This is a genomic window from Fusicatenibacter saccharivorans (assembly GCF_027667425.1).
GTDB classification, from domain to species: domain Bacteria; phylum Bacillota; class Clostridia; order Lachnospirales; family Lachnospiraceae; genus Fusicatenibacter; species Fusicatenibacter saccharivorans.
Window position 1 is genome coordinate 57,672 of the sequence record NZ_JAQEGR010000010.1, and the last position, 57,671, is coordinate 115,342.

A 57,671-nucleotide genomic window follows, 5' to 3' on the forward strand; every position below is an offset into this window, starting at 1 on the left:
GTCTCGTTCAGCTTCAGCACGGCCTGTTTGGAAAAGATCGTGATACCCCTTGCTTTTTCCAGTTCCTCCGTGTCCAGAAAGGCGTCCTTGTGATCCACTCTTCCGGCTTTCCGGATCTGGCCTGTTTTATATAAAATTCCCTCTGCCAGCGTCGTCTTTCCCGCATCGACATGCGCTAAAATGCCTACCGCCAGTTTTTTGGTTTTTTCCATTTTGTTTCATCCTGTCTGTATGATTCATATTTTTCAGGCCCCCTCATCCCCTGCGGCCCGACTCACTGCTTATTGTACCACAAAACCTCTCATTGCGGAACCCCGGAGTGAAACGCAAAAAATCTCAAAGCGGATTTCTCTCCTGCTTTGAGATTTTTTATGCTATGTTCTGTTTTATCTCTCCCCCGCCATCGGCTGCCGATCTGCAATTTTCAGGAAAACAAATCCCAGTGCAAATAAAATCGCCAGGCATGCAACCGCCACGTTGATCGTTCCGCCTGCCAGTTTTACAGCTGCAATAACTGCAGAACCGAGGAACGATGGTTACTCTGTCTTCCAACGTCATATCCGTTTCTTTTAAAAGTTCATTTGCAAGAAGTGTACCGTACTCTGCATGATGGGCAACCTGCATACAGTGTTTCTGCGAATGATCCGTATATCCCAGCTGTCCCAGGTTTTCGTTTCCTTTTTCAGATATGCGCTGCATCCATTCCAGACTCCAGCCTAACCGCTGTATTTTTACTGTTCCTGCCATTTCTTTCAGAATATTTTTTACTACAATCACGATCGTAGCACATTTGTATTTTAACTGCTATCCTGTTCCTATAAGGTCTATATCAAATGATTGTTAAATTTTTTATATTTTTGATGCAGTCGGGCGGGGTTCTGTTACAGCAGAAAAGCACTGCAAATACAGATGAATGTATTTACAGTGCTTATTTTGAGATTATTTTTGTTTTTTAATTCTGTGCGTCTTCGTATTCTTTTACTTTTTCTTCATACTGCTCCTGGCTCTCGATCGTATGTTTTACAATATGACCGTGCTCTTTCTGCTTATGTGCCAGATCCCGGCCAGGACGCGGTGCATATTCGTCTTCCGGGATTTCGAGTGCATTGGCGGTGGCGTGAATGATACCGTTGCTGCTGTAGGTGGCACCGCTCAAGGCGTCGATGTTAAGGCTCTGTTCTTCTTTCATCTGCCCTATCACGTAAGGCGCTGCACGGAAAAAGTATTCCTCGGTGTCGCAGTAGGAAAGGATGGAGATGTCGGTCACTTTCTGGTTTTCTACCGTTACCTGCACTTCGACATCCCCGCGGAAGGCATCGGCGGTACCCGTGCAGATGCCGTCTTTCAGGTCGTGGAAACGGCCGGCGTCCAGGAATGCCTGTTTTTCTTCCGTTGTATCCGTCGATTCAGATGCTGTATTTTCCTGTACAGTATTCTCATCTCCGGCGGCTTCTTTTAACGCATTTTGAGTGGCCTCAATCAACCCTTTACTGCTGTAGGTGGCGCCGGAAACGGTATCTATCTCCTCGGCACTCTGTTTTTTCATGATTTCCGAAAAGATTCCTGACTTTGCTCTGTCCAGATATGTCTGATCATCCTCGGCGTTCTCTATCGTCAGTCCGGTTATCGTTCCCTGTTCCACTTTTACGGAAACGGTCACGGTTCCGCGGTAGCCTTCTCCACTTCCGGAATAAGTGCCGTCCTGGAATCTGCTGTCCAGATTCTGTTCTGCCGTATCAATGGCCGCATCACCTGCTGTCTTACCAACGGAACCGCTCTCGCTCCGGATCAGGAACTGTGACGCTGCAATCGTAAGGCAGGTCACCCCGACACCGATCCACACGCTGTATCGGTACTTCCAGTGTGCATTGTTCTTCAGACATCCGTTTATACATACCCCGCATCCAATACACTCGCCGCCTGCCGTCTGCTCTTTTTCTGTCAGATCAATTCCCATGGTACATTTTGCAGTACAGAGACGGCAGCTTCCGCATTTGCTCCGCGGTTTTACAATTTTTAACAGCGTACATCTGGAAATCAGGCTGTAGATGGCTCCCATGGGACAGAGATACCGGCAGAAAAAGCGCTGGATTAAGACGGATCCGACGAAAATCACCAGAATCAGCGCACCGCCAATCGAAAACATCGGCTTCACACCCGGCCAGTGTCCGATGGAACTGTACTGTCCAAACACCTGCCACGGCCCTGCGATGTTCCATTTTATCATACCGCTCCATACGAAGACTGCCCAGAACAGGAGCACACCATATTTGATCCAGCCTGTTGGAACATTTCTTCCACTCTTCTTTGAATTTGAATGCAGGTTTTTCGCACCTGCTTTTCGAAACCGCTTTTTCAGCTTATTTCCTGCAAACCACAGAAAATCCTGCACAGCCCCGAAGCTGCAGAAATATCCGCAGAAAAACCGTCCCACAATAATCACCGCCGGAACCGTCGCCAGCACCATCCATACCGAATACCTGATCCGTTCCCACGAAACCGTCCCCTGATAAACTGCGGAAATAATCGTCCCAACCGCAGAAAACTGCGCCTCAAACAAGCCCGGGATCAGCAGGAAAGAAAGGATCTGAATCACTGCTTTCGGCCAGTTTCTTTTGTCTTGTTTTTTCAAATTTGTTCCTCTTTTCTTATGTTTAACGTTTCATCTCCATTACCGGACCATTCGATTTATGTTCCTGGATTAATTCACAAATCTCCGAAAGATTCATTGCCGGGAAATCTCCGGGGACGGTATCCTTCAGGGCACTTACTGCATTTCCGATGGATACTGCCTGTGACAGTAAAAAACCCTCATAAATCGTGTATTTTCTGCACATTTATGAGGGTTTTATATTTTTGCGTTATTTTTACAAATTCACAGTTGAATTATGCGTTCATCTGTTTTGCCAACTTTTATTTACTGTTTTCTCAAATGCCCATTTTATAAGGCTTTCTACGCTTTCCTCAATTCTGCTCTTCCATTTTACCCAATTTCCCTTTGGGTAGAAACTTTTCATTCCCGTTGAAAGCAAATTTCTCTTATTTTGCTATGTTGGGTACTCTTTTATGCACACTGGGTAGAGTTTTTATTTTTCTGAACTTTCTGTTTTTCACTCACGCTACCAAACTTTGCTATTTCTTCTTCAAATTTTGTTTCTGTCACATGAGTATATATGTCAATCGTTGTACTGTAATGCTGATGTCCCATTAGCATTTGCACTACTTTAGCGTCCATTCCTTTTTCAAAGCACCTGCTACAAAATGTATGTCGGATTGCATGAGGATAAAGGTCTTTAAATTCTATCGGCTCTCTGTTTTCCTTTACCGCTTCTATTGCTTCTTGAAAATTGATTGCTTTTACTACTTTCTTAATTTCTTTTTCTGCTACATTCCGAATAACTGGACTTCCTAAAGAAGTGGTAAACACCAAGTTATCAAATTCTCCACTTGAACGCCAACGATTTCCATAGGCTTTTTTCTGCCTGTTCTGTTTTTCTTTTTGAGATAACAGAATTTCTTCTGTTTCTGCCATAAACGGAATACTTCTGTATGAATTATGTGTTTTAGGCTTTGTTAGTCGCATAGTCTTTACTCCATTTTCATATTGACAAGATAAAGACCTTTGAATGTTAATACATTTCTTATTCCAGTCTATATCTTCCCATTTCAGACCACCGACTTCCCCAATTCGCATACCCGTCAGAAACATAATGTAAAACATCTCTTTATACCAGTTATGCTCTACTTCCTGCAAAAACCTTGTTTGCTCTGCCATTGATAAGAAACGTCTTTCTGCTGTTTTATTTTCCCAAGGTACATTGATTTCAAAACATGGATTGATGTCTATAATACGATTATTCTTTGCAGACTCCAAACACTCCCGAACTCTGCCTAAAGCATCTCGCATACTGGAAGACGCTCTCCCCTGCTTATTCATATCGTTAATGACACGTTGAATATCCAAGTTCCGTATATCTGTCACTTTCATATTCCCTATTGCTTTTCCAAATGTATTATAATATTTGCTACGCATAGGAAACACGCTTGTTTCCTTGATATTAGGAATTTTATAATTTGCAAACCATTCCTCAAACCATTCATTCAGCGTTATTTTCTGACGTTTCATATCAATATTATTTCTTGCTTCTTCTTTTGCCTTTTCAAACAATATTTTTAATTTCTTCAAATCAACATCATACAAGTTAATGTCTATTCCGTTTATCTTTGCTCTTGCTTCGTATCTACCGTCCTTTCTTTGACGTAAACCTGTTCCTAATTCTTTTCCTTTTAAATCTTTACCCATAATCTCTACCCTTTCTATCAATCAAATATTTTGATAAATAAAAAGGGAACTTCTGTGATTTTAACCATATACTACTATAAGTTCGCCTCCTTTTCAATCAGAACTTCAATAACTTTTTGCTTGTTGCTCTAGCCATGTGTCTAATAATCTTCTGTTCGCATACCACCGATACCCAATCTTCATGGAAAACGGACAGTTTCTACTTTTCAAGAGTTCTCTTGTCTTTGTTTCTCCAAGTCCAAGATACTCACTTACTTCCTTTAAATTTAATAATGCTTTTTCTATACGATTATCCCCTTTCCTCTAATCTTCTTGCTTTTATGTAATCATCATACAACTGTTTCTGTGTGATATTCATTTCTCCATTTGCTACAAGATTACCGATATAATCCCTTTTCTCTATCTTTCCAACCTCTGCAAACAGTTTCAAAGACGGAGCAACATACTTTTCTAACCATTCCCACACCTTTTGTAAACTTTTCTTCTGTGGTTGCATGGTAAGTTTAACCTTACCTATATCTTTCATCAGTTCCGCCCACGCTTGATAGGTTGGGTAAAGCCTTTTTCGTGTTGTCATGCTGTCTGTCGGCTTTTCTAAAAATCGTATTTTGCTGTTCAATACTTCCATTGCCAGTCCTGCCACATCTCTATATCTCAATAATTCCTGTACTACGCTAACTGCCATTTCCTGCCGAAATCTCAACTCATATCTATTCCAATTTTCGTCTAATTCTGTTCCATATTTTTTATTCTGTTCATATCCTTTTTCATAAAATACCAATCTCAAATTGCTGGCTGAACTGCCGAGATAAAGACTACCACCTTTACTCTGAAACACTTCTTCTTTCAGTTCTCCCGAGTCGTGAAAATCTATCTCCCTTAGTTTTGTGGAAAGCAATCCCTCTTTTGTCCGTACAATCAAATCAGGAATACTCAAATAAGGTTTTCTATCATCTATCGCCAAATCAATCCGAGGAACATTGATATGATACTGGCAAACTCTGTTCAAGAAATCAAACCATGTTTCCTCATTGAGTTGTAAAAAATTCTCATAGTTGCGACAGCCTTTCCCACTCATTAAAATCTGAAAGCCTTGATACTGTGCATTTCCTGTCGGCTTTAGCACCTTGATATTATCGAAGATTGCCACAACCTCATGTCCTGCAATCCCCTTTTCATAACCCGTTACGGTCATAAGTTCCAAAGGTATTCTCAGTACATCTTCTATAACTGCTTCTAACGGAACTTCCTTAATCGTTATCTGACACCAGTCTATCAAGGCACTTAATGCTTCTTTCTGTCGTATTACTCCCCTGTTAGTGTAGGGGAGTTCTGGAAGAAAACTTCCGCTTCTTTCTTCCAAATTTACCATACCTCCTATCTGCAATGGCGTTGCCATTGCCCTGCCCTCAACCTGCCGTTTGGTACGTCAGAACGAGGACAGGAACTTTGACCGCCTACATATTTTTGTTTGCAACAGGGCGGATACCCTTACAGGTAATCTTCTCCACTAATACAGGAAAGTTTCCTCTCTGCACATAAGGGGCATATACTGGTTCTTCCAGTTCCACCACCGCATAAGGCTCAATCTTCGGAAGTTCCGTTGCTTCCAAGCGAATATCCACGCTGTTCCCAAGCTTCATGCTTCCAAGATGAAGTTTTAAGGCTTCCACTTCCTCTGTTTTCTTCTTACTGTCTTTATCATAGCGGTAACAGTTATCCGCACCCATGAAACGAAGTTCTCCAAATGCTTCTTTTACCTGTTCTTTTGTCAATGTAATCTGCATACACGTTCCTTTCTCCCCGTTGAACCGATAGGTCAGTTTCTCATATTTTCAATTTCTTATTACGACGTCGTTTGTGGTTCAGTTATTTCTGAACTTAATTGTATATTAGCACAGACATATTTGTTTTGCAATAGGAAGTTTAGTTTTTTATAAACTTTTTATTTTCTTTTTTCTGAACTTGTGGTATAGTGTCCTTAGACGATAAGATATGAAAAGTTATAACGAGATATGGAAAGAGAGGGTTTTCAGATGAATACAATCGCAGAACGGATTAAATTTGCCATGAAAGCAAAAAATAAAAAACAAGTAGATATAGTCAAAGATACAGGTATCAGCAAAGGGGCGTTTAGTTCCTATCTTTCGGGACAATACAACCCCAAAGCCGATAAAATGGAACTGATCGCCGACTCCTTAGATGTAGATTTGCGTTGGCTTTACGGACAAAATGTGCCTATGGAACATACAAGTCAAAACGATAACGCCCTGCAATATGTCTTTTATAACAACTCCTGCTCTGAGTATCTTCTTGATGATTTAGATGATATATATATCGCCATGATGACACAATATGCCGCCCTCATTCCACGCTTTTATGTCCTTGTCAATCGTGCTGGAAATGCAATGCACATACTGCCACTATTTTTGAAAGAGGATAGTTCCCAATTCTATGAATGCCCGTCTGATTTCTTTTATTCCGACAGGCATACAATTTTTACAAGAGATTTTGAAAGCATTCACATGGTATTAACAACCGCCACGATTTACTATTATGGAATTGATACAGCAACCTATGAACCGAAAGTTACCATGCTCTCCTACTCACAGACTGACGACTGCTTTCATATCGACAACGGAATACAAGACGGTCACATAAAAGCATTTGAAAAGGAACTGGAGAAAGAAGCACTTTACTTAAAGCATAACGCCCAGTAACAGACAAGAGGACTTGCAAGGTTTCCGACCTTTCAAGTCCTCTGCTGTATCATGGTGCTGTTGGCTGTGTCCGTTCCGTCAAGGACTGCCCTACGGCGTATCGGCTACGCCTTGTTCCTTGACCTCACTACATTTTCTCTTTTTCTTGACACAACAAAAGCCTGCACGAATTTTCTTCAATCCGACAGGCTCTCATTCTTTCACATACTCTATCAGTTCTTCTATTCCACACTCCAAGTAACTGCACAGTTTACAGATTAGTTGTGCGTCTAATCTCTGAAATTCATTTCTGCAATAACGATTAAAATTAGACCTCGGTATATCCAATTCCTTACAAATGGTATTCTTACTAATTCCTTTTTCTTTCAGCAGTTCCTCTATGTGAAGTTCCAAATGTCCATACTTCATTGCCTCACCTCTACATAAAAGTATATTCAATAAATCTTTATGTAGTAATTCACTATATAGTGAGGTACTATATACTTATCCCTATAACTATACAGAAACAGAGGTATATCAAAATGAAAAAGAAATTGTTATTTGCCACTATTATTCTAGTCTTGCTTGCAGGCATTCTCTATTACATTAGCTTGCCCGATTATCTTGTATTTAACAGTATGTCATTCAGCAATGGGGCTAATCGTGATACCGAACTACAAGTTATTGTATATCAATACTGGAATACAGATGAAGTAATAGCGGAAATCGAAGCAGAACATAATCAAATCAACGGAACTCCTACTATTCTTACAATCAATCTGTATCACTCTAAATGGTCTTTTCGCAATGGATATGAACCATTTTATAGTACCACTATCAATTATAATTAAAAAGAAAAAGCAGACAGTCAATAAAAAAACTGTCTGCAATAATATGGAATTTACCCCTTTAACCCTCTCGCCTGTCTATCCATATCTTCAATAACAATATCATAGATTTCTCCGATTTGAGAACAATATTCTAACACTTTCCATGGCTCATTTGTATGAAAATGAATTTTAATCAATTCTTCATCTCCAACCGCCAATAAGCAATCTCCTTTAAAATTATTTGTGAAATATTCATTTATTTTATCTTCATCAAGATTTTCGCCTTCAATCAAAAGTTGAGTATCATATCTAAATTCTAACATCCTATTATCCTCCAAATTCACATTTTTCAATTTTACAAACTGAAGTTTATCAGATTGTGTACTTCATAGGGGTAAACCTAATCCCGTCTATTTCTTGCTCGTCTGATTGTGGCTTAAATCCGATATGAAGATAAAATGGCTTACCGTATGGTGACGAATTTAAAGTAATCTCGTGCAACTTTGGAGCATCTTTCAAAATATCTGCTAAAAGATACTGAAAAATTGAAGTAGCTACACCTTGACGATGATATTCTTTCTTTGTGAATGCTAAGTTGATATGCTTCCTGTTTGAATACATACCGATAATTCCAATCATTTTACCCTTGTCAAACGCCGCATATATAGGGCAGATACCTTGTTGACATTTTGAAATAAATTCATCATTTTCAACTATATCTCGCTTGAATGTTTCAATTCCCTCCGGTTTATAGTCCGGTGCTTCAAATTGTAAAAACACTTCTAATGCTAAAGCAAGGGCTTCCATTACTTCATTGCTATGTATTTTTCGTATTTCATACATATCTCCACCTCAAATTCTAATTTGTTTATTTCTCTTATTCTAGCATATTCCCCAATCTTTAACATTATTTTTTTAAAAAATTTGAGGGCATATTGCAAAATGCAATACACCCTCAACACTCACAGCGTTCCCTTTCTATTTTTAAACAACAAGTAAATTCCTCGTTAAGAGGTTGGGTAAATTTCTTTACCCAATACCCTACCCAATCTGTACCCAAAATAGCACGATATTTTGTGAGATTTTACAGTAGTTCATAACACTTGTCAAAATAGGCAGAAACCGCTTAAATACGCTATTTAATTTGCTTTTTACCAGTCTTGCGATTGATAAATTAGTTTCCCATCTGTTTTGCAACTTCCTCAGCAAAGTTCTCTTCTTTCTTCTCGATTCCTTCACCGGTCTCGAAACGAACGAAGCCTTTTACTGCTACGGTTGCGTTGTTTGCTTTAGCAACCTGTGCTACGTACTGAGCTACGGACTGTTTTCCGTCTTCTGCTTTTACGTATACCTGGTCAAGCAGGCAGATCTCTTTGAGCTCTTTGTTGATACGGCCCTGGATCATTCCCTGGATAACTTTTTCCGGTTTCTGGGACTCTTTCGGGTCGTTCTGAATCTGAGCCATGAGGATTTCTTTCTCATGTGCGATGTAATCAGCGCTTACTTCGTCGCGGTTTGTGTACTGCGGACGAAGAGCTGCAATCTGCATTGCAACGTTTTTAGCCATCTCTTTGAGGTCATCGTTTACAACATCTGTCTCAACGTCAACCAGAACACCGATTTTACCGCCCATATGAGTATAAGAAGCAACGAAACCGTTCTCCTCTTTTACCTGCTGGAAACGACGGATGTTCATGTTCTCGCCGATGGTAGCGATCTGATGAGCCAGCTCTTCGCCAACGGTCTCGTTGGTATCGAATTTCCAAGGCTCTGCCAGGAATCCTTCTACGTCTGCTGCAGTTGTATCCATAGCCTGCTCTGCAACCTGTGCTACATAGCCACGGAATTTCTCGTTCTTTGCAACGAAGTCTGTCTCAGCGTTTACTTCTACAGCGACAGCTTTCTTTCCATCCTCGGATACGTTCAGCATAACGATACCCTCAGCTGCGATTCTGCCAGCTTTTTTCTGAGCAGTAGCAAGTCCTTTTTCTCTCAGGAACTCCATTGCTTTGTCCATATCACCTTCGGTAGCTGTAAGAGCTTTCTTGCAGTCCATCATACCAGCACCGCTTACTTCTCTTAACTCTTTTACCATTGCTGCTGTAATAGCCATTGTTTTATTCCTCCGTATACGTGATTCAGCAGACTGCATCTTCATGCCGGTCTGCTATTGTGAGATTCGCCGAAGGGAACCTGAATTTCAAGTTCCCCCCAGTTCATTACTTCGCGTAAATTATTCAGCGTCTGTCTCTGCTGCTTCTTCGTATGCAGCTTCCTCAGCCTCGCCCTGTTTTGCCTCGATCACTGCGTCTGCCATTTTGGAAACGATCAGTTTTACGGCACGGATAGCGTCGTCATTACCCGGAATTACATAGTCAAGCTCTTCCGGATCGCAGTTGGTATCGCAGATACCGATCAGCGGAATTCCCAGTGTATGAGCTTCCTGTACGCAGATTCTCTCTTTTTTCGGATCTACTACGAAGATAGCGTCCGGCAGTCTCTTCATTTCTTTGATACCGCCAAGGTTTTTCTGCAGTTTTGCAAGCTCTTTCTTTAACTCAATGACTTCTTTTTTCGGAAGAACTTCGAAGGTGCCATCCTGCTCCATGGTCTCGATTGCTTTCAGTCTTGCAATACGGCTCTGGATGGTTTTGAAGTTGGTCAGCATACCGCCGAGCCATCTCTCGTTTACATAGTACATTCCGCAGCGCTCTGCCTCAACAGCGATAGCGTCCTGAGCCTGTTTTTTGGTTCCTACGAAAAGGATTGTGCCGCCGTCTGCTGCGATGTCTGCAACAGCTTTGTATGCGTCATCTACCATTCCTACAGATTTCTGCAGGTCGATGATGTAGATACCATTACGCTCTGTGTAGATGTACGGAGCCATTTTAGGATTCCATCTTCTTGTCTGATGTCCGAAATGAACACCGGCTTCCAGTAACTGTTTCATTGAAATTACGCTCATTGTTTTATCTCCTTATGGTTTTATTCTTCCCCATGTTTTTTCACCTTGGAACCTGTTTTTCAAAAAACAGGCACCATCCTTGGTACCGCATGGGTGCTTATTGTGCAACAGTAAGATTGTATCACAGAGTTTTTTTCATGACAAGCATTTTTTTCGCGGATTCTGCGGTTTTTTTCTGTTATTTTTGTGTTTTTCCCTGTTTATCCTTTAAAAACAGATACCAGAATGTTCCGGCGCAGATTACCGCTTCCAAAAAGATGAACATCCATGCACCTGCCGGCGCTTTTTGGGTCATCCAGGATACGAACTGGCTCCGGTAAAGTCCCCAGATATTTTCTGCCATGTGCGCAAGAACCGGGGCAAGGAGTGTTCCGCACCGCTCATAAATAAGGATCAGAAGCACACTTACCACGGCTGCATAGACAAACTGCGTCACATTGCCGTGATATGCACCGAACAGCAGACATGATGCTGCGATGCCCCAGCCGGTTCCCCAGAAATCTTTTGCCCTGCGGTAAATCATGCCGCGGAAAACAATTTCCTCTGCGGCCGCGCTCAGCACACCGACGGACAGGATCAGAAGCAGCGGGTTCTGTCCTTCATAAATCTTTGATGCCATGTCCTGATAGCCGGAAAAGATTCTGGTAAAGCCGGTCACGTTCATTACAGTATTCAGGAGATGGCCGAAGGTCATAACCAGCAGAATACAGGCGGCTGCCTCTGCCGCACTCCACCGTTTTTCCGGTTTCGGGAACATGCCTTCATCTTTTTTGTACTGTTTCCAGAGAACCGGGATCGCCGCCAGACTGCCGATTGCTGATGCAAGAACGGATGTCGCGTGCATACGCTCTTCCAGATAACCGCCGGTCGTAAACGTCATCAGGATCAGCGCCAGAAGTACGGTTGCTCCGATCAGAAACAGTTCGTACGTCAGAAGCGGTTTTAAAAGACGCCATAGCTTCCGCTGGATAGGAATTACGATTTCCTCCGTTTTTGGCTCTGTTTTCGCTGTCCTTTTTTCTTTTATATTCTCTGCTTTTTTCTCTTTCGGCGCAAAGATTCCTGTTCCACTTTCTCCTCTTGTCAGCCACGGGATACGCTCCGGCTTCATTTTTTTGATGCGGTCGCGTCTTTTCTTCTCTTCTTTCGGATCCTCCGCCAGCAGTTTCAGTTCTTCCGGTGTATCACATACCTTTGCGGCACCTGCTGCCTCGAGTTCCTCTCTTCCGCCGTACCCATACGATACGCCGACACAGAGCAGTCCGTTTTCTCTTGCCCCGATTACGTCATAGCTTCTGTCACCAACCATCACCACGTCGGAACGGCTGTCTTCTGCTCCGAGTCGGCGCAGCGTCTCTGCGATGACTTCTCCTTTATCGGTTCTGGTTTCGTTCATTTCTGAACCGGTTACTACGGTAAAATACTTTCTGATTTCGAAATGCTCCAGGATCTGCTCCACGTATTTTTCCGGTTTGGACGATGCTACCGCCAGAATTTTTCCCTTCTCTTTCAGATACGCCAGAACCTCCGGGATTCCCTCGTATACTTCATTTTCAAAAATGCCCTCTGCCTCGTACCGCTCCCGGTATTTTGTGATGGCCTGCTGTGCTTCTTCGCAGCCAAGGCCTGCAAAATTCATGAAAGATTCCAGAAGCGGCGGCCCCACGTAACAGTTCAGTTTTTCCAGATCCGGCTCTTCGATGCCAAAGGATGCCAGCGCATACTGTACGCATCTTGTAATTCCAGGACCGGAATCGGTCAGGGTTCCGTCCAGATCAAATAATATCATATCTGACATACTCTTATTTCCTCTTTTACTTTTTTATCGTATGACATGTCTTTTATTCTAGCATATCGAAATTAGAAATACAAACAAAACCGGATCAGGCTATTTTCTGCAGAGTGCACGCAGATAGCGGGTGGTCTGATTCTGAATTTCGGCAATGGCACGAATCAGGTTCCAGAGGCGCCTTAAGGACTGCAAGAGGCGGGTTCCTTTTGGTTTCTGGCTGGTTCTTTGGCTGACAAGTGTGGAAGTTTTTGGTTTCACGTTGACTTCCCACGGTTTCATGGTTCGTACAATGCCGTCTGCGCCACGCACTTTTACAGTGATGCGGTTGTAGCCTTCGGAAAGGCTCTCGGCTTTCAGACAGATTTTGTTTTCTTTCCATTCGTATTCGGCTTCGGAGCCATTTACCATGCAGGAAAGAATTTCAGCCGTGTCGGCGGCTCCCTCGAGCAGAATTTCCGGGGTATAACCGGGATCTATTTCGACGCTGGTGTCGGCCGGGCGGATAATCAGGGGGTTCGGCGCTTCGAAATCTTCGTCTGCTATCTGTGATAATACGAAATCGGCGATGATCTGCGGCCGTATTTGAGATGGCTCCTCCCCGGCACTCTTAGATGGAGTTTCGGCAGGCGGAGGACTGCTTTCTTCTGTTTGTAGCGGAATATCATCTGGATCTTGGGTCACCTCCTCGGGCGTGGCTGCAGCAACGGGCAGCTGTTCGTCTGTTTTGAGTTCTTCTTTCTCCGGAGACGATTGCCCGGGCCCCGTTTGTTCCTGCTTTTCTGTGTTTGACTTTCCGGCATCTGGCATTACGGTAGGCTCCTCTTTTTCTGGTGCTTTTGTTTCCGAGGTTTGATTTTCTGACTCTTTTTCGGTTGACGGAGATTCCTGCTTCGTTTCTTCCATATCAGGCTTTTCCGGTTCCGGATCTTCTGGCATCAAATTTTCCGTTCCGGATTTTTCTGAACCTGTATCTTCATAATCTGGTTTTTCTGTGTCCATTTCTCCAAAATCCGTTCTCTCCGAATCTGACTCTTCTGTCTCTGATTCTTTTGTATCTGTTTCTTCACATCCTTCCTCTGATTCCGATTCCCCGGAACCCATATCTCCTGCCTCCGGCAATTCTCCTGGCTTCCCCGATTCTGAATCTTCCGAAATTTCTTTCTCCTCTTCTTCCCACCTTTCCGCTGGTTCTTTCTCCGGATCCGGAATTACCGTCGGGGGAAGCATTTTTTCTTCTCCTTCTTTCTCTTTCTTTCCGGTCTCTGCCGGATCTGTTTTCTCTTCCGGCGGCTCTGGTTCCTGCTCTGGTTTCTCTTCTATAGGCGGTTCTTCTTCTGACTTTTCGTCCGGCAGCAGTTCCTCCGGTCCGGCTTTCCCGTCTGCATCTGTCACATCACTGTTCTCGATGATTTCAGCTTCTAATTCCACGCTTTCCACCGCACTTGCGGCCTCGCCTGTCGTCTGCTGTGTCTCCGCGTGGACTTCGATTCCCTGGACTGCCAGGAATCCTGTCATCATTGCGCATATGGTCTTTTTTCTCATCCTGCTTCCTCCCATCTTTTTCTGATCTGCTGATAAAAAATATCCTCCTCCATTCCCGGAATTTCTGCGGCCTCGTTGAGGTACTGTTCTGCTTTTTCCTGCATGTCGAACTGAAGTGCCAGCTCTGCGGCCCTGAGCAGATTTTTCCGCCGGTTTCCATCCTGTCTGCTGCACAGAAGCCGTTCGTAATAGAGAAAACTCTCCTGGCACCAGTCCTGTTCTCTTTCCCCATCCCCGGATTTTCCGCCAAGATAGCACGCATCCGCCAGTCTCTGCCAGATAACCGCCTCCCACTGCCCCTCCATATTCTCGCCTGCGGCCTTTTCCAGCACTTCGATTCCTTTCCGCATGGCGTCTGTGTCATTTTCACGCGCCAGTTCTTCGGAAAAACTGAAATACATTCCTGCAACAGCAAGATATCTGCGGCAGCGTTTTTCCTTTTCCGGCTCCTGCTGCGTGTCATCATAAAATTCAGCCAGCAATGGCTCCATCTGCATTTTTTCCCTTGCCGCATCATCCGCCAGACAGTATTCCACAAGTTCCTGCTCCACACGCCCCGCCTGACTGAGATGGTCTGCCTTTAAGAACGCTTCCCGCGCTTTCTGGTAGTTCGGCAGACTGCCTTCTTCCACCGGATTTCCGCAGAACCAGAGATCTCCCTGCTCCTCCCATTCGTCTGCCGCCGGAAACTGCCCCCATGGCATCCTGCTGGCAACCGCAGCCGCTCCTCCTGTCAGAAAAGCAAAAACTGCAAAGATCCGCAGAGTCTTCCTGCCTTTTTGCTTTCTTTCCAGCCGCCGCAGTGCCTTTTTGACTTCTCCGGCAGACGCATACCGCTCCTCCGGCTTTTTCTGCATACACTTTTCCATCACCCGCCAGAGTCCTCTTTTCTGCCGCTTTTTCGCATGCTTCGCCATTGCCGCAAGCAGTGCGCCGAGTGCATAAAGATCGGAACGGGCGTCACACTTCCCGTCATACTGCTCCGGCGCTGCATAACCGCGGGTTCCATAACGGACTTCCACACCCGTTTCTTCTGTTCCGGCTGCACCGAAATCCACAAGGTATATTTCACCACGCTCTGTTATCATCACGTTGTCCGGCTTCAGATCCCGGTAGAAAACCGGCGGGTTCTGTGCATGGAGATAACAGAGAATCCCGCTCAGGGCAATTCCCGTTTTCAGAATTTCCCGGCTGGAAAACCGTTCTCCCTTACGCATACGCTGTCCGATAGATTTTCCGTTTACAGCTTCCATCACCAGAAAGCTTTTTGTCCCACTTTCCAGAAGTTCCACCGCACAGGGAATCCCGGGATATGAAAACTTCTGTAAAAGAAACGCTTCCCGGCGCAGTTTTTCCCTGTCACATATACTTACCTTGACTGCATACCGCTTTCCGGATCCAGTTTTCTCTGCAAGATAAACGACAGACGTTGCCCCTCTTCCGAGCACTGACAGCAGGCGATACTTCCCTCCCGGAAGTTCTACTTTTCCAATGATCCCGCCTCCTCTTTTTACGTCAAAGTGTTTGTCAGTCCGATATTCTGTTTTTGTACATGGATATAAATTGAGCCGAATGGCTCTTCGATAGAGTAATATAGAATCGATTTTTCAGGACGAATGTCCAAGCGGATGAAAAATCGTGATGTAAGTATAACACAACAGCCGCCGTTTCCGCAAGAACTACAGAAGCCGACGGCTGCCAAAAAAATCGCCTGTTTTTTATCTATTTTTTCCCTCTTGACGAATCTTACATCCGTTCCGGTGCCGAGAATCCCAGCAGGTCGATGCAGGTCTCAAGTACCTCGCGGACAAGATCCAGCAGTGCCAGGTAAGATGCTTTTCTTGCCTCATCCTGCTCACTTAAGATCTTGGTCTCGTGGTAGAAATGGTTGAACTCGTTTGCAAGCTCGTAGATATAAGCACAGATCTTATGCGGTGCTTTCTCCTCGAATGCGTTCTCCACAACGCCGTTGAAACGGGATACGGAAAGCATCAGAGCTTTCTCGCTGTCGCTCTTCGGTGCCAGAAGTGCGCCTTTCTTCAGTTCATTTCCCTCTTCTTTATATTTTCCGAGGATGGATTTTGTACGAACGATCGTGTACAGGATGTACGGACCGGTGTTTCCCTCGAAGGAAGTAAATCTCTCAACATCGAATACATAATCTTTCGATGCCTGGTTGGACAGGTCACCGTATTTAATAGCAGACAGTCCGACAATCTGTGCCGTTCCTCTTGCATCCGTATCTTTTACGCTGCGGTTCTCCACGATCTTCTGATACATCTCATCGTTGATCTCGCCGATCAGACGCTCCAGACGCATAACGCCGCCCTCACGGGTCTTGAACGGTTTTCCGTCTTTTCCGTTCATGGTACCAAAGCCGATAAAGGAAAGAACGGTATCATCATTCACCAGTTTTGCTTTTCTTGCACAGCGGAAACACTGTACGAAGTGAAGCTCCTGACGTTTGTCTGCCAGATAGCAGATCTCGTCCGGCTTGTACAGTTTCATACGCTGGATGATGGTTGCCAGGTCTGTCGTATCATACAGAGCTGCTCCATCGGATTTTAAGATCATGCACGGCGGGATCTCTTTTGTGTCTGTCTCTTCTTTGACATCAACAACGAGTGCGCCCTGGTCATAATGTGCATAACCATTGTCTTTCAGGTAATCTACCATGTCCGGAATGTACTCCTGTGCATCGGACTCACCCATCCACAGATCGAAATGAACGTCGAGGTTTCCATAGTTCTTTTTCAGATCGGCAACAGAAACGTTCATAATGTGTTTCCAGATCGCACGATATCCTCTTCTGCCCTGCTGCAGCTCTCTCGTTGCCTCGAGTGCACGTTTCTTATAGTCCTCGTCCTCTTTCGATTTGCCGCTTGCGCAAGGATAAATCTCCTCGAGCTCGCTGATCGTAAACGGTGCTTCCTCCGGGTACTCTCCCGTAAAAGACTCATCAAAATAAACAAGCTCCGGATGGCGCTCCTGCAGCTCGGTGATGATCAGTCCCATCTGCAGACCCCAGTCTCCAAGATGAACGTCACCGATCATGTTGTGGCCCATGAAGCGTCCCATACGCTTGATGCTCTCGCCGATGATCGCGGAACGGAGATGGCCGACGTGAAGCGGTTTTGCCACGTTTGCTCCGCCGTAATCTACGATGATGGTTTTCGGATTTTTTGCTTTCTCTACAGAAAGCTCTTCATCGTTCTGCATTTTGGAAAGATAATCTGCCAGAAATTCCGGGTTGATTTTCAGGTTGATGAATCCCGGTTTTACGGCTTCAATTTCACCGATCACGCTGTGATCGGTCACTTTTTCTACAACTGCTTCAGCCAGCTGGATCGGTGCTTTGTGGTATGCTTTTGCAGCTGCCATTGCGCCGTTGCACTGGTATTCGCACAGATCCGGGCGGTTGGAAACGGAAACCCTTGCATAGGACGGGTCCATCTCCGCAGCGGTAAAGGCTTTTACCAGCTCTTCCTGGATAAGATCGATCAGTTTTTTCATAATGTTTCCCTCATTTTCTTCTTTACTGCAGAATCATCTGTTCTGCGTTTTGTTTCCGCGCGCTGCGCCGGGCTTCTTCCTCTTCTTTGATGCCGCTTTTCTGATAACAGTACTGGATGATATCTCTTCTTCGGATGATGCCGATGAAGATTCCCTCGTCATCCACAACTGGAACGAAATTCTGCCGCATGGACATCTCGATCAGGTCCTCGATGTTGCTGTTGATGTTGACGGACTCATAATTCCACCGTTTCGGAACCTGCCAGAGCGGGATATCCTCTGCTTCATGGTAATTCAGCAGATACCGTTCTTTTATGATGCGGAGCAGATCTCCTTCCGTCAGTGTTCCCACATAGCAGCCCTTTTTGTTCAGTACCGGAACCGCCGTGTATTTATGATATTCGATCTTCTCGATGGCCTGCCGAAGTGAGCAGTCGTCATACAGATAAGCCGTTTCACTTTTCGGTGTGATAAAAAACAAAATATTCATTCGCGTATACTCCTTTTCGTTGGTCATACTCTTGTTTGATTATACCATAAACGAATGTGAAATGTCTTTGAATCTTTCTTATATTTTCATAAACATACCGAATCCGAAACTCGAATGCCTCTTTGCTGCGCCGCAAATTGCGCTTATTTTCCAGTATAACCGACTTTCCGCAAAAAGTAAAGATCTTAAGTTTCATCCGCACACGCCGCACAAAAAATCCGCACGGATCCAGCACCTACGCTGTACCCGCACGGATTTTTCAACTCTTTTTTGTTCTATTCTCTTCGCAGCGCATCGATCGGATTCAGGTTCGCTGCTTTTACCGACGGCAGCAGTCCGAATACGATACCGATCACCATGGAGAAGACCACGGAGAAAATGATTGCCGGAATACTGATCGCCACAGGCGTCTGCGATACCCTCGAAATCACCTGTGCCATGATAATGCCGCCCAGCACGCCGAGCAGTCCGCCGATGCTGGTGAGCACCGCCGCCTCGGTCAGGAACTGGAACAGAATTCTGCGTTTTCTTGCTCCGATCGCCTTTTTCAGGCCGATCTCGCTTGTACGTTCCGTTACAGATACCAGCATAATATTCATAACACCGATACCGCCGACCAGAAGCGAAATGCTCGCGATCCAGATCAGCTGCTGGTTCGTGCTCTGGCCTAACTCCTGCAGACTCTTTGCTTTCTCCAGCAGATCCTCTGCCTGATAGGAAAGAGAATCAGTTGTATTGGTCACGGATTCGTTCATGATATCCGCTGTTGTCTTTCCCACCGTGCTCATATCCTCGGTCGTTTTTGCCATCACAACGGCATTTTCCGGTTCATCATACTGGAATACGATCGGCCAGCAGACATCCGGCATCAGCACCAGCGGATAAGATTCCTGATTGTACGTATAGTAGTCATCTCTGGAATTGATGACCGGCTGGAACGAATCGGCTTTTTTGATCACGCCGATCACCGTGAACGGCTCTCCCATGATCTCGATCGTTTTGCCGACCGGCGACTCATCCGGGAAGAGTGTCAGCACTGCGGTATCGTCGAGGAGGACAACTTTGTGGGTCTTCGAGAAATCGCTCTCCACAAAGCCGCGTCCCTGATAAATCTGATATCCGCACGTCGACAGATAATTTTCATCCACGCCAAGCGCCTTCGCACTGTCCAGTGTTGTGTTTCCTTTTGCGATGCCGCTCACATACGTTCTTTCGGTGTAAAACGATGCATTTTCCACCTGATCCTGCTCGCGGATCCGCTTTTTCTGATCATCGGACAGTTTCGACACGCCGCTTGGCAGTCCGTTGTCCATCCAGTAATCGCCGTCGCCCTGCTTTAAGCTGACGGTCACGTTGTTGTTTCCAGCTCCGATCAGGTTCTGTTTGATCTGCTCATTCGTTCCCTTGATCGTGGAGACAATTGAGATGATCGACGCAATTCCGATGATAATACCCAGCATCGTCAGGAAGGAACGCATTTTGTGTGACCAGATTCCCTGAAAGGAAAGTCTTACATTTTCTAACATAATGCGCCTCCTTAACTGTTGTAATAATCCGATGAACTGGATTCCTTCGTGTCTGCGCCTTCCACCACGGTTTTGCCGTACGGAAATGCAATGTAATCCTCTTCGGAAAGACCGCTCTTCACTTCGTAATAACTGCCCCACAGAAGTTTTCCGGTTACCACATTCTGTTTCTTTAATTTATCATTTTCATCCCGGATATAAACGAATTTCTGTCCGTTTTCCTCGCGGATGAATTCTTTGCTGACGTACAGGCCGTTGCCGTTTTCTACATCGTTTCCGACAGTGATTGCAATCTCGATCCAGTCACCGTTTTCAAAACCTTCTCCGCCTTCCGGGATAACGGCTGTGAACGGATAGAAGGAGGCTGGTGTCTCGCTGTACGACATGTAGCTTGTTGTCGGGTACGGAGAAATCTCGGTTACGGTTGCCGCTGCAAAAGCACCCGAAGACCAGGAAGTCACGTTAAGTTCATCGCCGACTTTTACCTGATCGAGATACGTCTCGCTTAAGTAGCCGCGCACGTACAGACCTTCGTTTCCACTGACCTGGATAAAGGCGCTTCCGTCGTTGGACGGGTTTTCTGCATTTCCAACCTTCTTTACCACACCGCTGATCGTCGCTTTTACGGTCTGGGAATCCAGGGATTTCTGCGTATTTTTGACTTTGAGTTCCTCTTCCTTCTGATCAAGCTTCAGATTACGGATCTGGCTTTCTTTTTCGCTGATGGCTTTTTTCAACTCATCTTTTGTGTAGGTCATCTGGGTATCATCACCGGAAGAAGTATTGTTATTTGCGCTGCTTCCTGTGGATGATGTAAAGAGGGACTGTACCGATGCTTTTTCACCGTAGAATACGGTTTTTGCTGTCGTCTGCACTGCTTCCGGCGCATCTTCGCTCTGCGGTTCCGCTTCCGGTTCTGCCGGGGCTTCAGTCGGCGTCGGCGTTTCCGTCGGAACTGGGGTCTCGCTCGGCACCGGAGTTTCTGTTGGAACCGGCTCTGTGGTCGGAATCGGTGTTGTACTTGGTTCCGGGCTGACGGTCGGCTCTGGAGTTACACTCGGTCCCGGCGTAACGCTCGGGGTCGGAGTTACACTTGGTGTCGGGGTAATCGTTCCTTCTTTTACCGCCACATTTGCAGTGCTGACTGCCATGGAAGTACCCTTGTCATTTTTCGCTGTCACTTCTACTGTATAGATTCCGGCATCCTCTTTTGTGATGTTTTCTTTTGTGTAAGTATCCTTAAAATCTCCGTCGATTGTCTTTCCGTTGTGTTTCCAGACGTATGTGTAAGTGCCATCCGTTTCGGTGTTTTCTGTGGAATCGTCTGCCTCACCGCTTCCATTTCCGGCTTCACCCGGCTGTGTCACATCGTCCTCGGACGGACTCTCGGTTCTATCATCCGTTTTATCGTCTGCTTTCTCATCCGGCTTCTCTTCGGTATCTTTCTTCTCATTGATTCCGATTTTCAGCTTCAGCTCGCCGCCCTCTGCCACCTCTGTGTTGGCAAGCGGCGTGGTGATTTTTATTTCCGGTGCATCCGCCGATTCGGATTCTTTCAGACTCAGGACTGCTTCATACGAAGTCTCGTATACTTTCGCAATCTTCGTTCCATCCTGCTCCCACACGGTTTCCAGCGCCTCTGCGGCTTTGTTTTCCTCATGAATCTCCAGGCGAAACCAGTATCCTTCGCTGTCCTCTTCTTTTTTCGTTCCCTTTTCATCCGCGTATCCTGCCATCTGATTCAGGAATCCGCCTGTTAGGACTGTTCCCGGTGCGCAGAGATAGGTGTATGGGTCTTCCTGCGTTCCTTCTCCTTTGTATGGTTTGGAACCAAATACAAGCTTATTCGTACTGCTGTACAGAACAGCATCCTCGTACGTCGGCTCCGGTTCTGGGGTCGGAATCGGTTCGTCCGGGAAATCCGGATCGATGGGTTCATCTGGAAAATCCGGGAAATCCGGGAAATCCGGCTCCACCGGATTCAGCGGCGTATCCGATACCGGTTTTGTCTTTTTCAGCTTTTCCAGTTCTTTTTCACTCTGCTGGATTTTCAGCTTTGTCTGTGCAAGCTGTAACTGCTGCGTTTCCAGATCCAGCTCGATCATGCTGGTATCGTATGTCATCAGCGTGTCTCCGGCATTTACCACATCGCCCTCTTTGACGAGAACCTGGGAAATGGTCTGGCTGTCGGAAAGATAGATGTTCTGGGAAGCCGTCGAGGTGATCTGGCCTTCCATGTTCATGCTGTCTCCCCAGTATCCACTCGTAAAGTCACTGACCGGATACACTTTTACGGTTGTCTTCTGCGCCTGGCGAATCCCATAATAGCCGCCGACACTTACGCCACCCACGGCAACCGCTGTCACGACTGCAATCGCTGCTTTCTTTGCGGCTTTTCCTTTTTTCATGCTTCGGCCACCTCCTTCGATTTCATCATTCCGTCGCGGATCTCCACGGTGCGCTGTGCCATCGATGCGATCTCCGCGTCATGCGTAATCATCAAGATGCTGACGCCCTCATCGTTCAGGCTCTGGAACAGCTCCATGACCTGCTCGCCGGAATGGGAGTCGAGCGCTCCGGTCGGCTCATCAGCCAGCAGAATTTTCGGATGGTTGACGATCGCTCTTGCAATCGCCACACGCTGTTTCTGTCCGCCGGAGAGCTGGGTCGGTTTGAAACTCATACGGTCGCCGAGCCCCACCCGCTCGAGGGCAATCGCTGCCCGCTCTCTTCTCTCTTTTTTCGGCACGCCCGCGTACGTCAACGGCAGGCATACATTTTCCATTGCGCTCTGTCTTGCAAGGAGTTGGAAGTTCTGGAAGACAAAGCCGATTTTCTGCAGGCGGATGTCCGACATCTGATTGTCACTGCATTTGCTGATGTCCTGTCCGTCGAGGATCAGCCGTCCGCTCGTCGCCTGGTCGAGGCAGCCGACAATATTCATCAGTGTTGTTTTTCCGGAACCGGAAGGACCCATGATCGCAACGTACTCGCCTTCTTCCATGGAGAAGTTGATGTTTTTCAGAACCGGAACCGGGATTTTGCCCTGCATATATTCTTTACAGATATTCTCTAATTCCAGAATCACGGCTGCACCTCCCCGTCATCTGCTGATCCGGCTTCCTGTGTGTCTGCCGGTTCTGCCTTACCATTGTCGGCGCCGCCGATCACGTTCGTTGTATCTTCCTCACCGCTGTACTCTGCGCCGTCCATGGTATTGTCAACCATGCCGTTTTCATCCTGCGTCATACCGTCGTCGACCATTCCATCGTCGTTGTCAAGCATACCGTCATCCACCATTCCGTCATCCTCGCCGCCGGCCGGATTGCTCTGTCCCAGTGATCCGTCGGTGCTGACTACGGTCTTCATCCCTTCTTCCAGACCGTCCTCCGGGAAGGTGATTGCATCATCTTCTGCAAGGCCGTCGGTGATCTGATATTCCATCATATTTTCATCGTGTGTTCCAAGGGTTACGCTTCGTTTTTCCAGTTTGCCTTTTCCATTATCGGCCCAGACGTAAGGATTGCTGTCGACATCGTTGATAAAGGAGTCAGACAGCCAGATTCCTGTTTTGACTTCCTGCTGGCCGACATCCGGCTCTACGTAAACGTGCTGACCGAGCATCAGGCCATTTGTTCCATCGAGCTGTACATAAAACGGATAGTTGCTTGACTGCGTCATACCGTCTCCCGAACTGCTGTAAACGTTATTGCTTCCTGTCCGTGCATTTTCCCGATCAATCTTTGTCACGGTTCCGGTCCAGGTCTGATTCTCATCTACACGAGAATGCACGATCACCTGGCTTCCTTCGGTAATCGAACCGTCGCTCATATTCTGTTCATTGATCTGGCCTTTTACACGGAAATCTCCCGTTGCAAGAACGGTCAGGAAGGAATTGTCGGAGTTGTCACCGGAGTAAGCGCCGGCGCTGCTGTCATCGTTGTTGATTGATTTTACAACACCGGCGATTTCGCTGATCACGGTCGCATTGGTGATGTTATCGTTTAATTTATCAATCTCCGCCTGTTTTGATTTTCCTTCATATTCTTTTTTCTTTAAATCCAGCTCCGCTTCCTGAATTTCCAGTGTGATGCTTGCCTGCTGGTCTTTTGATGCCTGCTTTTTGTCTTTGTAAAGCTGGTCGATATTGGTATTCATACTTGAAAGTTCATTGTTTATACGTTCCAGATCCAGCTGCGCCTGCTCGAGGTCACTCTGGAATTTCTCGGTATCGTAGGAGAACAGCGGTGTTCCGACCTGAACCTCCTGACCGACTTCCACATAAACTTCCTTTACCTTTTTCTCGCTGTTTTTCTCTACCTTCCAGGTATTTTCCGACTCCACAACACCGGCATAGCGGTTTTCCATTCCATTTCCGGTTCCCAGATTGGTCAGGGCTTTTACAGTATTGACATAGACGACGTTATCGTCCTCTTTTGTACTGTTTCCAAGGAAATGCCATGTCACTCCCCCTCCGGCTGCCGCCAGCACTGCGACTGCACACACAATCGCGATTACTTTTTTCTTCATACGCTTCCTCCCACTTTTCTATTTTACAAATTAATTTTCTGCTTTCCCAAGTTAGTTCTATCGTATCACATTTTGTTTTTTGTTTTCTTACTTTTTCCTTACTCTTTTTTTAGCAAATACTGGCTTTTTCTGAAAATAGATTTTTGTTTTTGTCATTAAAAACCTGCCTCCGTGTTTATGACGGAAAGCAGGTTTTCTTTCGAATCTGTTAGATTTTATTTTTTATGCTACAAGTTTCATCTCCCGCAGAATGCGGTATACGAGATAACAGATCAGCGCTGCACAGACCAGTTTGAACAGAAGCGGAACGACGGCGAACACGATTTTAAATCCAAGCCAGATCACGCCGATCGGGAGAAGAATAGTGGCGCATGCGCCGAGGACTTTTCCTCCAAATTTCAGCAGCAGTCCGACGATCCCAAATAAAATTCCAATTCCGCAGAGCAGACCAAAACAGGTTGCCAGCATGACTAATGTAACTAACATCGTGATCCCTCCTTGTCTTTTTCTCTATGTGTTCCACTTGCTGTGGATGTTTCCGTATCTTTCTTACAAACCATATTGTAGCACTTTTTTCCAGCAAAACAACGGGGAAGACGTGGAAGAATTTCTTAAGTTTTTCTTTACACCGATCGAGTGAAACCTAAAAAAGGACAGACAACGCTGCACTTCTGCAAAATTGTCTGTCCTGTAAATTACAAAATTTTCTTTACTCTTCTGTTGTCTCTTCCTCAGCCTGCGGCTCAACCTCAAGACCAAGCTCTTCCAGCTGTGCTGCGTCAACCGGTGACGGAGCCTCGGTCATCAGACAGGAAGCATCTTTTACCTTCGGGAATGCGATGACGTCGCGGATGCTGTCCTCTTTTGCCATCAGCATAACGAGACGGTCCAGTCCGTAAGCCAGTCCGGCGTGAGGCGGAACTCCGTATTTGAAAGCATCCAGAAGGAAACCAAATCGCTCATGTGCCTGTTCCTTTGTGAAACCAAGCATCTCAAACATCTTCTCCTGCACATCGTTCTGGTGAATACGAACGCTTCCTCCTCCGATCTCAGTGCCGTTCAGGACGATATCGTAAGCTTTTGCACGAACTGCGCCCGGATCGGTATCCAGAAGCGGCAGATCCTCGTCCATCGGCATGGTGAACGGGTGATGCATTGCGGTGAAACGGTTCTCCTCATCGGACCACTCCAGAAGCGGGAACTCGGTAATCCATACGAAACGGTATTCGTTCTTGTCGAGAAGTCCCATCTGCTCTGCCAGTTCCAGACGAAGTGCGCCAAGAACGTTCCAAACAATCTTGTTGCGGTCTGCTGCGAAGAGAAGAAGGTCTCCAGCCTGTCCGTCCATGGCTTTGATGAGGGCTTCCATCTGCTCCTCTGTCATAAATTTGGAGAAGGAAGATTTCCAGCTTCCATCCTCATGGATTGCAATGTATGCAAGACCTTTTGCACCGTAACCTTTCGCAAACTCAACGAGCTTGTCGATTTTCTTTCTCGGCATTGCGCCCTGTCCCTTTGCGTTAATACCGCGGACAGAACCGCCGTTTTCAAGTGCGCCCTTAAATACAACGAACTCGGTATCTTTTACGGTCTCGGAAACATCAACCAGCTCCATACCGAAACGCAGGTCCGGTTTGTCGGAACCGAAACGGTTCATAGCCTCTTTCCAGGTCATTCTCTGGATCGGGAGCTGTACCTCAACGCCGAGCACCTCTTTGAACAGGTGTGCCAGCAGTCTCTCATTGACATCGATAACATCATCTACATCAACGAAAGCAAGCTCCATATCGATCTGGGTGAACTCCGGCTGACGGTCAGCACGCAGGTCCTCGTCACGGAAACATTTTACAATCTGGATATAGCGGTCATAGCCGGAGCACATCAGAAGCTGTTTGAACAGCTGCGGAGACTGCGGCAGTGCATAGAAGCTGCCCGGATGAACACGGCTCGGTACCAGATAGTCTCTGGCGCCTTCCGGTGTGGATTTGGTCAGCATCGGGGTTTCGATCTCAAGAAAACCTTCTTTTGACATGAACTCACGGGTGAGCATTGCCACCTTGCTTCTCATAATCAGGTTTCTCTGGATATCCGGTCGGCGCAGATCCAGGTAACGGTATTTCAGACGGAGCTCTTCTCTCGTCTTGGAATCCTCCTCGATCGGGAACGGCGGGGTTTCTGCCTCGGAAAGAATGCGTAAGGACTCAGCCTTTACTTCGAGCTCTCCTGTTGCCAGATTTTCATTGATAGCACCGGAGCGGGCCATAACTTCACCTTCTACGGCAATGACGAACTCGCTGCGCAGTTTTGCTGCTTTCTCAAAACCTTCCTCACTGATCGGGCCGTTCTCAAAGATAATCTGCATAATACCGCTTCTGTCACGCAGATCGACGAAAATAATTCCGCCTTTATTACGGCTCTTCTGTACCCAGCCCATCAGGGTTACTTTTTTTCCGATATCTGCTTTTGTGACTTCCGCACAGCGGCAGGTTCTCTTCAGGCCTTTCATGGATTCAGCCATTTTCTTGTTCCTCCTATTTGGAACTGCGGACACAAAGAATCTGCATCCGCAGCACATCGTTTTTTCATGCGATTACTATTATTGGATATTCCTTACATTTTGTCAACAAAAAATTCTTCGATCTCAGTGTAGCCCTCGCTGGCAAGCTGCTCTTTCTGGAATTTCTTGTTCTTTTTCATCACGGCGATGTTGATGGCCGTGCCTTCACTTCTCTCTTTTGTCGCCTGCTGAATGATCTTCTGCATTCCCTCTGCCGGCATGTTTTTCTCGATCAGGTACGCTTTTTTCTTCTGCGCGCCCGGGATCTGGTAATCTCTCTCAAGCAGAAGCATAACGATACGCTCAAATCCGATGGAGAATCCGCATGCGCAGGTCTGGTTTCCGGTGAATTTTCCGATCATTTCATCGTAGCGTCCGCCGCCTCCGACAGATCCGCCGTACTCATCCATAGCGATCTCGAAGATCGGTCCGGTATAGTAGGACATTCCGCGCACCAGAGTCGGATCGAAAGCGATCTTGAATTCTGCGGTCTTCACGGCATTAACACTGTCGATGATGGTCTTCAGGCCGTCTGCGTACTCTTTGTCAAGGAATCCCTCGAGTTTCTCACGGCAGTACTCTACGCCTGCGGTATCCGGGGTGATCTCCTCGAACATTTTCAGGTATTTCTCTACGGACTCTTTTGCAAAGCCGGCTTCCTCGAGCTCTTTGGCAACGCCCTCAAAACCGATTTTATCCATCTTATCGAGGATAATAAATACGGTGTCATAGGACTCCTCCGGGAATCCGCTGTAGGCTGCCATTGCTTTTAAGATGCGGCGGTCATTGATACGGATCGTAAAGTTCTTGAAGTCCAGTTTTCCAAGCAGTGTGGTGGTAGCAAGGATCAGCTCAATCTCTGCGAGGTTGGTCGGCTCGCCGAGGATATCGATATCGCACTGCATGAACTGGCGGTATCTTCCTCTCTGCGGACGGTCTGCACGCCATACATTTCCCATCTGAAGTGCTTTGAACGGGGACGGAAGCTCGTTTGCGTTGTTGGAATAGTAACGGCAGAGCGGAACGGTCAGGTCATAACGCAGGCCGCTGTCTACGAGATCGTTTTCTTTCTCAGCGGTCTCGAGTTTCAGCTTCTCTCCTCTTTTTAAGATCTTGAAAATCAGTTTCTCATTCTCGCCGCCCTGTTTGCTGTTCAGGTTTTCGATGTGCTCCACGCATGGGGTCTCCATGGAGGTAAAGCCGAAGGTTCCGTAAGTTTCCTTGATCAGACGGATCACATAGTCACGGATTGCCATTTCTTTCGGTAAAATATCTTTCATTCCGGTAACCGGTTTCTTTTTTAATGCCATTTTCTGTTTTCTCCTTTATGATTTCCCGGATCAATTCATCGACATCAGAAAGCTCGATCGCTTTCCGGCTGCCGCTGTGGATCACTCTCTGAAATGCCAGGAACATTTTCAGATCGAAATTTTTGACTTCTTCTGTCATAAGCTCCATCGCCTGTTTCCGCGTAAACGCACTCCGGTACGGGCGGTCGGAGGTCAGCGCGCAGTACACATCACAGATGCGTAAGATACGCGCCCCAAACGGAATCTTTTCTCCCGCCAGATTGGCCGGATACCCGGTTCCGTCATAATTTTCATGGTGATACAGAATACTCTCCAGCACAAAATCGGAGTAGCCGCGTCCCTGCAGGAGTTCATAGCCCAGTGTGGAATGGGTCCGCACAAAGCGCATCTCCTCGACGACGAGTGTATCCTGTTCTTCTACGTAATTCTCCAGTACAATCTTTCCGATATCGTGGAGAACGCCCGCTTTTGCAAGCTCATAGCAGATTTCTTTCTCATACCCAAGTTCCCGCGCAAGATCGTAAGCTAAATTGCTCACTTCCATGCCATGGATGAGCTGCTCGGTCAGGGTATAGCGCAGCATGTGAAGCTGCTGACTGGAATTTTCTTTCATTTTGGCAGATACTTCTCCATTCCGATACGTTTTCTCTCGATCATTTCATCGATACGCTCCACGTAGTTTTTCAGATCCTTCACGTTCTCCACCCGCTCAATGCGCTCTCCGTGTTCAAACACGAATTTCGTGGACGCTCCGGCTCCCGCGGCCAGAATGGACTGTTTTTCCTCCATAATGAGGATGTTGTAGATACCTGCTTTTCCTTCGCGGGAGTAGCCGACATTCTCAAAGTTACCCGCCATATTTTTCTGGCGGTACATGTAATACGGTCCCATCTCCATGCGGTGTGCGCTGTCCATCGTCATTTTCATGATCTCGGCAGAGTTTTCAAACGAGATTTCCTGATATTTGTCTTTGAACAGGTTGAGTCTCGTTGCACGCTTTAACGCAAGGGAATGGACGGTCAGGGAATCCGGATTCAGCGCTTCCACTTTTTCCAACGTATGCGCCACTTTTTCCTTGTCCTCGCCCGGCAGACCGACGATCAGATCCATGTTGATGTTGTCAAATCCAAGGGAACGCGCCATACGGAACTTCTCCTCGATCTCCTCCACGGTATGGTGGCGTCCGATCAGATCCAGCGTTTCCTGGTTCATGGTCTGTGGATTGATCGAAATACGGGTGACCGGGAATTTGCGGATGGCTTTTAAGACCTCCTCATTGATCGTATCCGGCCGTCCTGCCTCCACGGTGAACTCCTGCACCTGCTCCATCGGGAAGAGCTCTGTCACTTTCGTGAGCAGGCGCTCCATCTGTGCCGCATTCAGCGTGGTCGGCGTACCGCCTCCGATGTAGATCGTATCAAGGGTGTAATCCTTCATGTTCTCACTGATAAAGATCAGTTCTTTGATCAGTGCATCGAGATACGGATCTACCATATGCTCCCAGCGGCTTAACACATGGGAGCCGAAGGAACAGTACAGGCAGATGCTCGGACAGAACGGGATGCCGATGTACAGGCTGTAACCGTGTTCGTAGTCGATCGTCTTTAAAATGTCCTTTTCCCGGTTGGCAATCGTGATTGCAAGTGCCGTCTTTTCCGGGCTGGTGTAGTAGGTCTCGCGCATGTATTTCGCAATCTCTACATTTGTTTTGCCCTCTTCCAGCATCTTCATCGGAATTTTCGTCGGACGGATGCCGGTAAGGTCGCCCCACGGAAGTTCTTTTCCGCTCACTTTCGAGAGCGTGCGATAGACCATCCGTTTCAGGACATTTTTCGTTTCGTGGCGGTCTTTTTCATATTCCACCGCCTCACACGCGGCAGAAAGCTCTTCGTGCTTCTCATTTTCTATGGAAAAGCAGATCTGGTCTGCCGCGTACAGGATCTTATCATAATATGCAAATTCCCCGTCCGGCGCCCCATCCTCTTCGTACCATGAGGTAATCTCACAGCCCGGATAGAATGCCTTGATCAGGGAATACACATCGTATTCAAAATCTTTTCTGTTAAAACAAAGGCTGATATTAAGCAAGGGGATTGTACCTCTTTTCATGTTCAATCGTAGTTTCATCGTTGTGGCCCGGATACACGGTCACATCCCCGGGAAGCTCTTTTAACAGGCGCTTGGCCGACGCGATCAGCTCTCTGCCGGAGGATGTCGGGAAGTCGTATCTTCCGTAGGACTCGCAGAACAGCGTATCACCGGAAAAAAGTGCTTTCTCTGCCGGAATATAGTAGCAGACACCGCCTGCCGTGTGCCCCGGTGTCGCAAGAACGTGGATTTCAAAGTCTGCGAGATGCAGCACATCGCCCTCTTTTACGGTTTTGTCCGCCTGCATCGTGTACGGTTTGCTCCAGAGCCCGGAAAGATTTTTCTTTGGATCCCCCAGCAGGTGCTGCTCTTTTTCATGGACATAGACCGGGATATGGTACTTTTTCCGCAGTGCATCCGCTGCCAGCATATGGTCGAAATGGCCATGGGTCAGCAGAATGGCCTCCGGGTCGCCGTCGATCTCGTCGATCTGGCGTTCAATCTCCAGCGGCGAATCGCCCGGGTCCACGATCAGCACCTTCTGGCTGTCCGGATTTTCCACAACGTAGCAGTTTGTCGAGAGCATTCCAAGTGCCCGGTAATTTACCTTTATCATACGCTTTTCTCCTTTTTATCCTCTCGATCTCTGAATATTGATCACGCTCTCCACCTGGCGTACCTTCTCGATGATGCTGTTCAGCTCTTCGTTGTTGTGCACGTCGAACGTCACATCGATGGAAGCCGTTCCCTGCTTGCTCGTTCTCACGTTCATCGCCGCAAGGTCGATCTTCCGCTCGGTAAAGATCTTGGAGATATCCACCAGAAGACCGGTACGGTTGTTTGCGTAAACGCTGATCTCCACGGTATAGAGAGAGCCGCCGTTGTCCTCTGCCTGCCATTCAGCATCAATGAGGCGCGCCCGCTCAGATTCCGGCAGATTCAGGACATTGACACAGTCGGTGCGGTGAATGGTCACGCCGCGTCCTCTTGTGACAAAGCCCACGATCTCATCGCCCGGGATCGGATTGCAGCATTTTGAGAAGCGAACTGCCACATCGTGGATACCGCGCACGACGATGCCGCCCTTGCTCTTTCCAACCGGCAGAACTTTCTCTCCAGATGCCGCCTCGAGCACCTGCTCGTCGGTGATCTCTTTTTTATGTTGCTTTTCGTACGTCTCAATCAGCTTGTTGAGGACCTGGCCCTCTTTTAAGCCGCCGTGGCCGATGGCCGCAAGAACGGAATCCCAGTCGCGGAAGCCGTACTTTCTCATGACAGCCTCTTCGTACATCGGTTTCGTATAGATTCCAAGGTTTTTGCCCTTCAGCTTTGCATAGCTGGTGAGCATTTCCTTGCCTTTGACGATGTTGTCCGTCTTGTTCTGCTGGCGGAACCACTGGTTGATGCGGCTCTTTGCCTGGGAACTCTTCGCAATTTTCAGCCAGTCGCGGCTCGGTCCCTTGGAGTTCTGCGAGGTGATGATCTCGACGCGGTCTCCGTTGTGAAGTTCCGTCTCGATCGGCACGAGTTTTCCGTTGACCCTCGCTCCGACCATCTTGTTGCCGACCGCACTGTGGACGGAATAAGCAAAGTCGATGGCACAGGAGCCGACCGGAAGCGTTTTGACATCGCCCGCCGGGCTGAAACAGTAAACATTGTCGGCAAACAGGTCGAGATCGCTCTTTAAGAGGTTCATGAACTCATGGTTGTCCGCCATGTCCTGCTGCCACTCCAGAATCTGGCGCAGCCAGGTCAGTTTTTCCTCTTCCTGCTCCGGTCCCGGTTTCTTGCCGTCGGAGGCCTCTTTGTATTTCCAGTGTGCAGCGATACCGTATTCTGCAATCCGGTGCATCTCATAAGTACGGATCTGAATCTCAAACGGCTGTCCGTTCGGTCCGATCAGGGTTGTATGCAGGGACTGGTAACGGTTTGGCTTCGGCATCGCAATGTAATCTTTGAAACGGCCCGGGATCGGCGTGTACATTTCATGGATGACACCGAGCGCTGCATAGCAGTCTTTGACGGATTCCACGATGATGCGGACCGCAAAGAGGTCATAGATCTGATCCAGCGTCTTATGCTGGTTGACCATCTTTTTGTAGATGCTGAAAAAGTGCTTGATTCGTCCGTTGACATCTGCCTCAATGCCGGCCTGGTGGATATGACGGGTCACCTCTTTTACGATCGCATCGACAAACTCCTGCCGCTGCTCCCGCTTCATGCTGACCTTCTGCACCAGTTCATAGTACGCATCCGGCTCCAGATATTTCAGAGAAAGGTCATCGAGTTCGACCTTGATCTTGGAAATACCGAGGCGCTGTGCGATCGGGGCATAAATATCCATCGTCTCACGCGCTTTTTTCTTCTGCGTCTCCGGCGACCAGTACTGTGCGGTCCGCATGTTGTGCAGACGGTCCGCCAGTTTTACCAGAATAACACGGATATCCTTTGCCATCGCAAGGAACATCTTTCTCAGGTTTTCTGCCTGCTCCTCGACCTTATCCGCAGAATATTTCAGCTGTGCCAGCTTCGTGACACCGCTTACAATCAGGGACACCTCCGGGCCGAACTCCTCGGTCAGCTCTTCTTCGGTCATGACGGTATCTTCGACAACGTCGTGCAGAAGGCCTGCCGCGATCGACTCCTTGTCGAGCTCCAGATCTGCCAGGATAATTGCCACACAGAGCGGATGGATGATGTACGGTTCCCCGCTCTTTCTTTTCTGGTCCTTATGTGCATCCGCTGCCACGCGGTATGCTTTTTCGATCAGGGAAATATCGTCCGATGGATGATATTTTTTCACAGAAGCGATCAATTCCCCGTATAATTCCTCCGGACTTGTAAAATCGTCCGTCTTGCGGATTCTGGCTTCTGCCGCCGCCACATCCTTCTTTAATTCTTCTTCACTGATTCTTTTCTCTTCTTCCATATGTATCCTCCGCTCTCATGATTAACCCCTGCGTTTCGTTGGATACGTTATTTGCCATCGTAACGGATGACAGATTTTACATCATATTTTGCCAGTTTTTCGCGTCCTTTTAAGCCGGCAAGCTCCATCAGGAACACGATTCTGGTTACTTCGCCGCCGAGGCGCTCGATCATTTTTGCACAAGCCTCCACGGTACCGCCGGTTGCAATCAGGTCGTCGATGATGACTACCTTCTGGCCCGGTTTGATGGAGTCTTTGTGCATCTCGATCGTTGCGCTGCCGTACTCCAGGTCATAGCTCTCCTCGATGGTCTCCAGAGGAAGTTTTCCTTTTTTACGGATCGGCACGAACGGTTTGTGCAGATTGTAAGCAATCGGCATACCGAAAATGAAGCCGCGGGACTCGGTTCCGCAGATTACGTCACAGTCTACTTCTTCTACAAAATGCTGCATCTCATCTATGGCAAGCTGCAGTCCGTCTGCGTCCTGCAGGATACTCGTTACATCTCTGAAAATAATACCCGGTTCCGGGAAATCCGGAATACTTCTTACGTAATCCTCTACTTTTTTCATAAAATATTCCTCCGTTTCGTCAAGGTTTGACAATTCACCTTACAGTATAGCATCAATATTCTTCTGCGTCAATTTTGTTTCCGATAGAAAACAGGGCAGAAAAATCAGGTATTTGCGGCTTTTCTGCATCTTTAAAAATAACTCTGGATATTGATCTGTAATTTGTCGCGTCCGTTCCACGTATCGATCGACGGATAGTACGCTACCGAGAGGGTCGGATGTGCATCCACGTATGCGGCGAACGCTTCTCCCTCGCCGAAATAGACACCATCCATCTGGTATCCGCCCGCATCGGCAAGCTGTACTTTCACCACGTTTCTATTCTTTCCAAAAATGCGGTAATTTAATACAGTCAGTCCTTTCTGTGCGAACAGCGGTTTCGTGTTGCCTTTTCCGAACGGCTCCAAGAGACTTAACTGGCGGATCAGATTTTTGGTGATGTAGGTGATCGGCATCGGCACATCGATCACAACTTTTTCGACGAAATCCTCTTCCGTCAGCGTGGAATTATCGTTCAGTGCCCGGCGGAACGGTTCGATCATCTCCTCTCCTGCGAGGGAAAGGCCCGCAGCCATCGGGTGGCCGCCGAATTTCGTCATCAGTTCTTTGCATTTGCAGAGCTCCTCATACATCGAATACGCTTCGATCGAGCGGCCGGAGCCCTTGACGCCCTCCTCACTTCTGGTGAGTACGAAGGATGGTTTGTGGAAGTGCTCCCGCAGGCGACCTGCGATGATTCCGGCAAGGCTCTCGTGGCAGTCCGGCAGATAGACGACGAGGACTTTGTCGTTCTGCAGCGGGGAGGTTTCCACGAGCTCGATTGCTTTCGCCTCACCCTGGCGCGTCAGCTCTTTGCGGCTTTCATTCAGGTCTTTCAAGTCCCCGGCAAGCTTTGCGGCCTCCTCACGTGTCTTTGCGCAGAGCAGTTTTAACGAATGCTCCGCCGTGTCAAGCCGTCCCGATGCGTTGATGCACGGGCCGAGAACGAAGCCGATGTGATACGGTGTCACGTTTTCCGCCTCGATGCCCTGCACACGGATCAGCTCCTGCAGGCCGAGGTTCTGCGTTTTATGGAGCGCCCGAAGGCCGGCTTTTACAAAAATCCGGTTTTCTCCCTGCAGATCCATCACATCACCGATCGTCGCAATGGCGACAAATTCCAGAAAGCGGAAGCTGTGCTCCTTTGGAATACCTGCTTTTGCCTCCATCGTCTGGATCAGTTTCCATGCGACGGCCGCACCGCAGAGGCCCGGAAACGGATAGGAACAGTCTTTCTGTTTCGGATTGACAACCGCGTCCGCCGGCGGCAGGATGTAGCGGCGTTCTCCGTTTTCATCCTCCTCAAACGGAACCTCGTGGTGGTCCGTCACAACAACCGTCATGCCAAGCTCTTTTGCCAGACGGATCTGACTGCCCGCCGCGATGCCGTTGTCACAGGTGACGATCGTGTCCCGCCCCTCATCCGCGGCAAACTGCACAAGATGCTCATTTAAGCCGTATCCGTCTGCAATCCGGTCCGGGATACGCACATCCGCATCGGCACCGAGATCTTTTAATCCGGTCAGCAGAATATACGTTGCCGTAACACCGTCGATGTCGTAGTCCCCGATGATGCGGATCGGCTTTTTCTCCCGGATTTTTTCTGCGATCAGATCTGCCGCGCGCTCCATATCCTTCATCAGCAGCGGATCGTGGAGCTGCTCCAGATCACCGAAGAGATACTCTTCGATCTCTTTCTCCCCGGTCACATCCCGGTTCCGGATCAGGCGGGCGATGACGGGATCGATGCCGAACCGATCCGCAATTGCCTGGAAATCGGCGCGTTTTGCCGAAACTACCCAGCGTTCTTTCTTCATATGTTCTCCTCTTTCCTGTTAGCAGGAAACGCCGGACTTTTCCGGTCCGGCGTTTCTCTTTTTATGGTTTTTGCTGCTTTTATTTATTTTTTGTCTTATTCTGTACTGCTTTGGACGGCACATATTTGTTTTTTCCAACGTGCTTCATCACATACCACAGGGCACCTGTGATGCAGACAGAAGTGTAAGCTCCGCATACGATACCAACCATCAGAGGTGCTGCAAAGTCGCGGATGGAAGAAACTCCCATCACGAACAGAACAAAGATGGTGATAAAGGTGGTGAGGGAACTGTAAATGCTTCGGGTCAGGGTGTCCGTGATGCAGCGGTCAACCAGGGACTCGATCGGCTCTCTCTTTAACTCCGGCAGATTCTCACGGATACGGTCGAAGATGACGATCGTACTGTTGATGGAATAGCCGAGGATCGTCAGCATACACGCGATAAAGGTGCTGCCGACCGAAATACGGGATACCACATAGAATCCGAATACAATGGCGATATCGTGCATCAGTGCAAGGATGGCACTCGATGCGAAACGGATGTCGCGGAAACGGATCCAGATGTACAGCAGCATGCAGACTACAGCGATGATAACTGCTTTCATCGCATTCTGGCTCATTTCTTTACTTACAGTAGAAGAAATGTTGTCGAAAGTGATTTCAGAAGTATCGACACCGAAATTGTCTGCCATTGCCTGGTAAACCTGCTCACGCTCTTCCAGAGTCAGAGAACGTGTTTTGATGATGACATTGTTGCCTCCGACAACCTTTGTCATCTGAATATTGGAATCTTTTGTCACGCCTTCCACAACCGGCTCTACCTCTTTGTCCAGCTCTTCGATGGAGTAATCCTCGTTGAACGGAACGTTGATGGAAGTACCGCCCTTGAAGTCAAGGCCGAAGTTCAGTGCGCTTCCCTTTGTCTGATGCATGAAAATCATGCTGGCCGGAACGGCAAGCAGCAGAATGCAGGAGATCGTGAAGAAGATCTTTCTCTTTTCCACAAATGGAAATCCCTTGCGCTCTTTCTTGGTTCCGTAGTATTTCGCATCCTTCAGTCCCATACCGTACAGGCTGTTGACCAGCAGTCTGGAAACAACCATGGCGCTGAACATGGAAAGAACAATACCAAGAGCAAGTGTCATGGCGAATCCGCGGACACTTCCGCTCGCAAGCGCATACAGAACAGCTGCTGCAATCAGGGTCGTCACGTTTCCGTCCAGGATGGCAGAAGCTGCCTTCTTGAATCCGTCGCGGATTGCCGCATGAACCGTCTTTCCGGCACCGATCTCCTCCTCGATACGGGCATAAATGATAACGTTCGCATCGACCGCCATACCGATCGACAGGATAACACCTGCGATACCAGGCAGGGTCAATGTCAGGTCAAATGCATTTAAAGCAATCAGATTCAGCTCAACATAGATGAGCAGTGCCCATCCGGCAGCAATACCAGGCAGGCGATATACGATTGCAAGGAAAAGGATAATCAGTACAATGCCGATCGCTCCCGCTTTTACGCTGGTGGAAACAGCTGCAGATCCAAGCTGTGCTCCAACGACGCTGGAGTTGATCTCCTCAAGTTTCAGGGAAAGGGAACCGATACGGAGGGTGGATGCCAGGCTGGTTGCTTCATCCCAGTCCATGTTTCCGCCGGAGATGACTGCAGTACCATCGGAAATCACAGCGTTTACACTCGGTACACTGACGAATTTTTCATCATAGTAGATACCGATGCTCTTTCCTGCGCTGTAGGCTTCCTGGGTTGCGTCTGCAAATTTCTGTTTTCCTTCGTCGGTCATTTTCAGCTGAACGACGCTCTCGGTTGCTTTTGTGGTGGAGTTCTGCTGATGCATGGCTTCTGCGCTCTCCACATCTTTACCGGTCAGAACGACGGAGCCGTCCTCCTCGAGCTCTTCGATAGTTTTTCCGTTCAGAACGTACTCGCCGGTCGAGCTGTCGTAGGTGTAGTTTTCTGTTCCGTCATCGTTGGTCTGTTTGATGAAATACAGGCTTCCCGGTTTACCCATCTCTTCCAGAATGGTGGTTGCATCGGTTGCACCCGGGATTTCAATGGTGATACGGTTGTCGCCCTGCAGATATACCTGTGCCTCTTCGCTGTACTGCTGCGCACGCTGTTCCAGCTTGTAGCGGGTATCTGACATTTCTTCGTCTGTCGGGTTGTCCTTTACGGCCTGATAGGTAATGCTGACACCGCCGGACAGATCCAGACCCAGGTTGATGTTCTTCATCGAACCGGTTCCGGTAGGACCCCATCCTTTGATCATCGTCCATCCAAGAAGCACTGTTACAATGGCTGCCAGGACGAGTGCGATGATACTCTGTTTCTTCTTCATCATGTCGCGATTTTCCTCTTTTCTTTAATCTTCGGCCAGAGCTGCCTTTATCATCAATGCACACTCGATCCGTTTCTGCTGCATCTTGCATCCGATCTCGTAAACATCGTTGATCTTACCTGTGAAATTGTAGGAGTTTGCCGCGCATCCGCCGCTGCAGTAGAACCGTGCAAAGCACTGGCTGCACTCCTTCTTGGAATAAACGTTGCATTTTTTGAATTCGTTGACAGTTTCTGTCTTTTTCACGCCTTCGTAAACATTTCCGAGGCAGAAATCTTCCTGTCCTACGAACTGGTGGCACGGATAGAAATCGCCCCACGGTGTTACCGCAAGGTACTCGGTTCCGGAACCGCAGCCGGAAAGACGTTTATAAACACATGGTCCGCCGGTCAGATCGATCATAAAGTGGAAGAAATTGAAGCCTCTTCCCTCTTTTTCTCTCTTGATCATCTCTCTTGCCAGAATGTCGTACTGTTCGAAGATCACCGGAAGGTCTTCCTCACGGATCGCATAGTCCTCGGTCGGAGGCGCTACAACAGGCTCAACCGAGATCTGCTTGAAGCCGAGGTCTGCCAGATGGAGAACATCAGCTGCAAAGTCTGTGTTGTAATGCGTGAAGGTTCCGCGCACATAGTATTTATCCTGATGACGAAGCTCAGCGAATTTCTGGAATTTCGGCACGATCAGATCGTAGCTTCCGGCACCTTTGCGGAACGGACGCATGTGATCGTGAACTTCTTTTCTTCCGTCGATACTTAATACGACGTTGCCCATCTCTTTATTGCAGAACTCCATGACCTCGTCGTTTAAGAGAACACCGTTGGTGGTCAGGGTGAAACGGAAGTTCTTGTTATGTAACTTCTCCTGTTCTCTTCCGTAGGCTACGAGCTGTTTTACAACATCCCAGTTCATCAGCGGTTCACCGCCGAAGAAATCTACCTCGAGGTTTCTTCTGCTGCCGGAGTTTGCGATCAGGAAATCAAGCGCTTTTTTGCCGACTTCCAGGGACATCAGTGCACGTCTTCCGTGATACTCGCCCTCTTCTGCGAAGCAGTAACGACAGGCAAGGTTACAGTCGTGTGCAATGTGGAGGCAGAGTGCTTTTACGACGGTCGGACGGTTGGAAAACTGATCAATTGCGTTTTCGTAAATGTCTTTTGTAAAGAGCATGCCGTTATCTGTAAGTTCCTGAATTTCTTCTCTGGCTTCGGTGATGTCCTGCTCGGCATATTTACTGCTAAGCGCCTCTGCTGCCTCTTCTGCATTTTTTCCTTCGTTCATGCAGGAAAGGACATCGTATACGCAGTCATCCACAACATGGACGGAGCCGCTGTTGACGTCCAGCACCATGTTGAAGCCATTGCTTTTATATAAATGTATCACTGTGGTATTCCTTTCTATAACTCTCTCTTTTTTTGATGTGCCTGGCAAAAAGAATGTTCCCAAATCCGGCGAAACCGGTTCTGGGAACACCTTTTACTCGTCCTTATGGATTACTTTTACTTATGCTCGCAGCTCTGGTTGCCTACGGTGCAAGAAGTCTTACATGCGGACTGGCAGGATGTCTGGCACTCACCGCATCCACCTTTTTTTACAGTGTTCTGTAAGCTTTTTGTATTTAAAGTTTTGATGTGTTTCATGGCACATTCCTCCTTCATTGTAGTTGACGCGCGACTTTTTTATAGTCTTCGGCCATTAGCTCTTCCCATTATAGCATAGGTTTTTCAAATTTAAAAGTCTGTTTTTTGAAAAAATGTTCTGTTTTGTCCGCTTTTATCTGCCGTGTGCCGTCATTCCGCCTGCCATTCCGCCGACGGCACAGACTGCTGCCGCCCACAGAAGTCTTCCGGCTCCGGCAAATCCGCCCGGCAGGAAGACTGCGGAGACGATGATCAGAATGGCAAAATACACGATTCCAAAGCAGATGCCCCAGAGAAACCGCCGTTTTCCCGCCATGTTTCCTGCCATTCTTCCGCCGGAAAAGCTTGATGCCAGATAGATCACCACAATGCCCGCCTGCACCCAGCTTTCCTTCCAGGAAAATTTCCAGAGCAGGAAAGACAGCAGCAAAAGAAGAAGCACCGAGATCAGATAGGAAACGAGAAGAGCCTTCAGCCAGCTGATCCCGCTGCCCGCACCCACCGCCCATGTTTTCTTTTCTTCCATAAGAAAAAGCCCTCCCATACTGTAAATGTATGGAATGGCTTTTCCGGATATGCCTGTTTCTTTATTTTTCGTCAAACGGATGATTCTTTTTGAATTCCAGCCATGCGGCCATGCTCTTTGCGCGTTTCGCCTGCATCTGAAGGAATGCCATGCAGAACATAACGGCTGCAGAAAGTGCGGAGCTGATCGCCAGCGGAAGCACCATCGTCTCATCGCCGGTGTTGACCGGGATGCTGCGGATGCTTACAGTGGTCTGTGTCTTCTTCTGCGGAATCTTTGTGCTTCCGGTATTGGAATTGGAAGAGCTGTTGTTACTGCTGCTCTTCGACGGTGTGGCTGTCGGAGTCGGAGTGGATGTCTTATTCGTTCCGTAGTTGTCCGGTCCTACAAGGATCGTTCCTGCGGCACGCAGCGTACTTACGTCATCGGCTGCACTTGCTGTCATTTCACCTGCACTCAGGTTGGATTTCTGCTCTGCAGCTGCAAGCAGTTCATGCTCGCCTTCGTCCGCCGTCTCAGCTTCTGCTGTTTCCGTCTGCTCCTCTGATACAAGGCTTCTGGACAGACTTACTGCCACCGGCTGGATCAAAAGAGAGACATTGGAGATCAGATAGCCGTCTTCTGTGCTGTCCGTACCGGATGGATTGGAAATTTCATCGAAATTTTTTACGGTTTCGTTTTCTTTCTGAATTTCATCTTTTACAAGGTCATCCAGATTTTCATCCTGTTTCCACTGGTCCGATGATGCATCATTTCCCGTTCCGTTCTGGTTATCCTGGTTTGTATCGTCCTGGTTTGTATCATCTGCTGCAGGATCGTCTTTTGCTGTATCATCCGGGGCAGGTGTCACGGTTGGATCTTCTGCCGGAGTTTCCGGATTCTCCGGATTTTCACTGTCATCGGTATTCTCGCCCGGTGCTGTCGTCGGAGTTACTTCCGGCGTTACGGTCGGTTCCGCATCCGGTGTCGGCGCTGCCGTTGGTGTATCCCCTGTATCTTCTCCGTTGTCCGCATCCGGTGTCGGAGTTGCCGTTGGTTCCTCCGCCGGCGTTACGGTCGGCTCTGCGTCCGGCGTTTCCGTCGGTTCTGCGTCCGGGGTCACCGTTGGTTCTGCGGTCGGCTCTGCATCCGGCGTTTCCGTCGGACCCGGAGTTGGTGTTACGGTATCTTCTGCCGCATCCGGTGCCGGAGACTCGCCTGGCGCAAGCGTTGGTGTTTCCGAAACCGTTTCTTTTGCTTTTTCTGCTGCCAGAACAGCCTCATATCCGGCTTCTGTCACCACGATTTCATCTGCCGCAAAAACGGTATCTGTTACTCTTCCCCTGAAGTCTGTTTTCTGCTGTTTCTTTCGATACGTTTCCAGCTCTTTTTCATCCATTCCGACGAATACCAGATATTTTTCTGCTGCTTCCTCCGCTGCCGTTTTGCTGGTATCTGCAGCAGTGTTTTTTTCGGTTGTTTTCCCGTCCGCCTGCAGTTCTGCCGCTGCAACTGCAAGAAGCTCCTGTGCTTTTTCCACGGTTTTTACTGCTGTCTCTGCCGTTGTACCGTCTGCCGTATCATCGCCGGTTTTCAGATTCACATAAACGGCTGCCCGTTTTGTCTCTGTACCGTTCTCCGTTCCGGAGACAGTTTCGTTCTGTACTGCGCTTTTTTCCGTTCCTGCCGATGCGCTGGCACGGAGCGGAACTGCATCGGAAAATACCAGTGTGCCCGCAAGGACAGCACCCATCACTTTCCATGCCTGTTTTTTCTTCATTGCGTTTCTCCTTATGTTCTCTTGGTCTATCTTAAAAAAATCTGTCTTTTTGTGTCATAATTTCGCATTACAGCATTATAGCACAAGAAAGAATCCCGCGCAAGGCTGAAGTCGCCTTGAAACGCGGGATTCGTGAATCACTTTCTTACGCAGTGAAACAGCAAGTGTTTCACTGCTGGGTGAACAGTAACGCGGGATTCTCATCTGCTTTTATCGCTTTTTAGTTTGTTTCCATTCTCGTTGTCGTGAGCTGATCCGGGGATAAATTCAGGATTTCCATAAACTCATCACCTGTGATTGTCTCTTTCTCATACAGATATTTTGCCAGCTCGTGGAGTTTCGGCATGTTATCTTTTAAGAGCTGCTCTGCTTTGTCGTACTGTTTTCTGACTGCTGCAACAACCTTCTCATCAATCTGTGCTGCTGTCGATTCGGAGCATGCCAGGGAAGTGTCACCGCCGAGGTACTGGTTCGTTACCGTCTCAAATGCAACCATACCAAATTCCTCGTTCATACCGAAGCGGGTGATCATGGATCTTGCCACCTTCGTTGCCTGCTCGATATCGTTCGAAGCACCTGTCGTGATGGAATGGAACACCAGATCCTCTGCCACACGGCCGCCGGTCAGGGTTGCAATCTTGTTTTCCAGCTCTTCGCGGCTCATCAGGTTGTGCTCATCTTCATCCACCTGCATCGTATAGCCGAGGGCGCCGGACGTACGCGGGATAATGGTGATCTTCGTAACCGGAGCGGAATGGCTCTGCAGTGCTGCGACGAGTGCATGGCCGACCTCGTGGTAGGAAACGATCAGTTTCTCTTTGTCGGTCATGATCTTATTCTTCTTCTGGTATCCGGCGATGACAACCTCAACGCTCTCCTCCAGATCCGCCTGGGTGACGAATTTTCTTCCATCACGGACGGCACGGAGTGCTGCCTCGTTGATCATATTGGCAAGTTCTGCACCAGAAGCACCGGATGCCATACGTGCGATCGCATTGTAATCGACATTGTCGCCCACGCGGATGTTTTTCGCATGGACTTTCAGGATTTCCTCACGGCCTTTTAAGTCAGGCAGTTCAACCGGCACACGGCGGTCGAAACGGCCCGGACGAAGAAGTGCCGGGTCCAGGGAATCCGGACGGTTCGTCGCTGCCAGAATGACAACGCCTTTCTTTCCATCGAATCCATCCATCTCGGCAAGCAGCTGGTTCAGGGTCTGCTCACGCTCGTCGTTTCCGGAGAATCCGCCGCCGTCACGTTTTTTGCCGACGGTATCGATCTCATCGATAAAGACGATACACGGTGCTTTCTCATTTGCCTGCTGGAACAGGTCACGCACCTTCGCAGCTCCCATGCCGACGAACATCTCGACAAACTCAGAACCGGAAATGGAGAAGAACGGAACATTTGCCTCTCCGGCTACTGCCTTTGCAAGCAGCGTTTTACCGGTTCCTGGAGGGCCGACAAGCAGTGCTCCTTTCGGCATTTTTGCACCAATTTCTTCATATTTTTTGGGATTATGCAGGAAGTCAACAATCTCCTGTAAAATTTCTTTTGCCTCATCCTCTCCGGCAACATCTGCAAATTTAATGCCGGTTTCGGACTGTACATAAACCTTGGCGTTGCTCTTTCCAAAGCTCATCGCATTTCCCATGCCGCCCATCATCTTGCTCGTCATGCGTTTCATCAGCCACTGTCCGAGCGCAACCATCACAACGATCGGTATTACCCATGTTAAAAGAAATTCCATGAGTGGCGACATCTGCTCTATGATCGGCGTTCCGAATTCGGTAATACCTGCCTCATATAAACGATCTACCAGCTTGTAATCATTCATCACACCCGTCTTATAATAATTCGCCGGGCTTGATTTGTCGCTGAAAATAATCTCATTTGACTGGATCTGGACTTCGCTGATTTCGTTGTTATCTACCATCTGCAAAAATTTTCCGTAATCAACTTCTGTTACTTTTGGCTCGAGAAGTCTCGGGAAAAGCAGAAGATTTAACAGCAGAATGACGATCAGCGCAATCACATAATAAAAAATTATGGGTTTTTTCGGTTTTTGCACCTGTTTCATCTGTATCCCCTCCTGTTTCTTGATTTTCTTTCTTTTTTAGTAGCATAAACTTTTCTTTCGCTAAAATCAATCAAATTCTGACATTTCATGAAACTTTTATACTTTTTTATATTTTCGCTATAGAAAGGTAAGTTTCTTGCTTTTCCATCTGTTTTCGGCTATACTTGCGAAAGACTGGGAAAGTCTCTTTTTGAAATTTTGCCCCGAAATGACGGGGTTCATTCGATAAAAAAGCTATAGAAACGGAGGTTTTGTGTATGGGACACAGGTTTACATATGTGGTTTCGCCGGAGGAGGAACGGGAAAATCTGACTGTGGAATGGTTTCTCCGCCGGCATGGATATTCGCGCCATATTATTACGGGCTTAAAACGCACAGAGGACGGCATTTTCCGAAACGGCGTCCGCGCCTGGACGAGCCAGGCCGTGCACGCCGGGGATGTGATCGAAACGCACCTTGTCGAAACAGAACCCTCCGACGGAATTCTGCCGCGGCCGGTTCCGTTTTCGGTTGTGTATGAGGATGACGACATCCTCGTTGTGGATAAACCCGCTGATACGCCGATTCATCCGTCGATTGGAAATTATGAAAATACGCTGGCAAACGGCATTGCATGGTATTTTGAACAGAAAGGTGAACCCTTCGTCTACCGCTGCATCAACCGCCTCGACCGCGACACCACCGGCCTTATCGTGCTCGCCAAGCACGCCTTAAGCGCCGCCGTCCTCTCCCAGGCCATGCGCTCCCGCGAAATCCACCGCACGTATCAGGCCTTCGCCCTCGGCGAAACCGCTGCATCCGGCACCATCGACGCACCGATCGCCCGCCTCAACGGCTCCCTCATCCAGCGCACCGTCGACTTTGCCTCCGGCGAGCGCTCCGTAACCCATTACCGCACCCTCGCGCACTGCTCCGTTTTCTCCCACCTCGAACTCAATCTCGAAACCGGCCGCACCCACCAGATCCGCGTCCACATGGCTTACATCGGCCATCCGCTGCTCGGCGATACCCTCTACAACAAAACTCCCGGCACTTTCCCCCGCCAGGCACTTCACTCTGCATCGCTCTCCTTCGTCCATCCGATCACCGGAGAACCCTTAAACTTCCACGCACCACTGCCGGAAGATATGCAAAACCTGCTGACATAAACCAACCCCCGTGAGTTGCCGCTCACGGGGGTTTTGTTGTCCCTGATGGAACTGTCATGTCTTTTTGCCGGTGACATTGTATCATACACAAAATTTAGTTTCAATCATCATTTTCATACAGTTCTGATTCTCGGTACTTCATCGATATGCAAATATTTGCTGATGCATTTCACAATCACATCATGATCCGAAACCTGTCCCATGCCGGACACTGCTACGGTTGCCACAACGCCGACTTCTTCCACGCAGATCGGAAAACCTCCGCCCAGCATTGCGTATTCCTTCGGGTCCAGTACCATCTGTTTTACGCTCTCCGGCGCATTCGTCGCTGCCATGTAGAGTTGCAGCGAACTCCGCTCCGTCAGAAGCACCGAATTGCTCTTCCGTCTCATCAGCTCCACATTGTGCGGCGTAATGCCGTTATCACAATACTGGAATACAACTTCCCCGTTGCTTCTGCGGATCATGATGCCAACCTGTGCTCCGCGCCGTCTTGCCTCCATCAGGATCATCGTTCCCAGTTCCCATGCGTCTGCATTTGTAAAATGCGTAAACTGCAGAATATCCTCCTGCATATCGAGCACTTTCATCAGTTCATCCATTGTCATTGTCATACTTTTGCCCCGTCCTTTCTGCCATTTTATATTTTTTTAGCTTTTTGCCCCTCGTTTTCTGACTTTCAGTTTATCATTTTCCCAAATTCAAGTCAAGCCAGCCACCACCGGCATTGGCTAACACGATATCACCGAAAAGCAAAAATTCCACGCCGCAGAAGTTCCCTCCCACAGCATGGAATTTCTCATTTTTATTTTTCTACCATAATACACTTCCGCGGGCAGTTCTCCGCGCAGAGGCCGCAGCCTGTACATTTTGCCGGGTCGATCTCCGCGCGCTGGTCCACAACGTGAATTGCATCCGACGGGCAGTTCTTCTCGCACTTCTTACATCCGATACAGCCGATCTCACACGCTGCCATCACCGCCTTGCCCTTCTCGGTTGAGCGGCATTTCACCGTGATCCTCTGCTCATACGGAATCAGGTCGATCAGATTTCTCGGACAGGCCTTCACGCAGGCACCGCATGCCTTGCACGCTTCGCCGTCCACAACGGCAATGCCGTTTTCAATATGGATCGCATCAAACTTACATGCCTTCACGCAGTTTCCAAAACCAAGACATCCGTTTCCGCAGCTCTTCGGACCGCCGCCCGGTACAAAACCAGCGTAGGAGCAGTCCCTTGCACCCGTGTATTCATACTTGTTCTTTGCCACGTCACACGTACCGGCGCACCGTACCACTGCTTTTCTGCGCTCCTGTGCTCCGGCTTCCTGTCCCATAATGGCACCGATCGCTGCCGCAACCGGCGCTCCGCCGACCGGACAGACCGAAATCGGGGCTTCACCCTTTACCACTGCAGCCGCCGCTCCGTCACAGCCCGGGTAACCACAGCCGCCGCAGTTGTTGCCCGGCAGCGCTTCACGGACCTTCGTCTCGCGCTCGTCCACTTCCACATAAAACTTCTTTCCGGCAATTCCAAGGAGAATACCAATCAAAAGGCCGGTTCCACCCACCATCAGGGTGGCTGCTAAAATACCATTCATCTCTTCATCCCTCCTAGATCATTCCGGAAAATCCCATAAATGCCATTGACATCAGCATAGCCGTAAGAAGAACGATCGGCATTCCTTTGAATGACTCCGGGATATCGTTGTACTCCATCTTTTCCCGCAGGCCGGCCATCAGCACCATGGCAATTGTAAAGCCGATTGCGGTTGCCAGACCGTAAACCGTACCCTGCAGAATCGTGTAATCCTTCTGTACGTTGATGAGTGCCACACCGAGTACCGCGCAGTTTGTTGTAATCAGCGGAAGGTAAACGCCGAGCGCTCGGTACAGAGACGGAATCGTCTTTTTCAGGAACATCTCAACGAGCTGTACCAGCGCCGCGATGACAAGAATGAAAACGATCGTTTTCAGATAATCAAGTTCTGCCGGTGCCAGGATAAATTTGTAAATCAGACTTGTCACAAATGAAGAAATCGTGAGGACAAAAATAACCGCTCCGCCCATGCCGGCCGCCGTATCCATCTTTTTGGAAACACCGAGGAAAGCACAGATGCCGAGGAACTGGCTTAAGACAACGTTATTGACCAGCGCCGCACCGATCGCAATTAAAATCAGTTCTTTCATTTCGCTTCCTCCTTTCCTTTCACAGCCTGGCAGTATGCCTTATTGGCGCATGCCATACAGCCGGTCTCTTCTGCCGGGACTGCCGGTTTTCCGGTTTTCTCTGACTTCTGGCGTTTGATGCGGTTCTGCACCGCAACGAGCATTGCCAGCACAAGGAATGCACCCGGCGCCATGATGAAGATGTTGACCGGCTCGTAAGCACTCGGCATTACCTGGATACCGAACAGGGTTCCGGCTCCGATCAGCTCACGAAACATACCGATCAGGGTCAGGCCGACGGTAAATCCAAGGCCCATGCCGATACCATCAAATAAAGACGGGATCGGACCATGTTTTCCAGCATATGCCTCGGCGCGTCCCAGGATGATACAGTTTACAACGATCAGCGGGATGTAGATGCCAAGGGCGGAATAGAGTGCCGGAATAAAACCTTCCATCAAAAATTCCACGATGGTTACAAACGATGCCACAACAACGATGTATGCTGGCATACGCACGCCGTCCGGGATGATTTTCCGAAGCAGGGAAATCATCAGGTTGGAGGCGGTCAGGATGACCATCGTCGCAAGGCCCATGCCGATACCGTTCTTTGCAGAAGTGGTAACCGCAAGCGTCGGACACATACCCAGCATCATGACGAAGGTCGGGTTTTCTTTTATGATACCATTATAAAGCCGTTCCAGCGGCGTATCTTTTCTCATGAGTTCCCTCCCTCTCCGGAAAGCAGACCGGATTCGTTGCAGTAGTTAAAACAGCAGATTCCTGCATTGACACCGTTTGTTACAGCGTTCGTTGTCAGAGTTGCTCCGCTCAGCGCATCGATTTCATCATCCGCGGATGCGCCGGATTTTGTGTAGGAGAATGCTTCTACGTTTTTATCCTTGAACTGATTCTTGAAATCGTCTGTGTCGGCACGCATACCAAGGCCGGCCGTCTCGGAAAGTGACAGGAAAGAGATTCCTTTTGTCGTTCCGTCCGATGCAATTCCCATCGAGAACTGCATGCCGCCGCCATAGCCTTCGGTTGTGGAGATGATCTCAACCAGGCCGATCGTCGCGCCGGATGCGTCTTTTGCAAGCAGCAGTTCGTCAATCGTCTGTGCTTCAAAACCGTGGCCGATCAGTGCTGCCGTAAGCTCTGCCTGTTGTGCATCGCTCATTGTTACTTCTTCAAAGGAAGCTGCCTCCGGGAATACGTTCTGACAGGATTCCTGTTTTTCTTTTTCCTGCTGTTTCTGGATCGGCTCTAAGGTTACCTGGTGGGCCGCACCGAGAAGCAGGCCGGCAATCAGCGTAATCGCCGCAAGAATCAGTGCGTTTTTTATAATTTTGTTCATGCTTTTTTCTTGCCTCCTCTTCCGAATCCAACCGGCACGGTCACGCGCTCAATGAGCGGAACCAGAAGGTTGGTAAAGATGATGGCATAGGAAACGCCCTCTGCCGAATTTCCAAAGATACGGAATACGCCAGTCAGAAGTCCTAAAATGACCGCGTAGATATACTGTCCCTTCTTTGTGATCGGGCGGGTAACGTAATCGGTTGCCATGAACCATGCGCCGAGCATCAGACCACCGCCAAAAAGATGCGCGCCAAGGAAGTTGATATCAAAACCGTGGCCGCCGAAAATCAGGGCAAATAAAAGCTCTGTTCCGATGTAGATGAGCGGAATATTGAGGTCAATCACATGAATGCAGACAAGGAAAATGCCGCCAATCAGAAGGGCCAGTGCGGAAGTCTCACCGATCGTTCCGGCCGTATTCCCAAGGAACATGGACAGCAGATTCACCTGCTCTCCTGCTTTTGCTGCGGCGAGCGGTGTCGCACCGGATACAGTATCCACGAGGTGTGCGGCTGCCGGGGCAGCGAAGTTTGTCATATGACCCGGGAAGGAAATCAAAAGGAAACATCTTCCTGCAAGCGCCGGGTTCATGATGTTCTGGCCAAGACCGCCGAAAAGCTGTTTTACAACGAGAATTGCAAACACACCACCGATCACCGGCATCCAAAGAGGTGCCTGCACCGGCATGTTCATGGCCAGCAGAAGACCAGTTACCAGTGCACTGCCGTCGGCAATCGTCACCGGTTTCTTCATTCCTTTTTCATACAGATATTCCGTCAGGGGACAGACTGCCATCGAAATCACAATCAAAAGCAGTGCCCGAAGGCCGAAATTCCAGATTCCCACGCAGACTGCCGGGGCAAGGGCAAGCAGGACGGCAAACATGATTTTATCCGTCGTTACCTTGGACCGTGCGTGCGGGGAAGATGATACGTGTAATAATCCATTCATATGTAAGGTCCCCCTATTTCTTCTTTCTCTTTGCCAGAAGCACTTTACGCATTGAGCTGATCTCCTGCGTCAGCGGACGTCTTGCCGGGCAGATAAAGGAACAACAGCCACATTCACAGCACTCCATTCCGCCGTATTTCAGGAACTTCTCTTCCTCTCCGTGCTCCGCAAAAACGGAAAGGCGGGCCGGAAGAATCTGACCCGGACAGACGGAAACGCAGCGTCCGCAGTTGATGCAGGCAGATGGTGCCAGCGCAGATACTTCATCCTCCGTAAGGCAGGTCAGTGCAGATGTTGTCTTGGTAACAGGAACATCCATTGTAAACAGGGCTCTTCCCATCATCGGGCCGCCGCAGATGATCTTGACCGCCTCGTTTTTCAGACCGCCTGCCTGCTCTAAAAGTTCGGACAAGAGCATGCCGACCGGTACTTCAAAGTTGCACGGATTCTGTACAGCATCTCCCGTCACGGTAACGATACGGCTCATCAGCGGTTCGCCGAAGCGGACTGCCTGGTAAATAGCAGTCACGGTATCAATGTTATCCACGATACAGCCCGCGTCCGCCGGCAGCATGGAGGAATTTACCTTTCGTCCCGTTGCTGCATAGATCAGCATACGCTCGGCACCCTGCGGGTATTTCGTTTTAAGCTCCAGAACCTCAATGTTATCCTCCGGAAGCACCAGCTCACGGAACTTCGCGATACAGTCCGGTTTGTTGTCTTCAATGCAGATGACTCCCTTTGCCCTCGGAAACATATGCAGCATGATTTTTAAGCCTCCGATCACCTTTTCCGGCTCTTCGAGCATTCTGCGGTAGTCGCTCGTCAGATACGGCTCACACTCTGCTCCATTGACGAGAATGTGGTCAATCGCTGACGGATCTTTCGGGGATACCTTGACGTGTGTCGGAAAGCCTGCACCTCCCATTCCCACGATTCCGGCCTCTTTGATCTTGTTCCGGATCGTATCTGCGTCGAGTTTTTCCCAGTGCGGGCACTCCTCAAATGTTTCTTTTTCATACAGCCCGTCGTTCTCCACAACGATACAGTCTACCGGGGAACCGGCTGCGGAAACTTTTTTCTCAATTCCTTTTACCGTGCCGGAAACCGATGCGTAAACAGGAGCCGAAACAAATCCTCCCGCTTCTGCGATTTTCTGTCCCTCTTTTACATGGTCGCCTTTTTGTACGGTCGGCACAGCAGGCGCTCCGATGTGCTGTGACACTGCGTAATACAATAAGTTGCCCGGCTGCGCTTTGACAATCGGTTTGTCCTTGGAGAGCTCTTTTCCCTCGTACGGGTGAACGCCGCCATGAAAAGTATTTCTTTTCTTCTGAAACATGCTTTTCACCTCATCCTTTCTCTTTTCTATGCTGCATTTATCAATTCACAGCCTTTTTTCGGTTTTTTATGCAAAAAAGGCTGGTGCATTGCCCTGATTATTTCGGTTATTCATATCGGACTTCTTTTAACAGGAGTCCGCATGCCGGTGCAAGAAAACCCGCACTTTCGCGGTTTTTTGCTTTGAGAAGCTCCATCATTGATGCGATATCCCGTTTTCCCATCCCGGCCTCCACAAGTGTTCCGGTCAGGATCCGCACCATGTGGTACAGAAAACCGGTTCCGGTATAGGAAATGATAAGAATCCCGTCTTTCTCGCAGAAATCAATTCCGGTAATCGTCCGTACTGTCGATTTTTTCATACGTTTGTTGGCACAGAAGCTCCTGAAATCATACGTTCCGATAAACGCTTTCGATGCTTCTTTCATTTTTTCCACATCGAGCGGTGCTTCCGGAAAATACACGTATTTCCGCTCGAAAACATGCTTTCTGCCATCGATCACGATACGGTATTCGTATGTTTTGTCCACCGCATTCAGACGGCTGTGGAAGCGCTCCGGCATCCGCGCGAGGCTGGTAACTTCGATGTCTTCCGGCAGATAATGGTTGATTGTCTGCAGAAGTTCTTCATCGGATAGATCCGTATGGAACTTTGCATTTGCGACCTGTCCCGCCGCATGGACGCCGGCATCGGTTCTGCCCGCGCCGTGGATCTCCACCGGCTCTCCTGCGATCCTGGACAGCAGCGTTTCGAGCTTGCCCTGAATCGTGTTGTCCGTATTTCCCTGCTTCTGCCAGCCGTTATAGCGCGTGCCATCGTACTGCAGGATCATTTTATAATTCATCTTTTTCTTCCTTTCAAATCATTTTTCTCCAGAAATGGGCTTTTCAGAACCATTTTCTTCTTTACAAAGTGGCCGCTTATCATTCGGCATCCATGCTTTTCTCAATCAAAAAGCTCCGTAACGCTGGACTTCGCGCCAGATTTGCTTCAAACAGCACCACTTCTGCTCCGCCCGGAAAGCTGTTCTGTAAAAATTCAGCGGCACGGCGGATCTGCAGTTTCACATTCTTTACTTCCTTCTCCACTTTTTCCTGTTCCAGTTCACATACCGTTTCAAAAAGCTCTTTCATCTGATCTGAATCGGTTTTGCGACATTTTTTAGCGGTCTCCTCGAGTTTTTTTAACTTTTTCAAGACCCGCGCATTCGTTTCTTCCTCGCCCTTTTTCAGCAGTCCCTGCTGTTTGCACACTGCAAATCCCTGCTCTTTCTGTTGTAGCCAGGATGCGTATGTCTCATCTTTTTTCTGCCTGCAAAGCCCGGTAAACTGGCGAAAGCACTCGGAGAGCTCCTTTGCCGTGTGCTCCTGCTTCTGGCAGGCGGATGCCTCTTTCCGAAGTGCCGCATGAAACAGAGACAGCAGTACAGATCGCTCTTCTGCGGAACCATTTGCCGCCATCTGCTGTTTTTGTGCCATGATTTTTCCGGAAAATGCACCGGTCAGAATCTCCTCCACACCGTAATCCTGTCCATATTTTTCGTAAATCCTGTAGTACGAGCTGAATTCCTCCGCCGTCTTTTCTTCCTGCAAATATTGTCCGATCAGTGCTTCGTCGACCGGAAAATGCAGGATTTCATAACTTTTCAGCACGGCCGACAAATCCTCCCAGCCGCGTGCTGTCACAAAACGCTTCTCATCCACTTCCTGCGAAACAGAATAAAAATGGTCACTGTGTGCCATAAGGTACGTTGTCACGGCGCTGTGGATCTGATTTTTCTCTGCGTAGGAGAGCCAGACGGAAAGCTCGGGAAGCACCTCGATCTTCCGCACACGGTCAAGCGTTGCCACATCAAATTCCCGCACAGATTTATTGTATTCCGGCGGATTTCCGGCGGCCACGATCAGCCAGTCATCCGGGATGTGCTGATTGCCGAATTTTTTCTCCTGCAAAAGCTGCAGCATTACCGGAGCGAGGGTCTCGGAGACGCAGTTAATTTCATCGAGAAAGAGGATACCCCGCTTCTTTCCGGTCTGCTCCATGCAGTCATAGATCGAGGCGATGATCTCGCTCATCGTGTATTCCGTTGTATGTACCATTTTCCCTTCGATTCCACGTGTGCAGATCTCCGGAAGGCCCATGGCACTCTGACGCGTATGGTGTGTCATCGTGTAGGCGACAAGCCCCACACCGCACTCTTCTGCGATCTGCTCCATAATTGCCGTTTTTCCGATGCCCGGCGGGCCGATCAGGAGAATGGGACGCTGCTGCCGGAGGGGAACCAGCGGAAAACCAATTTCATCTCTTGCAAAGTATGCGCGCAGGGCTTTTTCAATTGTCTCTTTTGCTTCTTGTATGTTCATATGTTCTCTCTTATCTTGTGCACTCTTTATGTACTCTCGAAATCTTTCTGTGTTTGATTTTGCGAGATGCTTTTTTGTCAGTTGTGTTCAAAGAGTACATTCTTCTGTCAGCAGTTTTTTTGCCCATTTTGGGACAAGATTCATTTTTTCGGTCTGTCTGACAAAGACAAATGCCGTCTCGTAATCTGGCTTTTGTTCGGGATAAATTCCGTCTCCGTCGGTAAAATAGATCAACGCTTTTAAGTTTCGGAATACATGCTGTTTCCGCAACTCTTCCACTTTCTGAAAGACAGGACGGAAATCGGTTCCGCCTCGGCCCTTGATGGTAATTGTTTCACGGTAAGCTTCCCATTCTTTCGGTGAATGGATCATCGTGACATCCTGCACGAAGCTGTCGCACTGGATCAGGCAGACGTTCCAGCTGGAAAAGAAGTTTTCTTTTTCTTCAAGAATGCTGCGCGTCTCACCAAGGAACTTTGCTACAATTTCTTTTTTGCACGAACCGGATGTGTCGATCGCGATAACCAGCTCTTCGAGACGGTTTCCCTCGCGCGTCTCCGGCGGCTCGATGAAAGGGAAATTTCCGTAATACATAAGCCCATAATGGTAAGCGACTGGATCGAAGCTGTCGAGATCCAGCTCCATTTCCTCGCGGGTAACGGTAAAGCGTTTCAGGAAGCGGCGGTAATCGTACGCTCTTTTTTCGATCCCGGACAGGGTTTCTTTTTTTCCACCACGGTTCTGGCCTCGCCGCAGGCCGCCGGTGCCGTAGTTTTCCGCCAACTTGCGGGAAGCACGTTTCCAGACTGATTGAAAAGACTCGATAAGTTCCGGCTCTTTTCCCGGCACCAGCCATGAAACCGGAGACTGTTTTTCTTTTTCCGGCATCAGCCATGAAACCGGGGGCTGTTCTTTTTTTTCCGGCTCCGGTGTTTCTTTCCCAAACCGGCGGATGCATTCCAGCAGCAGGTGCTGATAGCCTTCCTTGAGGAACGATGAATTTTCGGCACACATGCGGAGTACAAAATCGGAGTTAAAATATATCGTATGACCGTCGGATGTGATGGCTTTTGTCCTGTCGGATGGCTGATGCTGAAAGAAAAGAATCGCTTCACCAAGTTCCGGGTACAGCCAGCAGAGGTTTTTGCGGGCTTCTTCGAAAAGCCGGAGCGCCAGCGCTTCTTTTTCTTTTGTGGGCTTTTCTTTTTGAAACGCAGCTTCTGTTTTTCTGCTTTCCGTATTCTCCTGCATCGGATCCTGTGAGCTCCGGTTCAGGAGAATGCGGAAGGCCTGCCATTTCTGCTGGTCGGCAGCAAGGTTGAGAAAACGTTTTCGGTCTGCATCGGACAACCATCCGGTCTGCAGAATACGTTCCAGCTTTGAAAAATCATCCTCACGAATCAGCATTTCGACAGCGGGACGGATGCGTTTCCGCAGGTATGCGGTATATGCGGCTCGCTGTTCTTCCGGAAGATCCTGCAATTCACAAAAGCCGGAAAGTGCAGCCCGGAGGCGCTGCTGTTCGGATGTCGTCGTTCTGAAACTACTCCAGTCATCCATTTTATTCACTCCCTTACTCGTCGCGTTTTCTCACTTGCACTCAATCTTACGCTGCCGCGTAAGCGACATTCGTCGTTCGCCAACTGAAAATAAATTTTCGTTTGACTCACTTGCACTCAATCTTACGCTGCCGCGTAAGCGACATTCGTCGTTCGTCAAATGAAAATAAATTTTCATTTGACTCACTTGCACTCATTATATCGTCATTTTTGAGCATTGACAATGTTGGATCGTGTTATTTTTTTCACACTTTTACCATATTTTTATGATATACTTGATATTATAAAATACGATTGCAGTCGTAAAAGCGCAAAGGAGATCCTTTTTATGAACAAAGAAAACAGAAAAGCTGCCAGGGAACGGCGTGCCAAAGAGCGGGAGCACGAAGCGAAAGTAGCGCATTACAAAAAGATCTGGAGCTGGGCCGGACCAGCTCTGATTGTCGTTGTGATCGTCGGCCTTATTATTGCCAGCGTACTCGATTCCAAACGACTCTCTGTCAAAAGTGCCTCGGAGGATACCTCCACAGCCTCATCGGCCGCATCCGCCTCATCAGCCTCCACTTCGGCTTCTGCCTCTTTGCAGACCGACACTTCCCTCACCATTGAGGACGGTGATACCGTCAATATCGACTATGTCGGCTCCATTGACGGCGTGGAATTTGAAGGTGGAAACACAAAAGGAAACGGCGCTGATCTTGTGATCGGCTCCCACACTTACATCGATGACTTTGAAGAACAGCTCATCGGCCATCACCCGGGCGACAGCGTAGATGTAACCGTCACTTTCCCGGAAGACTATGGAAAAGACGAACTCAATGGAAAGGAAGCTCTTTTCAAAGTTACCATCAACGGCATTTATAAATAGAACAACCAAAAAGACATCCCCCGCAGATTTTCCGTCTGCGCCGGATGTCTTTTTCTTATTATTTTTTTGTTAAGTTTTTTTCAAAGGCGCTTCGATGTATTAAAAAAAGTACATCTTCTTATTCCACAATTTTGTAATACGCCCGCGCCGTCAGCACATAGACGATCAGGTAAACCACGGCAAACGCCGCAATCGTAATCGCTGTTGCAGCCAGGAACAGATTGCTGTCCGGGAAATTCAGCATTGCCATGATACGCCTGGTCAATGGAAACGCTACCATTGTATGCACCACGGCCACCGCGAGCGGCATGAAAAAGACCGTTACCACCTGTGACTGAATCGTCTGACGGATTTCTTTGCGGCTCATGCCGACCTTCTGCATAATCTGGAACCGTTTTCGGTCATCGAAGCCTTCTGAAACCTGCTTATAATAGATAATCATAACGGCACCCATCAAAAACAGCGCACCGACGAAAACACCTAAAAACAGAAGTGAACCATACAGACTGTAAACCGTATTGCGCTCTTTTTCGCGCACTTCCACCCATCCGTTAAAAGATGACTCCGTCAGTATCGTCTCAATCTCATCTCCAACAGTGATCTGTTCGCCAGCATCCCCGATAAGATCCAGAGCATATTCCCAACTGTATCCTTCTGGCTCCTTTCCCTGCACAGCTGCATACGCTTCCTTTGCTTCCTTGTTCCGCGTCACCACCGTCATTGTCTCATACACCTGCGTCTTCTCATCCAGAATGTACGATTTCTTATCGGTATTCCATTTTTTTACTTCATACGTCTGATTTCCCAGTTCAATCGTGTCATATCCATAATTTTTCTGTTTTTCCTGAAAAACCAGAGCCTGCCCTGGTTCCAGCTCTACCTGTTCGCCGGTTACCTGATTGTACTCCGACTCTTCCATGATTTTTATCAGTGTGCTCGCCGCAGCATCATCTGACTGTGTTTTTTCTACTTTGTTTCTATCTACAACAGCAAGCATAACATAGTATCTCTGATCACTTTCATACTTTTTTCTGAGCTGCTTTTCTTCCAGATGCTGATCAATCCCAGTTTTCACTTCCTCTATCATCTTCTGACTGACCGGTTCCACCGTCTTCATAATGCCGCTCACGCCAGTATTTGCTTCGATCGAAATCTGATGTGGAAACCGCGTATAGGTAACCTCCTCAATCCCCGTCCACAAACATGTGCTGATGGAGATAACCAGAAGCACACCCGTTGACAGAATACAGATATTCGCAAGACCGACCGCATTTTGCTTCATGCGGTACAGCATGCCCGAAATGCTTGTAAAATGGCGTGTCTGGTAATAGTAATTCTTGTTTTTCTTCAGAATTTTCAAAAATGCAATACTTCCAGCAGAAAACAGGCAGTACGTTCCCACCATAACCAAGGCGATTGCATTAAAAAACTTATCAAGTGCGTCCATCGAGGATTGGCTGGTCAGAGCCAGATAATAGCCAACACCAAGAAGCATGAATCCAAGAACCGCCGTCAAAAGCTTCGTTTTCGGTTCCCGCTCACCCTGCGCGCCGCCGTGCAGCAGTTCGACCGGCTGTGAGACGTGGATCTGGCGAAGGCTTAAGAGAAAATTGATCACAAAAGTCAGGCCGAACAGCAGCATCGTACTTCCCACGGCTTTTGCACTGAACGCAAAACCAATTGTTCCGTTCAGTCCGGTCAGCTTCATCAGCACCAGAAACAGCAGGCGGTACAGCAACACACCGAGCAGAATACCGATTCCAAGCGATGCCGCCCACAGATACAGACTCTCAAAAAAGAGGATCTTCGCCAGATGCTTTTTCTCCATGCCGAGAATCTGGAACAGACCGAACTCTTTTTTTCTTCTTTTTGCCAGAAAACTGTTGCTGTAGATCAGAAAAATCACCGCGAACAGGCCAATGATATAGGTTCCCATCCCCATCACTGTCAGGATCGTATCTTTTCCGATCATGGGTTCAAAGCCACTTCCCTGCGCCAGTGTATCCATGATAAAAAACATCACCACCGTGCCGATGCATGACAGCAG

At 48.4% G+C, this 57,671-nt stretch carries 52 protein-coding genes (2 of these 52 cut by a window edge); 5 read left to right on the forward strand and 47 right to left on the reverse strand.

The genetic code is table 11. The features are described from left to right. From PGS38_RS10700 to PGS38_RS10730, 7 genes are all read right to left on the reverse strand, one after another. On the reverse strand, positions 1–212 hold the beginning of the coding sequence (locus PGS38_RS10700) for a translation factor GTPase family protein (RefSeq protein WP_118640225.1). The gene continues 2,527 nt to the left of window position 1, outside the view; the window shows 212 of its 2,739 coding nt (coding positions 1–212); it begins with the start codon at positions 210–212; its stop codon lies beyond the left edge, outside the window. Positions 213–369: 157 nt separating this feature from the next. Beyond that, positions 370–747: a hypothetical protein gene (locus PGS38_RS10705; RefSeq protein WP_243865926.1), complete on the reverse strand. Its 378-nt coding sequence runs from the start codon at positions 745–747 to the stop codon at positions 370–372. A gap of 205 nt (positions 748–952) precedes the next feature. Continuing rightward, positions 953–2,632 (reverse strand): FMN-binding protein, encoded by a 1,680-nt coding sequence (locus PGS38_RS10710; protein WP_022461155.1) that lies wholly within the window; start codon positions 2,630–2,632, stop codon positions 953–955. A 432-nt stretch (positions 2,633–3,064) separates the two neighbouring features. After that, on the reverse strand, positions 3,065–4,303 hold the full coding sequence (locus PGS38_RS10715; protein ID WP_005330087.1) for a tyrosine-type recombinase/integrase: 1,239 nt from the start codon (positions 4,301–4,303) through the stop codon (positions 3,065–3,067). 105 nt (positions 4,304–4,408) lie between these two features. Further along, a complete protein-coding gene (locus PGS38_RS17685) occupies positions 4,409–4,588 on the reverse strand; it encodes a helix-turn-helix domain-containing protein (RefSeq protein WP_080543107.1) in 180 nt (59 codons plus the stop codon). A gap of 4 nt (positions 4,589–4,592) precedes the next feature. Continuing rightward, on the reverse strand, positions 4,593–5,702 hold the full coding sequence (locus tag PGS38_RS10725; RefSeq protein WP_006857463.1) for a replication initiation factor domain-containing protein: 1,110 nt from the start codon (positions 5,700–5,702) through the stop codon (positions 4,593–4,595). 58 nt (positions 5,703–5,760) lie between these two features. After that, positions 5,761–6,090, reverse strand: a complete 330-nt coding sequence (locus PGS38_RS10730) for a hypothetical protein (RefSeq protein ID WP_005335695.1) — start codon at positions 6,088–6,090, stop codon at positions 5,761–5,763. Between the two features lie 249 nt (positions 6,091–6,339). Between PGS38_RS10730 and PGS38_RS10735 the strand changes: the two genes are divergently transcribed. Next, positions 6,340–7,023 (forward strand): helix-turn-helix domain-containing protein, encoded by a 684-nt coding sequence (locus PGS38_RS10735; RefSeq protein ID WP_015554186.1) that lies wholly within the window; start codon positions 6,340–6,342, stop codon positions 7,021–7,023. Between the two features lie 192 nt (positions 7,024–7,215). Here the strand turns inward: PGS38_RS10735 and PGS38_RS10740 are convergent, their stop codons facing one another. Continuing rightward, positions 7,216–7,431, reverse strand: coding sequence for a helix-turn-helix domain-containing protein (locus PGS38_RS10740; RefSeq protein ID WP_005335690.1), 216 nt, complete (start codon positions 7,429–7,431; stop codon positions 7,216–7,218). Positions 7,432–7,544: 113 nt separating this feature from the next. Between PGS38_RS10740 and PGS38_RS10745 the strand changes: the two genes are divergently transcribed. Then, complete coding sequence (locus PGS38_RS10745) at positions 7,545–7,853, forward strand: hypothetical protein (RefSeq protein ID WP_006426016.1); 309 nt, start codon at positions 7,545–7,547, stop codon at positions 7,851–7,853. Between the two features lie 50 nt (positions 7,854–7,903). Here the strand turns inward: PGS38_RS10745 and PGS38_RS10750 are convergent, their stop codons facing one another. Next, entirely contained in the window at positions 7,904–8,155 is a 252-nt protein-coding gene (locus PGS38_RS10750; protein ID WP_005335687.1) for a hypothetical protein, read from the reverse strand. Positions 8,156–8,204: 49 nt separating this feature from the next. Then, the gene (locus PGS38_RS10755; RefSeq protein ID WP_015554185.1) at positions 8,205–8,675 is read right to left on the reverse strand and encodes a GNAT family N-acetyltransferase; all 471 of its coding nucleotides are present in this window, start codon (positions 8,673–8,675) and stop codon (positions 8,205–8,207) included. Positions 8,676–8,767: 92 nt separating this feature from the next. Here PGS38_RS10755 and PGS38_RS17815 point away from each other — a divergent pair, with 92 nt between their 5' ends. Beyond that, entirely contained in the window at positions 8,768–8,932 is a 165-nt protein-coding gene (locus PGS38_RS17815) for a group II intron maturase-specific domain-containing protein (RefSeq protein WP_154253351.1), read from the forward strand. A 74-nt stretch (positions 8,933–9,006) separates the two neighbouring features. Here the strand turns inward: PGS38_RS17815 and tsf are convergent, their stop codons facing one another. The 26 genes from tsf to ftsH form a co-directional block, all read right to left on the reverse strand. After that, the gene (tsf, locus tag PGS38_RS10760) at positions 9,007–9,945 is read right to left on the reverse strand and encodes a translation elongation factor Ts (protein ID WP_118640224.1); all 939 of its coding nucleotides are present in this window, start codon (positions 9,943–9,945) and stop codon (positions 9,007–9,009) included. Between the two features lie 120 nt (positions 9,946–10,065). Next, the gene (gene rpsB, locus PGS38_RS10765) at positions 10,066–10,797 is read right to left on the reverse strand and encodes a 30S ribosomal protein S2 (RefSeq protein WP_022461152.1); all 732 of its coding nucleotides are present in this window, start codon (positions 10,795–10,797) and stop codon (positions 10,066–10,068) included. A gap of 178 nt (positions 10,798–10,975) precedes the next feature. After that, positions 10,976–12,595, reverse strand: coding sequence for an HAD hydrolase-like protein (locus tag PGS38_RS17515; protein WP_117801725.1), 1,620 nt, complete (start codon positions 12,593–12,595; stop codon positions 10,976–10,978). A gap of 90 nt (positions 12,596–12,685) precedes the next feature. Then, positions 12,686–14,131: a prolipoprotein diacylglyceryl transferase gene (locus PGS38_RS10780; protein WP_022461150.1), complete on the reverse strand. Its 1,446-nt coding sequence runs from the start codon at positions 14,129–14,131 to the stop codon at positions 12,686–12,688. Next, positions 14,128–15,735: a serine/threonine protein kinase gene (locus tag PGS38_RS10785; RefSeq protein ID WP_117509242.1), complete on the reverse strand. Its 1,608-nt coding sequence runs from the start codon at positions 15,733–15,735 to the stop codon at positions 14,128–14,130. The genes PGS38_RS10780 and PGS38_RS10785 overlap by 4 nt, the downstream gene beginning before the upstream one ends. Before the next feature lie 142 nt (positions 15,736–15,877). Beyond that, positions 15,878–17,644 carry an arginine--tRNA ligase gene (gene argS / locus PGS38_RS10790; protein ID WP_117509243.1) on the reverse strand — a complete coding sequence of 589 codons (1,767 nt, stop codon included), beginning with the start codon at positions 17,642–17,644 and terminating at the stop codon, positions 15,878–15,880. 22 nt (positions 17,645–17,666) lie between these two features. Beyond that, complete coding sequence (locus PGS38_RS10795; protein WP_022461147.1) at positions 17,667–18,134, reverse strand: CBS domain-containing protein; 468 nt, start codon at positions 18,132–18,134, stop codon at positions 17,667–17,669. 275 nt (positions 18,135–18,409) lie between these two features. Continuing rightward, complete coding sequence (locus PGS38_RS10800; RefSeq protein WP_055219448.1) at positions 18,410–19,660, reverse strand: ABC transporter permease; 1,251 nt, start codon at positions 19,658–19,660, stop codon at positions 18,410–18,412. Between the two features lie 11 nt (positions 19,661–19,671). Continuing rightward, positions 19,672–22,068 carry an efflux RND transporter periplasmic adaptor subunit gene (locus PGS38_RS10805; protein WP_118640223.1) on the reverse strand — a complete coding sequence of 799 codons (2,397 nt, stop codon included), beginning with the start codon at positions 22,066–22,068 and terminating at the stop codon, positions 19,672–19,674. Then, the gene (locus PGS38_RS10810; RefSeq protein WP_117801729.1) at positions 22,065–22,748 is read right to left on the reverse strand and encodes an ABC transporter ATP-binding protein; all 684 of its coding nucleotides are present in this window, start codon (positions 22,746–22,748) and stop codon (positions 22,065–22,067) included. Before PGS38_RS10810 ends, PGS38_RS10805 begins: the two co-directional genes overlap by 4 nt. After that, positions 22,745–24,190, reverse strand: a complete 1,446-nt coding sequence (locus PGS38_RS10815) for an efflux RND transporter periplasmic adaptor subunit (RefSeq protein ID WP_118640222.1) — start codon at positions 24,188–24,190, stop codon at positions 22,745–22,747. The genes PGS38_RS10810 and PGS38_RS10815 overlap by 4 nt, the downstream gene beginning before the upstream one ends. A gap of 222 nt (positions 24,191–24,412) precedes the next feature. Further along, positions 24,413–24,676, reverse strand: coding sequence for a hypothetical protein (locus PGS38_RS10820; RefSeq protein WP_022461142.1), 264 nt, complete (start codon positions 24,674–24,676; stop codon positions 24,413–24,415). Between the two features lie 223 nt (positions 24,677–24,899). Continuing rightward, the gene (gene aspS, locus PGS38_RS10825) at positions 24,900–26,708 is read right to left on the reverse strand and encodes an aspartate--tRNA ligase (protein WP_118640221.1); all 1,809 of its coding nucleotides are present in this window, start codon (positions 26,706–26,708) and stop codon (positions 24,900–24,902) included. Positions 26,709–26,800: 92 nt separating this feature from the next. Then, positions 26,801–28,057, reverse strand: a complete 1,257-nt coding sequence (gene hisS, locus PGS38_RS10830) for a histidine--tRNA ligase (protein ID WP_055227609.1) — start codon at positions 28,055–28,057, stop codon at positions 26,801–26,803. Continuing rightward, positions 27,990–28,670, reverse strand: a complete 681-nt coding sequence (locus PGS38_RS10835; protein ID WP_070103204.1) for an HD-GYP domain-containing protein — start codon at positions 28,668–28,670, stop codon at positions 27,990–27,992. The genes hisS and PGS38_RS10835 overlap by 68 nt, the downstream gene beginning before the upstream one ends. Beyond that, on the reverse strand, positions 28,667–30,166 hold the full coding sequence (gene hemZ, locus PGS38_RS10840) for a coproporphyrinogen dehydrogenase HemZ (protein ID WP_055227610.1): 1,500 nt from the start codon (positions 30,164–30,166) through the stop codon (positions 28,667–28,669). Before hemZ ends, PGS38_RS10835 begins: the two co-directional genes overlap by 4 nt. Next, positions 30,138–30,761 (reverse strand): MBL fold metallo-hydrolase, encoded by a 624-nt coding sequence (locus tag PGS38_RS10845; RefSeq protein WP_055227612.1) that lies wholly within the window; start codon positions 30,759–30,761, stop codon positions 30,138–30,140. The genes hemZ and PGS38_RS10845 overlap by 29 nt, the downstream gene beginning before the upstream one ends. 15 nt (positions 30,762–30,776) lie before the next feature. Further along, a complete protein-coding gene (locus PGS38_RS10850) occupies positions 30,777–33,074 on the reverse strand; it encodes a RelA/SpoT family protein (RefSeq protein WP_118640220.1) in 2,298 nt (765 codons plus the stop codon). A gap of 47 nt (positions 33,075–33,121) precedes the next feature. Continuing rightward, complete coding sequence (locus PGS38_RS10855) at positions 33,122–33,646, reverse strand: adenine phosphoribosyltransferase (RefSeq protein ID WP_117509253.1); 525 nt, start codon at positions 33,644–33,646, stop codon at positions 33,122–33,124. 131 nt (positions 33,647–33,777) lie between these two features. Continuing rightward, positions 33,778–35,502 carry a single-stranded-DNA-specific exonuclease RecJ gene (gene recJ, locus PGS38_RS10860; protein WP_117509254.1) on the reverse strand — a complete coding sequence of 575 codons (1,725 nt, stop codon included), beginning with the start codon at positions 35,500–35,502 and terminating at the stop codon, positions 33,778–33,780. A gap of 79 nt (positions 35,503–35,581) precedes the next feature. After that, complete coding sequence (gene secD / locus PGS38_RS10865; RefSeq protein WP_117509424.1) at positions 35,582–37,861, reverse strand: protein translocase subunit SecD; 2,280 nt, start codon at positions 37,859–37,861, stop codon at positions 35,582–35,584. Positions 37,862–37,885: 24 nt separating this feature from the next. After that, entirely contained in the window at positions 37,886–39,244 is a 1,359-nt protein-coding gene (scfB, locus tag PGS38_RS10870) for a thioether cross-link-forming SCIFF peptide maturase (protein WP_117509255.1), read from the reverse strand. A gap of 116 nt (positions 39,245–39,360) precedes the next feature. Next, positions 39,361–39,501 carry a six-cysteine ranthipeptide SCIFF gene (gene scfA, locus PGS38_RS10875; protein ID WP_022461131.1) on the reverse strand — a complete coding sequence of 47 codons (141 nt, stop codon included), beginning with the start codon at positions 39,499–39,501 and terminating at the stop codon, positions 39,361–39,363. 133 nt (positions 39,502–39,634) lie between these two features. After that, positions 39,635–40,027 (reverse strand): TIGR04086 family membrane protein, encoded by a 393-nt coding sequence (locus PGS38_RS10880; RefSeq protein WP_158554962.1) that lies wholly within the window; start codon positions 40,025–40,027, stop codon positions 39,635–39,637. Between the two features lie 61 nt (positions 40,028–40,088). Continuing rightward, complete coding sequence (locus PGS38_RS10885) at positions 40,089–41,786, reverse strand: hypothetical protein (protein ID WP_158565830.1); 1,698 nt, start codon at positions 41,784–41,786, stop codon at positions 40,089–40,091. Positions 41,787–42,006: 220 nt separating this feature from the next. After that, positions 42,007–43,866, reverse strand: a complete 1,860-nt coding sequence (ftsH, locus tag PGS38_RS10890; protein WP_055219468.1) for an ATP-dependent zinc metalloprotease FtsH — start codon at positions 43,864–43,866, stop codon at positions 42,007–42,009. Positions 43,867–44,123: 257 nt separating this feature from the next. Between ftsH and PGS38_RS10895 the strand changes: the two genes are divergently transcribed. After that, positions 44,124–45,014 carry an RluA family pseudouridine synthase gene (locus PGS38_RS10895; RefSeq protein WP_055219470.1) on the forward strand — a complete coding sequence of 297 codons (891 nt, stop codon included), beginning with the start codon at positions 44,124–44,126 and terminating at the stop codon, positions 45,012–45,014. A 113-nt stretch (positions 45,015–45,127) separates the two neighbouring features. On the opposite strand, the gene PGS38_RS10900 is transcribed toward PGS38_RS10895, so the two are convergent. From PGS38_RS10900 to PGS38_RS10945, 10 genes are all read right to left on the reverse strand, one after another. After that, positions 45,128–45,628 (reverse strand): heme-degrading domain-containing protein, encoded by a 501-nt coding sequence (locus tag PGS38_RS10900; RefSeq protein ID WP_022461366.1) that lies wholly within the window; start codon positions 45,626–45,628, stop codon positions 45,128–45,130. Between the two features lie 191 nt (positions 45,629–45,819). Further along, positions 45,820–46,614 (reverse strand): RnfABCDGE type electron transport complex subunit B, encoded by a 795-nt coding sequence (locus PGS38_RS10905; protein ID WP_117509259.1) that lies wholly within the window; start codon positions 46,612–46,614, stop codon positions 45,820–45,822. 13 nt (positions 46,615–46,627) lie between these two features. After that, positions 46,628–47,203 carry an electron transport complex subunit RsxA gene (gene rsxA, locus PGS38_RS10910; RefSeq protein ID WP_022461368.1) on the reverse strand — a complete coding sequence of 192 codons (576 nt, stop codon included), beginning with the start codon at positions 47,201–47,203 and terminating at the stop codon, positions 46,628–46,630. Then, positions 47,200–47,904 carry an electron transport complex subunit RsxE gene (gene rsxE, locus PGS38_RS10915; protein WP_022461369.1) on the reverse strand — a complete coding sequence of 235 codons (705 nt, stop codon included), beginning with the start codon at positions 47,902–47,904 and terminating at the stop codon, positions 47,200–47,202. Before rsxE ends, rsxA begins: the two co-directional genes overlap by 4 nt. Next, the gene (locus PGS38_RS10920; protein WP_118640217.1) at positions 47,901–48,539 is read right to left on the reverse strand and encodes an FMN-binding protein; all 639 of its coding nucleotides are present in this window, start codon (positions 48,537–48,539) and stop codon (positions 47,901–47,903) included. Before PGS38_RS10920 ends, rsxE begins: the two co-directional genes overlap by 4 nt. Then, on the reverse strand, positions 48,536–49,492 hold the full coding sequence (locus PGS38_RS10925) for an RnfABCDGE type electron transport complex subunit D (protein WP_118659610.1): 957 nt from the start codon (positions 49,490–49,492) through the stop codon (positions 48,536–48,538). The genes PGS38_RS10920 and PGS38_RS10925 overlap by 4 nt, the downstream gene beginning before the upstream one ends. 13 nt (positions 49,493–49,505) lie before the next feature. Continuing rightward, complete coding sequence (gene rsxC, locus PGS38_RS10930; protein ID WP_118659612.1) at positions 49,506–50,834, reverse strand: electron transport complex subunit RsxC; 1,329 nt, start codon at positions 50,832–50,834, stop codon at positions 49,506–49,508. 106 nt (positions 50,835–50,940) lie between these two features. After that, positions 50,941–51,678 (reverse strand): tRNA pseudouridine(38-40) synthase TruA, encoded by a 738-nt coding sequence (gene truA / locus PGS38_RS10935; protein ID WP_117509425.1) that lies wholly within the window; start codon positions 51,676–51,678, stop codon positions 50,941–50,943. A 79-nt stretch (positions 51,679–51,757) separates the two neighbouring features. Then, complete coding sequence (locus PGS38_RS10940) at positions 51,758–53,197, reverse strand: ATP-binding protein (RefSeq protein WP_270476253.1); 1,440 nt, start codon at positions 53,195–53,197, stop codon at positions 51,758–51,760. An 87-nt stretch (positions 53,198–53,284) separates the two neighbouring features. After that, a complete protein-coding gene (locus tag PGS38_RS10945; protein ID WP_119188819.1) occupies positions 53,285–54,757 on the reverse strand; it encodes a vWA domain-containing protein in 1,473 nt (490 codons plus the stop codon). 327 nt (positions 54,758–55,084) lie between these two features. Here PGS38_RS10945 and PGS38_RS10950 point away from each other — a divergent pair, with 327 nt between their 5' ends. Then, the gene (locus PGS38_RS10950) at positions 55,085–55,624 is read left to right on the forward strand and encodes an FKBP-type peptidyl-prolyl cis-trans isomerase (protein ID WP_199607193.1); all 540 of its coding nucleotides are present in this window, start codon (positions 55,085–55,087) and stop codon (positions 55,622–55,624) included. A 118-nt stretch (positions 55,625–55,742) separates the two neighbouring features. Here PGS38_RS10950 and PGS38_RS10955 read toward each other — a convergent pair whose 3' ends face one another. After that, positions 55,743–57,671 carry the 3' portion of an ABC transporter permease gene (locus PGS38_RS10955; RefSeq protein WP_117801744.1) on the reverse strand. It continues 72 nt past the right edge of the window, so only the last 1,929 of its 2,001 coding nucleotides appear in the window; the start codon falls outside the window, past its right edge; it ends in the stop codon at positions 55,743–55,745.

What these genes read in the sequence shown, in the direction of transcription:
- PGS38_RS10705 (WP_243865926.1), bottom strand. Translation starts at nt 747, where the DNA reads ATGGCAGGAACAGTAAAAATACAGCGGTTAGGCTGGAGTCTGGAATGG.
- PGS38_RS10715 (WP_005330087.1), bottom strand. Translation starts at nt 4,303, where the DNA reads ATGGGTAAAGATTTAAAAGGAAAAGAATTAGGAACAGGTTTACGTCAA.
- PGS38_RS10725 (WP_006857463.1), bottom strand. Translation starts at nt 5,702, where the DNA reads ATGGCAACGCCATTGCAGATAGGAGGTATGGTAAATTTGGAAGAAAGA.
- PGS38_RS10730 (WP_005335695.1), bottom strand. Translation starts at nt 6,090, where the DNA reads ATGCAGATTACATTGACAAAAGAACAGGTAAAAGAAGCATTTGGAGAA.
- PGS38_RS10735 (WP_015554186.1), top strand. Translation starts at nt 6,340, where the DNA reads ATGAATACAATCGCAGAACGGATTAAATTTGCCATGAAAGCAAAAAAT.
- PGS38_RS10740 (WP_005335690.1), bottom strand. Translation starts at nt 7,431, where the DNA reads ATGAAGTATGGACATTTGGAACTTCACATAGAGGAACTGCTGAAAGAA.
- PGS38_RS10745 (WP_006426016.1), top strand. Translation starts at nt 7,545, where the DNA reads ATGAAAAAGAAATTGTTATTTGCCACTATTATTCTAGTCTTGCTTGCA.
- PGS38_RS10750 (WP_005335687.1), bottom strand. Translation starts at nt 8,155, where the DNA reads ATGTTAGAATTTAGATATGATACTCAACTTTTGATTGAAGGCGAAAAT.
- PGS38_RS10755 (WP_015554185.1), bottom strand. Translation starts at nt 8,675, where the DNA reads ATGTATGAAATACGAAAAATACATAGCAATGAAGTAATGGAAGCCCTT.
- tsf (WP_118640224.1), bottom strand. Translation starts at nt 9,945, where the DNA reads ATGGCTATTACAGCAGCAATGGTAAAAGAGTTAAGAGAAGTAAGCGGT.
- rpsB (WP_022461152.1), bottom strand. Translation starts at nt 10,797, where the DNA reads ATGAGCGTAATTTCAATGAAACAGTTACTGGAAGCCGGTGTTCATTTC.
- PGS38_RS17515 (WP_117801725.1), bottom strand. Translation starts at nt 12,595, where the DNA reads ATGTCAGATATGATATTATTTGATCTGGACGGAACCCTGACCGATTCC.
- PGS38_RS10780 (WP_022461150.1), bottom strand. Translation starts at nt 14,131, where the DNA reads ATGAGAAAAAAGACCATATGCGCAATGATGACAGGATTCCTGGCAGTC.
- argS (WP_117509243.1), bottom strand. Translation starts at nt 17,644, where the DNA reads ATGAAAAAACTGATCGATCTTATCCAGGAAGAGCTGGTAAAAGCCTTT.
- PGS38_RS10795 (WP_022461147.1), bottom strand. Translation starts at nt 18,134, where the DNA reads ATGAATATTTTGTTTTTTATCACACCGAAAAGTGAAACGGCTTATCTG.
- PGS38_RS10800 (WP_055219448.1), bottom strand. Translation starts at nt 19,660, where the DNA reads ATGTTAGAAAATGTAAGACTTTCCTTTCAGGGAATCTGGTCACACAAA.
- PGS38_RS10805 (WP_118640223.1), bottom strand. Translation starts at nt 22,068, where the DNA reads ATGAAAAAAGGAAAAGCCGCAAAGAAAGCAGCGATTGCAGTCGTGACA.
- PGS38_RS10815 (WP_118640222.1), bottom strand. Translation starts at nt 24,190, where the DNA reads ATGAAGAAAAAAGTAATCGCGATTGTGTGTGCAGTCGCAGTGCTGGCG.
- PGS38_RS10820 (WP_022461142.1), bottom strand. Translation starts at nt 24,676, where the DNA reads ATGTTAGTTACATTAGTCATGCTGGCAACCTGTTTTGGTCTGCTCTGC.
- aspS (WP_118640221.1), bottom strand. Translation starts at nt 26,708, where the DNA reads ATGGCTGAATCCATGAAAGGCCTGAAGAGAACCTGCCGCTGTGCGGAA.
- hisS (WP_055227609.1), bottom strand. Translation starts at nt 28,057, where the DNA reads ATGGCATTAAAAAAGAAACCGGTTACCGGAATGAAAGATATTTTACCG.
- PGS38_RS10835 (WP_070103204.1), bottom strand. Translation starts at nt 28,670, where the DNA reads ATGAAAGAAAATTCCAGTCAGCAGCTTCACATGCTGCGCTATACCCTG.
- hemZ (WP_055227610.1), bottom strand. Translation starts at nt 30,166, where the DNA reads ATGAAAAGAGGTACAATCCCCTTGCTTAATATCAGCCTTTGTTTTAAC.
- PGS38_RS10845 (WP_055227612.1), bottom strand. Translation starts at nt 30,761, where the DNA reads ATGATAAAGGTAAATTACCGGGCACTTGGAATGCTCTCGACAAACTGC.
- PGS38_RS10850 (WP_118640220.1), bottom strand. Translation starts at nt 33,074, where the DNA reads ATGGAAGAAGAGAAAAGAATCAGTGAAGAAGAATTAAAGAAGGATGTG.
- PGS38_RS10855 (WP_117509253.1), bottom strand. Translation starts at nt 33,646, where the DNA reads ATGAAAAAAGTAGAGGATTACGTAAGAAGTATTCCGGATTTCCCGGAA.
- recJ (WP_117509254.1), bottom strand. Translation starts at nt 35,502, where the DNA reads ATGAAGAAAGAACGCTGGGTAGTTTCGGCAAAACGCGCCGATTTCCAG.
- secD (WP_117509424.1), bottom strand. Translation starts at nt 37,861, where the DNA reads ATGAAGAAGAAACAGAGTATCATCGCACTCGTCCTGGCAGCCATTGTA.
- scfA (WP_022461131.1), bottom strand. Translation starts at nt 39,501, where the DNA reads ATGAAACACATCAAAACTTTAAATACAAAAAGCTTACAGAACACTGTA.
- PGS38_RS10880 (WP_158554962.1), bottom strand. Translation starts at nt 40,027, where the DNA reads ATGGAAGAAAAGAAAACATGGGCGGTGGGTGCGGGCAGCGGGATCAGC.
- PGS38_RS10885 (WP_158565830.1), bottom strand. Translation starts at nt 41,786, where the DNA reads ATGAAGAAAAAACAGGCATGGAAAGTGATGGGTGCTGTCCTTGCGGGC.
- ftsH (WP_055219468.1), bottom strand. Translation starts at nt 43,866, where the DNA reads ATGAAACAGGTGCAAAAACCGAAAAAACCCATAATTTTTTATTATGTG.
- PGS38_RS10895 (WP_055219470.1), top strand. Translation starts at nt 44,124, where the DNA reads ATGGGACACAGGTTTACATATGTGGTTTCGCCGGAGGAGGAACGGGAA.
- PGS38_RS10900 (WP_022461366.1), bottom strand. Translation starts at nt 45,628, where the DNA reads ATGACAATGACAATGGATGAACTGATGAAAGTGCTCGATATGCAGGAG.
- PGS38_RS10905 (WP_117509259.1), bottom strand. Translation starts at nt 46,614, where the DNA reads ATGAATGGTATTTTAGCAGCCACCCTGATGGTGGGTGGAACCGGCCTT.
- rsxA (WP_022461368.1), bottom strand. Translation starts at nt 47,203, where the DNA reads ATGAAAGAACTGATTTTAATTGCGATCGGTGCGGCGCTGGTCAATAAC.
- rsxE (WP_022461369.1), bottom strand. Translation starts at nt 47,904, where the DNA reads ATGAGAAAAGATACGCCGCTGGAACGGCTTTATAATGGTATCATAAAA.
- PGS38_RS10920 (WP_118640217.1), bottom strand. Translation starts at nt 48,539, where the DNA reads ATGAACAAAATTATAAAAAACGCACTGATTCTTGCGGCGATTACGCTG.
- PGS38_RS10925 (WP_118659610.1), bottom strand. Translation starts at nt 49,492, where the DNA reads ATGAATGGATTATTACACGTATCATCTTCCCCGCACGCACGGTCCAAG.
- rsxC (WP_118659612.1), bottom strand. Translation starts at nt 50,834, where the DNA reads ATGTTTCAGAAGAAAAGAAATACTTTTCATGGCGGCGTTCACCCGTAC.
- truA (WP_117509425.1), bottom strand. Translation starts at nt 51,678, where the DNA reads ATGAATTATAAAATGATCCTGCAGTACGATGGCACGCGCTATAACGGC.
- PGS38_RS10940 (WP_270476253.1), bottom strand. Translation starts at nt 53,197, where the DNA reads ATGAACATACAAGAAGCAAAAGAGACAATTGAAAAAGCCCTGCGCGCA.
- PGS38_RS10945 (WP_119188819.1), bottom strand. Translation starts at nt 54,757, where the DNA reads ATGGATGACTGGAGTAGTTTCAGAACGACGACATCCGAACAGCAGCGC.
- PGS38_RS10950 (WP_199607193.1), top strand. Translation starts at nt 55,085, where the DNA reads ATGAACAAAGAAAACAGAAAAGCTGCCAGGGAACGGCGTGCCAAAGAG.